The sequence below is a fragment of the Streptomyces azureus genome, assembly GCF_001270025.1.
Lineage (GTDB): Bacteria > Actinomycetota > Actinomycetes > Streptomycetales > Streptomycetaceae > Streptomyces > Streptomyces azureus.
The window spans coordinates 1-57,671 of sequence record NZ_DF968261.1; the positions used below are offsets into that span (position 1 = coordinate 1).

42 protein-coding genes and 5 pseudogenes (1 of these 47 running past the window's edge) are annotated in these 57,671 nt (G+C 72.3%); 16 read left to right on the forward strand and 31 right to left on the reverse strand.

Features of this window, described 5'->3' with window-relative positions; translation table 11 throughout:
- Positions 1-121: 121 nt before the first annotated feature.
- From AOQ53_RS15715 to AOQ53_RS15735, 5 genes are read right to left on the reverse strand one after another with little or no spacing between them, the layout of a single operon-like run.
- Positions 122-1,081 carry a tetratricopeptide repeat protein gene (locus AOQ53_RS15715; RefSeq protein ID WP_059417836.1) on the reverse strand — a complete coding sequence of 320 codons (960 nt, stop codon included), beginning with the start codon at positions 1,079-1,081 and terminating at the stop codon, positions 122-124.
- Between the two features lie 31 nt (positions 1,082-1,112).
- Complete coding sequence (locus AOQ53_RS15720) at positions 1,113-3,617, reverse strand: Hsp70 family protein (RefSeq protein ID WP_059417838.1); 2,505 nt, start codon at positions 3,615-3,617, stop codon at positions 1,113-1,115.
- Between the two features lie 21 nt (positions 3,618-3,638).
- Positions 3,639-4,169, reverse strand: coding sequence for a hypothetical protein (locus AOQ53_RS15725; RefSeq protein WP_059417840.1), 531 nt, complete (start codon positions 4,167-4,169; stop codon positions 3,639-3,641).
- Complete coding sequence (locus AOQ53_RS15730) at positions 4,166-5,434, reverse strand: hypothetical protein (protein WP_059417842.1); 1,269 nt, start codon at positions 5,432-5,434, stop codon at positions 4,166-4,168. The genes AOQ53_RS15725 and AOQ53_RS15730 overlap by 4 nt, the downstream gene beginning before the upstream one ends.
- Positions 5,431-6,531 (reverse strand): serine/threonine-protein kinase, encoded by a 1,101-nt coding sequence (locus AOQ53_RS15735; protein WP_201785077.1) that lies wholly within the window; start codon positions 6,529-6,531, stop codon positions 5,431-5,433. Before AOQ53_RS15735 ends, AOQ53_RS15730 begins: the two co-directional genes overlap by 4 nt.
- 222 nt (positions 6,532-6,753) lie before the next feature.
- On the opposite strand from AOQ53_RS15735, the gene AOQ53_RS15740 reads away from it, so the two are divergent.
- Positions 6,754-8,214 carry a serine/threonine-protein kinase gene (locus AOQ53_RS15740; RefSeq protein WP_174523297.1) on the forward strand — a complete coding sequence of 487 codons (1,461 nt, stop codon included), beginning with the start codon at positions 6,754-6,756 and terminating at the stop codon, positions 8,212-8,214.
- Here the strand turns inward: AOQ53_RS15740 and AOQ53_RS15745 are convergent.
- Positions 8,201-8,899, reverse strand: a complete 699-nt coding sequence (locus tag AOQ53_RS15745; RefSeq protein WP_059417847.1) for a class I SAM-dependent methyltransferase — start codon at positions 8,897-8,899, stop codon at positions 8,201-8,203. The genes AOQ53_RS15740 and AOQ53_RS15745 overlap by 14 nt on opposite strands.
- Positions 8,900-9,032: 133 nt before the next feature.
- Positions 9,033-9,713, reverse strand: a complete 681-nt coding sequence (locus AOQ53_RS15750) for a response regulator (protein WP_059417849.1) — start codon at positions 9,711-9,713, stop codon at positions 9,033-9,035.
- A gap of 351 nt (positions 9,714-10,064) precedes the next feature.
- Here AOQ53_RS15750 and AOQ53_RS15755 point away from each other — a divergent pair, with 351 nt between their 5' ends.
- From AOQ53_RS15755 to AOQ53_RS15780, 6 genes are all read left to right on the forward strand, one after another.
- Entirely contained in the window at positions 10,065-11,531 is a 1,467-nt protein-coding gene (locus AOQ53_RS15755; RefSeq protein ID WP_059417851.1) for a Y4yA family PLP-dependent enzyme, read from the forward strand.
- Positions 11,528-12,847, forward strand: a complete 1,320-nt coding sequence (locus tag AOQ53_RS15760; RefSeq protein ID WP_059417852.1) for a pyridoxal-phosphate dependent enzyme — start codon at positions 11,528-11,530, stop codon at positions 12,845-12,847. The genes AOQ53_RS15755 and AOQ53_RS15760 overlap by 4 nt, the downstream gene beginning before the upstream one ends.
- A gap of 5 nt (positions 12,848-12,852) precedes the next feature.
- The gene (locus AOQ53_RS15765) at positions 12,853-14,049 is read left to right on the forward strand and encodes an aminotransferase class V-fold PLP-dependent enzyme (RefSeq protein WP_059417853.1); all 1,197 of its coding nucleotides are present in this window, start codon (positions 12,853-12,855) and stop codon (positions 14,047-14,049) included.
- 90 nt (positions 14,050-14,139) lie between these two features.
- Positions 14,140-14,904, forward strand: a complete 765-nt coding sequence (locus tag AOQ53_RS15770) for a class I SAM-dependent methyltransferase (RefSeq protein ID WP_059417855.1) — start codon at positions 14,140-14,142, stop codon at positions 14,902-14,904.
- A gap of 144 nt (positions 14,905-15,048) precedes the next feature.
- A complete protein-coding gene (locus tag AOQ53_RS15775) occupies positions 15,049-15,348 on the forward strand; it encodes a hypothetical protein (RefSeq protein ID WP_059417858.1) in 300 nt (99 codons plus the stop codon).
- A 64-nt stretch (positions 15,349-15,412) separates the two neighbouring features.
- Entirely contained in the window at positions 15,413-15,724 is a 312-nt protein-coding gene (locus AOQ53_RS15780; RefSeq protein WP_059417859.1) for an ArsR/SmtB family transcription factor, read from the forward strand.
- A gap of 26 nt (positions 15,725-15,750) precedes the next feature.
- On the opposite strand, the gene AOQ53_RS15785 is transcribed toward AOQ53_RS15780, so the two are convergent.
- Complete coding sequence (locus tag AOQ53_RS15785; protein ID WP_059417861.1) at positions 15,751-16,623, reverse strand: LLM class flavin-dependent oxidoreductase; 873 nt, start codon at positions 16,621-16,623, stop codon at positions 15,751-15,753.
- A 295-nt stretch (positions 16,624-16,918) separates the two neighbouring features.
- On the opposite strand from AOQ53_RS15785, the pseudogene AOQ53_RS48395 reads away from it, so the two are divergent.
- Positions 16,919-17,257 (forward strand): annotated as a pseudogene (locus tag AOQ53_RS48395) (IS1380 family transposase); the annotation flags it as partial.
- Between the two features lie 178 nt (positions 17,258-17,435).
- Here AOQ53_RS48395 and AOQ53_RS41085 read toward each other — a convergent pair.
- The 4 genes and pseudogenes from AOQ53_RS41085 to AOQ53_RS15810 all read right to left on the reverse strand — a co-directional run.
- Positions 17,436-18,056, reverse strand: a complete 621-nt coding sequence (locus tag AOQ53_RS41085; RefSeq protein ID WP_078945329.1) for a discoidin domain-containing protein — start codon at positions 18,054-18,056, stop codon at positions 17,436-17,438.
- A gap of 250 nt (positions 18,057-18,306) precedes the next feature.
- Positions 18,307-18,705 carry a RidA family protein gene (locus tag AOQ53_RS15800; protein WP_059417866.1) on the reverse strand — a complete coding sequence of 133 codons (399 nt, stop codon included), beginning with the start codon at positions 18,703-18,705 and terminating at the stop codon, positions 18,307-18,309.
- Positions 18,702-19,478: pseudogene (locus AOQ53_RS15805) on the reverse strand (acyl-CoA dehydrogenase family protein); the annotation flags it as partial. The pseudogene AOQ53_RS15805 and the gene AOQ53_RS15800, both read right to left, overlap by 4 nt.
- Positions 19,479-19,988: 510 nt before the next feature.
- Positions 19,989-20,399: pseudogene (locus AOQ53_RS15810) on the reverse strand (acyl-CoA dehydrogenase family protein); the annotation flags it as partial.
- 130 nt (positions 20,400-20,529) lie between these two features.
- Here AOQ53_RS15810 and AOQ53_RS15815 point away from each other — a divergent pair.
- Positions 20,530-22,152 (forward strand): AMP-binding protein, encoded by a 1,623-nt coding sequence (locus AOQ53_RS15815; RefSeq protein ID WP_059417868.1) that lies wholly within the window; start codon positions 20,530-20,532, stop codon positions 22,150-22,152.
- Positions 22,153-22,167: 15 nt separating this feature from the next.
- Positions 22,168-22,995 (forward strand): PaaX family transcriptional regulator, encoded by an 828-nt coding sequence (locus AOQ53_RS15820; RefSeq protein ID WP_059417870.1) that lies wholly within the window; start codon positions 22,168-22,170, stop codon positions 22,993-22,995.
- On the opposite strand, the gene AOQ53_RS15825 is transcribed toward AOQ53_RS15820, so the two are convergent.
- Together AOQ53_RS15825 and AOQ53_RS15830 are read right to left on the reverse strand one after the other, a co-directional pair.
- The gene (locus AOQ53_RS15825) at positions 22,979-25,336 is read right to left on the reverse strand and encodes a bifunctional salicylyl-CoA 5-hydroxylase/oxidoreductase (protein WP_078945330.1); all 2,358 of its coding nucleotides are present in this window, start codon (positions 25,334-25,336) and stop codon (positions 22,979-22,981) included. The two genes, AOQ53_RS15820 and AOQ53_RS15825, sit on opposite strands and share 17 nt — an antisense overlap.
- A complete protein-coding gene (locus AOQ53_RS15830) occupies positions 25,321-26,148 on the reverse strand; it encodes an enoyl-CoA hydratase family protein (RefSeq protein WP_059417872.1) in 828 nt (275 codons plus the stop codon). The genes AOQ53_RS15825 and AOQ53_RS15830 overlap by 16 nt, the downstream gene beginning before the upstream one ends.
- Positions 26,149-26,456: 308 nt before the next feature.
- On the opposite strand from AOQ53_RS15830, the gene AOQ53_RS15835 reads away from it, so the two are divergent.
- Complete coding sequence (locus AOQ53_RS15835) at positions 26,457-26,924, forward strand: ATP-binding protein (RefSeq protein ID WP_059417874.1); 468 nt, start codon at positions 26,457-26,459, stop codon at positions 26,922-26,924.
- Positions 26,925-26,930: 6 nt separating this feature from the next.
- On the opposite strand, the gene argF is transcribed toward AOQ53_RS15835, so the two are convergent.
- The 11 genes from argF to AOQ53_RS15890 all read right to left on the reverse strand — a co-directional run bounded on the left by argF (position 26,931) and on the right by AOQ53_RS15890 (position 45,442).
- Complete coding sequence (argF, locus tag AOQ53_RS15840) at positions 26,931-27,938, reverse strand: ornithine carbamoyltransferase (protein ID WP_059417876.1); 1,008 nt, start codon at positions 27,936-27,938, stop codon at positions 26,931-26,933.
- Between the two features lie 91 nt (positions 27,939-28,029).
- Positions 28,030-29,253, reverse strand: coding sequence for an arginine deiminase (locus tag AOQ53_RS15845; protein ID WP_059417878.1), 1,224 nt, complete (start codon positions 29,251-29,253; stop codon positions 28,030-28,032).
- A gap of 110 nt (positions 29,254-29,363) precedes the next feature.
- Positions 29,364-31,073 carry an HEXXH motif domain-containing protein gene (locus AOQ53_RS15850; protein ID WP_059417880.1) on the reverse strand — a complete coding sequence of 570 codons (1,710 nt, stop codon included), beginning with the start codon at positions 31,071-31,073 and terminating at the stop codon, positions 29,364-29,366.
- Between the two features lie 285 nt (positions 31,074-31,358).
- Positions 31,359-31,592 (reverse strand): hypothetical protein, encoded by a 234-nt coding sequence (locus tag AOQ53_RS15855; RefSeq protein WP_059417882.1) that lies wholly within the window; start codon positions 31,590-31,592, stop codon positions 31,359-31,361.
- A 97-nt stretch (positions 31,593-31,689) separates the two neighbouring features.
- Positions 31,690-32,820, reverse strand: a complete 1,131-nt coding sequence (locus AOQ53_RS15860; RefSeq protein WP_099054609.1) for an effector-associated domain 2-containing protein — start codon at positions 32,818-32,820, stop codon at positions 31,690-31,692.
- Entirely contained in the window at positions 32,817-33,992 is a 1,176-nt protein-coding gene (locus AOQ53_RS15865) for a serine/threonine-protein kinase (protein WP_059417883.1), read from the reverse strand. Before AOQ53_RS15865 ends, AOQ53_RS15860 begins: the two co-directional genes overlap by 4 nt.
- 134 nt (positions 33,993-34,126) lie before the next feature.
- On the reverse strand, positions 34,127-38,629 hold the full coding sequence (gene fxsT / locus AOQ53_RS15870) for an FxSxx-COOH system tetratricopeptide repeat protein (protein WP_059417884.1): 4,503 nt from the start codon (positions 38,627-38,629) through the stop codon (positions 34,127-34,129).
- Positions 38,629-39,720: an AAA family ATPase gene (locus AOQ53_RS15875; RefSeq protein WP_059417886.1), complete on the reverse strand. Its 1,092-nt coding sequence runs from the start codon at positions 39,718-39,720 to the stop codon at positions 38,629-38,631. The genes fxsT and AOQ53_RS15875 overlap by 1 nt, the downstream gene beginning before the upstream one ends.
- Before the next feature lie 16 nt (positions 39,721-39,736).
- A complete protein-coding gene (locus AOQ53_RS15880) occupies positions 39,737-41,251 on the reverse strand; it encodes a VMAP-C domain-containing protein (protein WP_059417888.1) in 1,515 nt (504 codons plus the stop codon).
- A 154-nt stretch (positions 41,252-41,405) separates the two neighbouring features.
- Positions 41,406-43,982, reverse strand: a complete 2,577-nt coding sequence (locus tag AOQ53_RS15885) for a polynucleotide kinase-phosphatase (RefSeq protein ID WP_059417889.1) — start codon at positions 43,980-43,982, stop codon at positions 41,406-41,408.
- Positions 43,979-45,442 carry a 3' terminal RNA ribose 2'-O-methyltransferase Hen1 gene (locus AOQ53_RS15890; RefSeq protein ID WP_059417891.1) on the reverse strand — a complete coding sequence of 488 codons (1,464 nt, stop codon included), beginning with the start codon at positions 45,440-45,442 and terminating at the stop codon, positions 43,979-43,981. The genes AOQ53_RS15885 and AOQ53_RS15890 overlap by 4 nt, the downstream gene beginning before the upstream one ends.
- A gap of 162 nt (positions 45,443-45,604) precedes the next feature.
- Between AOQ53_RS15890 and AOQ53_RS15895 the strand changes: the two genes are divergently transcribed.
- Positions 45,605-46,417, forward strand: a complete 813-nt coding sequence (locus AOQ53_RS15895; protein WP_174523298.1) for an SAM-dependent methyltransferase — start codon at positions 45,605-45,607, stop codon at positions 46,415-46,417.
- A gap of 141 nt (positions 46,418-46,558) precedes the next feature.
- On the opposite strand, the gene AOQ53_RS15900 is transcribed toward AOQ53_RS15895, so the two are convergent.
- Entirely contained in the window at positions 46,559-47,482 is a 924-nt protein-coding gene (locus AOQ53_RS15900) for an LLM class F420-dependent oxidoreductase (protein WP_059417895.1), read from the reverse strand.
- A 237-nt stretch (positions 47,483-47,719) separates the two neighbouring features.
- Here AOQ53_RS15900 and AOQ53_RS44625 point away from each other — a divergent pair, with 237 nt between their 5' ends.
- Positions 47,720-47,893 (forward strand): hypothetical protein, encoded by a 174-nt coding sequence (locus tag AOQ53_RS44625; protein ID WP_167745717.1) that lies wholly within the window; start codon positions 47,720-47,722, stop codon positions 47,891-47,893.
- A 44-nt stretch (positions 47,894-47,937) separates the two neighbouring features.
- Here AOQ53_RS44625 and AOQ53_RS15905 read toward each other — a convergent pair whose 3' ends face one another.
- From AOQ53_RS15905 to AOQ53_RS15920, 4 genes are all read right to left on the reverse strand, one after another.
- On the reverse strand, positions 47,938-48,408 hold the full coding sequence (locus tag AOQ53_RS15905) for a DUF6099 family protein (RefSeq protein WP_059417896.1): 471 nt from the start codon (positions 48,406-48,408) through the stop codon (positions 47,938-47,940).
- A gap of 221 nt (positions 48,409-48,629) precedes the next feature.
- Positions 48,630-48,953 (reverse strand): nucleotide pyrophosphohydrolase, encoded by a 324-nt coding sequence (locus tag AOQ53_RS15910; RefSeq protein ID WP_059417898.1) that lies wholly within the window; start codon positions 48,951-48,953, stop codon positions 48,630-48,632.
- Complete coding sequence (locus tag AOQ53_RS15915) at positions 48,950-50,128, reverse strand: AAA family ATPase (protein WP_059417900.1); 1,179 nt, start codon at positions 50,126-50,128, stop codon at positions 48,950-48,952. The genes AOQ53_RS15910 and AOQ53_RS15915 overlap by 4 nt, the downstream gene beginning before the upstream one ends.
- Before the next feature lie 92 nt (positions 50,129-50,220).
- Positions 50,221-50,616 (reverse strand): cell division protein SepF, encoded by a 396-nt coding sequence (locus AOQ53_RS15920; protein ID WP_059417901.1) that lies wholly within the window; start codon positions 50,614-50,616, stop codon positions 50,221-50,223.
- Positions 50,617-50,810: 194 nt separating this feature from the next.
- Between AOQ53_RS15920 and AOQ53_RS15925 the strand changes: the two genes are divergently transcribed.
- Positions 50,811-54,899, forward strand: coding sequence for a bifunctional nitrate reductase/sulfite reductase flavoprotein subunit alpha (locus tag AOQ53_RS15925; RefSeq protein ID WP_059417903.1), 4,089 nt, complete (start codon positions 50,811-50,813; stop codon positions 54,897-54,899).
- A 176-nt stretch (positions 54,900-55,075) separates the two neighbouring features.
- Positions 55,076-56,782: a hypothetical protein gene (locus AOQ53_RS15930; protein WP_174523299.1), complete on the forward strand. Its 1,707-nt coding sequence runs from the start codon at positions 55,076-55,078 to the stop codon at positions 56,780-56,782.
- A gap of 16 nt (positions 56,783-56,798) precedes the next feature.
- Here the strand turns inward: AOQ53_RS15930 and AOQ53_RS15935 are convergent.
- A pseudogene (locus AOQ53_RS15935) lies at positions 56,799-57,158 on the reverse strand (YceI family protein); the annotation flags it as partial.
- 356 nt (positions 57,159-57,514) lie between these two features.
- Between AOQ53_RS15935 and AOQ53_RS15940 the strand changes: the two are divergent.
- Positions 57,515-57,671, forward strand: a pseudogene (locus AOQ53_RS15940) (hemolysin family protein); it runs 1,195 nt beyond the window's last position.

Here is a 57,671-nt window from a genome sequence, read left to right on the forward strand (position 1 = left end):
CGCTTCGACAAGACGCCCGAGAGCTACCTCGCCGGCCTCGAACTCCGCGCTTCGATGATCTGGCTCGGCGATCTCCTGCAAGCAGCCGATTGATCACGACGTCACACAGGCCCTAGAACCGTCACTCGGGTGAGATCACGACGGTGACCGTGCGGTTGCGGGCCGGGTCCGGGTACGGGGCCTCGCGCTGGTCCGCGCTGTCCGTGGTGAACGCCGTGAGGGGTTCGCCGCTCGCGGCGCTGAGTTCGCGGGCGGCGACCAGGGCGCGCCACAGCGCGACGACGGAACCGCCGCTGCGTGGGGCGCCGGGGACGGTGGCCGCGTGGCCGTGCACGGTGACGGCCAGGTGCCGTCCGGCCAGCCGTTCACCGAGCAAGGCCAGTTGCCGGGCTCCCGCCGGGGTGAGCTGGGCGCCTTCGGAGAACAGCCCCTGGGTGAAGGCGACTTCGACGGAGTCGCCGTGCACGGTGACGCGCAGGCCAGGGGTGCGCAGGTCGTGGGCGAGCGCGGCGGCACGACGGGCGGCGGCCGGGTTCTTCCCCTGCCCGGCTTCCCCGGCGCCGGGATCCTCCTGACCGCTCCCAGGGGTGGCGCTCGCACCGGGGCTCTGCCGGCCCGACGCACGGTCGGTGTCCGCTCGGGCGGCGCGTGGTCCGTCCAGGGTGGTGACCACGCCGGTCACGACGGCGGTCACCACGCACGCCGCCGCGACCAGGGCCGTACGAGCACGGTGACGGCCGAGCGCCGCCACCGGCCCCGTGCGGCCGAGCCGGGCGAGTCCCGCCCTGGCCGCCGGGTCCTCCGGGTGCCGCGCCAGGACCCGCTGCCAGCACTCCGCCGCCTCGGCCGTCTCCCCGCGCTGCGCGTGCACCCGCGCCCGCAGGTCGAGCACGTCCCGGTGCACGCCGAGGTCCGTGCCCTCGGCCTCCCGCAACAGCCGTAGAGCACCGCCCAGTTCCCCGGCCCGGGCGAGCCCCCGGGCCCGTGACACGAGGAGCACGACGTCGAGTGCGGCGTCGCTCCCCGCGCCGGCCTGGTCTCTCATGCCGTCGGTCCGCCCGTCCGTGCCCGTTCCCCGCATGTCGCCTCCCCTCCGGCCCCGCTCCCCCGGCTCACCGGCTCTCCTGCACCCCGCCGATCCGCCGCTCCTCGGAGACCCCCGGAGGGAGCAGGCGGCGCAGGCGCTGGTTGACGGCGGACAGGGCCGTGCGGTCGCCCGCGGCGACGGCTCGGCGGCCGTCGGCGATCGCGGCGTCCGCCTGGGCGCGGGAGGTCATCTCGTCGCGCAGTTCGACGAGGGAGTGGAAGACGAGGAAGTCCCACTGGTCGCTGCGGCGCAGCAGATCGACCTGGAAGTCCCGCACCCGGTCGGCGAGCCGGCGCAGCCCGGCCGGGCTGCCGTCCTCGCCGGCGCTGGTCGCGCGGGTGCGGAGGTTCTCCAGCTCGCGGCGTTCGGCCGGCCCGCCGCCGGTCTGCTCGATGAGGTCCTCGCAGTTGTTGAGGAGGTCCCACAGCTCGTGCTGGAGGCCGGGGATGTCGATGGCCTCCTCGACGTCGTCGAGCTGGGCCTCCAGGTCGCGGATGCGCCGGTCGCTCGTACCGGCCGCGCCCGTGTCGACGGCCGCCGCGTCGACCTCCTTGCGCAGATGGACGAAGGCCTTCTCGTCGGACAGGTCGTCGAGCTGGGACAGGGCCGGCTCGGAGTGCACCTCCTCGGCGCGTTCCCGCAGGGCGTGCGTGCGCTGCTCCAGGTCGTGCAGCCGGTCGACCAGCTCGTCGTGCGCGGGCGCCACCAGCTGGGAACGGTCGATGGTCGCCTCGAACTGGGCGTCGGCGACGGGGATGTCGGCGGTGACGGTGACTTCCCGGTTCCTGGCGTTGATCTCGAAGGTCACCTCGACGGGCGTCTGCGCGGGCAGGTCGAAGCGGACGTCCCGGGGCCGGATCTCCAGCAGCCCGACCCGGGTGTTGCGGTCGGCGCGCCGGCGTTCGCCCTCCAGCAGCGGAATGCGGATGACGGCGTCGGGCTGGGAGCGGCGCAGCGGGATGGACGTCTCGAACGTCTTCGTGATCGAGGTCGGCAGGGCGGTGCCCTTGCGCAGCATGGGCGCGAAGGAGCCGTCGGCCTTGCCGATGCCGAGCGTGCTGGTGAGCACGGCGTCGCCGGGCAGCACCTGGGCGTGAGTGATCGACAGGGTGTCCGGGGCGAGCCGCTGCCGGGTGCCGGTGCCGTCGGAGAGTTCCACGGTGAACCGGGACCTGGTGCCGGAGTCGATGGTCACCTCGGTGTAGAAGGCGCCGTCGGGGGTGAGTGTGGTCTGCGGCCCCCGGAAGGGCGGGTGGCCGTCGGGGTTGGTGAGGGTGACGGTGTACCGGGTCCAGTCGGGCACGGCTGTGCCGCCGCTGATCCGGCCGGAGACCGGGATGCCGGTGGTCTCCAGGGACTGGGGTTCGTAGTGGAGCTCCACGGTGAACTCGCCCGGCGCCGCCGTGCGCGGCTTGCTCGGCATCCGCACCGTACGGGCGAAGAGGGCGGCGCCGCGCGCCACCACGGTGGTCGGGTCCTGGGTGTGGTCGAGCTGGATGCCCAGGCCTTCCACGGGGTCGGCCAGCAGGTCGCGCAGCCCCGGGGCGAGGGTCGCCCCGCCGACGAGCAGCAGCCGGTCGATGTGGTCGGGCCGCAGCGAGCTCTCCGCGAGGGCCTCCCGGCAGCGCTTGATCGCTCGGGTGTAGAAGGGCTGGGCGAGGTCGTCGAGGGCGCCGCGGGTGAGGGTGAACTCGAAGGGGGCCGTGTCGCCTTCGCCGTCGGAGAGGTCAACGGCGATCTCGTGGCTGCCGCGCCGCGACAGCGCGATCTTGGCGTCCTCCGCGGCCAGTTTGAGCTTGGCGAAGTTGGCCCGCCACCGGTTGTTGCGCCGGGCGAAGTCCGGCAGCCCGAGGTCGCGCCGGACCGCGGGGACGAGCAGGTCCTCCACGATGGCCCAGTCGATGAGTTTGCCGCCCAGGCGCGGGTCACCGGCGTGCTGGAGCAGTTGCAGTTCACCGTCGCGCTTGCTCATCACGGCCGCGTCGAAGGTGCCGCCGCCCAGGTCGAACACCATCCAGTGGGTGGACTCGGAGGCGTCCTGCACGCCGTACGCGATGGCCGCGGCGGTCGGTTCCTGGACCAGCGGGCAGTGCTCGCCGAGCCCGGCGAGGGCCGCGGCGGCGGACGTGGCGCTGTTCTGGTGCAGAGCGAAGGAGGCGGGCACGGTGATCACGGCCGCCTCCGGCGGGCTTCCGGTGTCGTGCGCGGCGTCCTGGCGCAGGGACTTGAGCACCTCGGCGGAGAGCTGTTCGGGGGTGAGGGACAGCCCCGCGCGGCCGAACCGCCGGTGGTATCCGGCCACGCCCATCTCCAGCTTGAACTCGGCGTGGGCGTCGTCGGGCTGGGTGTCGGTGCGCTCGCGGGCGCGGCGGCCCACGTGGATCACGTCCGGCTTGGGCATCCACACGGCGGACGGGGTGTAGTCCCAGCCGTCGTTGTTCTTGATGACGCGTACGCCGTCGTCGTCCGCCACCGCGATGGCGCTGTTGGTGGTGCCGAGGTCGATGCCGAAGTCGATGGTCTCGCGCATTGCGGTCGTCTCCTTGGTCGTTCACATGCCGTGGGTGGGGCCGGGTGCGGGCCGGCCGACGACGACCTGCCCCATCTGGATCCGCTCGCCGCGGTAGTAGACGCTGGGCCGGAGGGTCTCCAGCACCACCTCGCGGGTCAGGCCGGGTTCGTCCTGGAAGGCGAGGACTTCGAGGGACTGGCCCGGGTCGAAGGGCGCGCCGTCGTGCTCCTGGATCTCCAGTCCGCCGTCGGCGAGTGCCTGCCGGCCGGCCTGGACGTAGCGGCGCACCTGTCTGAGGTCCGCTTCCGACAGTTCGCCGGCGCGCTGGTTCAGCTTGCGCTGGGCGCGCCAGATGCCGGTGGCGGCGGCGAGCAGCGTGCCGGCGTCCGCGCCCTCCGGAGCGGGTTCCTCCGTGGCCGTCCCGACGTCGGCGAGTACGTCCGCGACCCAGTCGGCCTGGCCGGTGTCGAGGAACGGCGGCGGGACGCGGAACTCGGGCGGGTGCCGCAACTGGCCGAGGCGGGCGCGCACCCGGCCGGTCCTGTTGCTTCGGCGGGAAGGGAAGCTCATTTTCTCCTCCGTACGCTGCGTACGCCGTCCGCCAGCCACGCCAGGAACCGCACGATGTAGCCGACGACACCGAGGACGGCGACTCCGATGAAGAGCACAGGGAGGAAGCCGAAGGCTTCGATCAGATAGCTGAGCGCGCCGCCGACGAACACGAGCACCAGGAGGAACGCCTTCCACGGGAACGGCTTGGCCCGCGCGGGGCGGCGGCCGGTGCCCGTGAGGTGGTCGTAGATGAACTCCCAGTTCTCCTTCAGCCCGTCCGAGTCGCGGTCCGGGCCGATCTCGTACGCCTTCTCCGCGAGCCAGAGCATCTCCTCGCGCCGGGAGGTGCTCGGCGGGCGGTGGACGGAGACGCCGAGGAGGTCCACGGCGAGGTTGTTCAGCCCGACGGCGACGATGTGGGCGATCTCGTCGTAGCGCCAGTCGGAGACGAACGGCCTGAGCGGCACCATGTCCTCGAAGCCGGGCACGACCCGGTCGCGCAGGAGCAGGAACGCCTCGCGGTAGTGGTGGGCCTCGCGCTCCCGCTCCGCCGTCAGCAGGTCGCCGTGGATCTTTTCGTACGCCTCTTCCACCGCGGGCTCGAACAGCTCGGAGAACAGGCCGGCGAAGGGCGGGGATTCGGCCCAGGCCGAGCAGACCGACGTCAGCCGGGCCGCGGTGGCCCGGTCTGCGAAGAGCGGGGGGAAGGGCGACACGAGCAGCCGCGGGAGCCGGGCCAGGAGGTCGTCGGCCGCGTCCTCGTCGAGCCGGGGGTCGCCGAGCGCCCGGATCCGGTGCCGGACGTGCTGCCGCAGCGCCCCGTCCGCCAGCAGGTGGCCCCAGGCGGACACCGCGTTCTCCCACAGGGACGCCCGATGCCCGACGGGCAGCCGCGACCGGCCGGTCTCCGCCTCCAGCACCCGGGCGTGCAGCAGCACGGCGGCGTCGTGCCGTTCGTGCACGTCCGGGTCGCAGTCGCAGCCGGAGTCCGAGGGCCCCCACAGCCACAGCAGCTCGTCGACCATGCGGCGGCGCGGGTCCTGGACGCCCTCGAAGGAGGCCCGCACCTCGTCCTTGCCGTAGCCCCCGGCCGGTGCCACCTCGGGGGCTCCGGGCCAGCTGTCCTCGACGGCCAGCCGCGCCTCCACCTTCTGCCGGTGCCGCCGCACGGCCGGTCCGCTCGCGCGGGTGGACAGGCCGGTGACGGCGAAGACGTTCCTGCGGTACAGCTCTGTGCCCGCCAGTTCCTCGAAACGGTCGAACTCCCTCACCGGCGCGGTCACATGATCACCCCCCGGCGCCAGGTCATGAGCCGTGTCAGATGCCGCTCCCGCAGCAGCGGGTAGCGGCTGATGATCTCCTCCAGCAGGTCGGCGGCCTCGCCGAGCCTGCCGGGCACCCGGGAGAGCGCGGTGGCTTCCCGGACCAGAGCGTCGGCGGACTCGGCCGGCTCGGCCGTACCGGCGGCTTCGGGGCCGGGTGCCGGGCGCAGGCCGGCCGCGCGGTCGGCGACGGCACGGGCGGTGGCGGGCCGCTCGGCCGGGTCGATCCGCAGCATGTCGGTGACCAGCCGGTCCAGTTCGGGGCCCACGTCGTCGTTGAAGGCGCGGGGCGGCTGCAACGGCCGGGTGAACCGCTCCAGGGAGAAGGACTGCACCGGGTCGCCCCCGTCGTAGGGGAAGTGCCCGGTGAGCAGGAAGTACACGATGGTGCCCAGGGCCCACACGTCCCCCGGGCACCCGTAGCCCTTGCCGCGCCGCAGCACCTCGGGCGGCATGTAGGCGACGGTGCCCTGGGCGCTGGCCGCCATGGTCCCCGGGTCGGTCTCCTTGGCCAGGCCGAAGTCGCTGACCTTCACGCGCAGGCCGGTCTCGTCGTAGGTGATGAGCACGTTGGCCAGGGACAGGTCGCGGTGGACGATGGGGTGCGGCCGTTCGTGGGCGACGGCGAGTCCCTCGGCGGCCTGCCGGAGCACGGCGGTCACCTCGCCGACGGGCACCACGCCCGAGTGGGACTCCATCAGCCGCTCCAGGCTGCCGCCCGCCACGTACTCCATGGTGATGTAGCCGCGCACGCCCTCGGAGGTCTGCACGGTGCCGGCGTCGAACACCCGGATGATGTTGGGGTGGCCCAGGGTGGACAGGATCCGGGCCTCGTCGAGCATCCGGGACGTCGCCTCCAGCGAGGCCACGTGCTTGAACAGCTTCAGGGCCTGCCAGCCGAGGATGTGGTGCCGCACCCGGTAGACCTCGGCGAAGGCGCCCTCCCCCAGCCGGCGGTCCACGACGAGCGCCGAGTTGATCCGCTGCCCCTGCCGGAGCAGGGCGCTGCCCACGCCCGTCGCCGTGTCCTGCGTGCGGTCGAGCACAGGCTCACGCACCTCCCCCACCGGTGAAACCACCCGCGACGTCGCCGGTCCACTCCTCCCCGCCCGCCCTGCGGCGGCGCGGGACGCCAGGGTAGGAAGCCCCTGTCGGGACCCCTCCCGACACGGGGGCCGTGATCCGCCTCACTCCCGGCCCGCTCCGGCCCACGGATGCCAGTTATGGTGACCAGGGCGCATCAAGGCGCCCAAGACGGACAAGGTGGCGGAGGACACACGGTGTCGGACCAGGGGCGACTCGTCGCCGGGCGCTATCGGCTCACCGAGCGGATCGGCCGGGGCGGCATGGGCACGGTGTGGCGCGCCGACGACGAGCTGCTGGGCCGCCAGGTCGCCCTGAAGCAGCTGCACGAACGGCCGCACCTGTCCGCCGACGAGCTCGGCACGCTGTACGAGCGCATGCGCCGTGAGGCCCGCAGCGCCGCGCGCGTCACGCACCCCAGCGTGATCGTCGTGCATGACGTCGTGGAGGACGACGGCCGCCCCTGTGTCGTCATGGAGTACGTCCCCGGCCACACGCTCGGCGACCTCCTCCAGGAGGGCCGGACCCTCCCGCCCCACGAGGCGGCCCGCATCGGCCTGGCCATGGTGGGCGCCCTCCGCGCCGCGCACGATGCCGGTGTACTGCACCGCGACGTCAAGCCCGGCAACGTCCTCCTCGGCGCGGGCGACCGGGTCGTCCTCACCGACTTCGGCATAGCCATGACGGCCGGTTCGTCGACGCTGACCAGGACCGGCGAGATGGTCGGCTCCATCGACTACATGGCCCCGGAACGCGTCAGGGGCCTCACCCCCGGCCCGGCATCGGACCTGTGGGCCCTCGGCGCGACGCTGTACCAGACGCTGGAGGGCCGTCCCCCGTTCCGTCGCGAGACGGCGATGGAGACGGCGTACGCGATAGCCACGGACCCCTTGACCCCACCGCGCGAGGCCGGCCCACTGGCCCCCCTCCTGGAGTCCCTGCTGGCCAGGGACCCGGAGGCCCGCCCCTCCGCAGAGGAGACAGAACATTCCCTCAGGACGGTGGCGGACTCAGCTCCCAAGGAGCACGGGACTGTGTCGATGGGCGGCTCCGTCGCGGGGCACGACCAGCCACGAACCACCCGCACCCGCCGACACCGCCGCATCACCACTCTCGCCGCGGCACTGACAGCCACCCTGGCCGTGGGCACGACCCTGTACGCGACGGCCCCGCACCGCACCGACAAACCGGACCACGACACGACCCGGCCCGCCCCCATCCCCAAGGGCTACCACCTCGTCCACGAGCGAAAGCTCGGCGTCTCCTTCCCCATCCCGAACGGCTGGACGCCCCGCGAGCGCACGGCGGAAGAAGTCACCTACACCACCCCCTCCGGCCTCGCCGGCATCACCATCGGCACGGTCGCCCCCGCAGGCCCGAACCCCGCCGACCACTTCGCCGACATCGAGGCGAACACCAAGGTCAACTACCCGACCTACCGCCGGCTCCGCATGCAGCGCACGACCTTCCGTGAACAGCCCGCCGCCGTCTGGGAGTTCACCTTCCAGGGCCGGGCCCGTACGTTCCGCGCCATCGACCTCGGCTACGGCCGCGAGGGCGGGCGCGAGTACGACATCTACCTCTCGGCGCCCGAGGCACAGTGGGACACCTACCGCCCGGTCTTCGACCAGGTCAGGGACGGCTTCAGGACAAGCTGAAGAAGATCATGGGGTTGTCCGTGCTGTCCTTGACAGGATGTCCGAGGGCGAGACTCCGCTTGACGTCGTTCAGCCGGTCGTGGATCTCCGGCGCGTGCGCCCGGGACGCCGTGAAGTACCGATTGCCCCGCTCGGCGAGCCAGCGCAGCACCACCGCTCCCTCGGTGAACGGCAGCGCACGGCGCCCGTGGAACACGTCGTGGACGCACACGGGTATGCCGGGCCGCATGCGCGGCAGCAGGTGCCGGACGTACCAGCGGGCGAAACGCGCGGAGTGCGCGGCGTCGATGAACAGGAAGTCCGCGGTGTCGGGGACCTTCTCCAGGTTCTCCCTCACGTCCCCCTGCGTGAAGGTCCAGCGTCCCTCGGCGAGTTGGCCGGGCACCTCGCGCAGGACGTGGTCGACCACGTCGTACGAGTAGAGATGGCCCGTGCCGTTGTCGCGCAGGGCGCGCAGGATCCAGGTGGTGGACCAGCCGTGGAACGTGCCGATCTCCACGACCGTCTCCGGCCGGGCCTCGCGCAGCAGCAGATAGGTGATCTCCGCCTCGATGTCGTCGAGTTGGGCCTTCATCGCACGGGGCGGTGCGAGCAGCGCGCGCTGTTCCTCGCGGACCCGGTCGAGGTCGTCGGCGTAGGTGCGGTAGAGGCGGATGACGTGGTCGATGTCGAGGGGCTGGTGCATGTGGGCGCTCCGTGCGTACCGGTCCGTGGTCAGGGCGCGGTGACGGTAGGGCGCGGGAGGCGGGCCGCGCGTCACACCCGGGTGCCAACCGCGGTGTCGCACCTGGGTATGACACGCGCCCGGGCCTGCGGACTCAGCCGGTCGATCCGGGCACGACCAGACCCGACTCGTAGGCGAGGACGACCAGTTGGGCCCGGTCCCTGGCGCCCAGCTTGGCGATCAGCCGGGTCATGTGGGTCTTGACCGTCTGCTCGGCCACCACCAGCGTCCCGGCGATCTCCGTGTTGGACAGGCCCCGCGCGACGAGGCCGAGAACCTCCGTCTCCCGGGGTGTGAGGCCGTTCAGCAGCAGCCGGGCCCGCCGCCCGGCCGGGGGGCGGCGCCGGGTCATGTCCTCGATGAGGCGGCGGGTGACGGACGGGGCGAGCAGGGCGTCACCGGCCGCGATCACCCGGACGGCCTGGACGAGTTCGGCGACGGGGGCGTCCTTGAGCAGGAAGCCGCTGGCGCCGGCCTGGAGGGTTTCGTAGACGTAGTCGTCGAGGTCGAAGGTGGTCAGCATGAGCACCTTGGGCCGGTGCGTCACGCCCGGCGGCGGGTCGAGCAGCCGCCGGGCCGCCTCCAGGCCGTCCATCTCCGGCATCCGAATGTCCATCAGCACCACGTCCGGGTGGGTGCTGCGGCAGACCTCGACCCCGCGCCGGCCGTCGGGCGCCTCCCCCACGACGTCGATGTCGCTCTGCGCGGACAGCAGTGCGGCGAATCCCGAGCGCACCATGTCCTGGTCGTCGACGACGACCACCCGTACGACCATGCTCACTTCTCCCGTTCCGGCACGCGAACCCGTACGGCCCGGCCACCCGTTGCCGGGGACGGCGGACCGGACCCACTCTGCGTCGCGGCGGAGGGCCGCTGCCTCGGCCGAACGGCCACGACACAGCGGCCCGACCTGCGAAGGCTCGGCCGAACGACGGATGCCGCGGCCCCGCGCCGGGCGCGCGCCGCGCGGCCAAACCGTGATCCGCTTCACACCGGCGCGGGGGCAGGCCTGGGCCTTACAGGGCGTAAAGCGACCGAAGAATGGATATGGGCTATACGGCGAAACGCGGGGAGTGTCCGACGTGCCCGGATGCCGGGCGCAGCGGCTTCAAGGGAGGGAGCGCACATGGGTGGCCGGCCCTTGTATCTCGCACCGCGGCTGGAACCACGGCTCAGGTCGCTCCTGGCGGCGACCGGGACGCTTCACTCACTCACCGACGCGCTCGGCTCACCCCTGCACGTCGTGGTGCCGGACCAGATCGCCGAGAACCTGGAGCGGTTCCGGTCCGTGTACCGCCGGCATCATCTGTCCGGCCAGGTCTACTACGCCCACAAGGCGAACCGGTCCAGCGCGCTGCTGCGCCGGCTCGCCGCCACCGACGCGGGCGTGGACGTCGCGTCGCTGGGCGAGTTGCAGCACGCGCTGGGGGCCGGTTTCACCGCCGGCCGGATCACGGCGACGGGTCCGAAGAACCCGGAGTTCCTGTGGCTCGCGGCCCTCACGGGCGTCACGGTCGGCGTCGACGGAGTCGCCGAGCTGGACCAGCTCGCCGCGCTGGTACGCAAGCACGCGCTGGCCCCGGTGCGGGTGCTGCTGCGGCTGTCGGGGTTCGAGACGTCGGGGGTGAAGGTGCTGAGCCGGCGCAGCCGTTTCGGCACCCCCGTACGGGAGTTGGACGCCCTGCTGGAGGCGGTCGAGCGGCACGGCGACGCGGTCGAGCTGACGGGGGTGGCCTACCACCTGGACACCACGAGCGTCGCGGAGAAGGCGACCGCCCTGGAAGGGTCCCTGGCGGCCCTGGAGGCGTGCCGGGCCCGGGGGCTGCGGCCCCGGGCCGTGGACGTCGGGGGCGGGTTCGGGGTCAGTTACCTCGCCGAGCGGGAGCAGTGGGAGGCGTACACGAGCGCGCTCACGGCCGCCGTCCTGGGCCGCCGCCCGCCCCTGACGTGGGGTGGGCACGGCTACGGGCTGCGCAACGAGTCCGGCACCGTGCGCGGCGTGCTCGGCCTCTACCCCGCCCACCGGTCCGTCGCCGGCGCGGCCTATCTGGACGAGCTGCTGGCCCAGCCCGCCGCCTCCCTGGGCGGCCGTCCGCTGGCCGCGCTGCTGCTGGAGCACCTGTACGACCTGCACAGCGAGCCCGGCCGGGCTCTGCTGGACCAGTGCGGCGTGACCCTGGCGAGGGTGCTGGAGGTCCGCTCCCAGGAGGCGGGCGGGGCACTGCTCGTACGGCTGGCCGCGAAGGCGGACGACATCGCCCTGGAGGACCACGGAGTGCTCATGGACCCGGTCGTCATCCCCAGAAGCGGAGCCGGGCCGGGCGAGGGGCCCGTCGCCGTCCATCTCTTCGGCGGCCTGTGCCTGGAGACCGATCTGATCACCCGGCGCACGGTCTTCCTGCCGCGCCGCCCGGTCCCCGGTGACCTGCTGGCCTTCGCCAACACCGCCGGTTACGCCATGGACTTCCACGCCACCCGCGCCCAGCACCAGCCCGTCGCCCGCAAGGTCGCCGCCTGGCAGGACGGCGACGCCTGGCGCTGGTGCCTGGACGAGCAGTTCTGGCCGATCACGCCCTCGGGGGGAGCTCAGTGAGGTACGACAGCATCACCGATGCGATAGGCAACACCCCGTTGGTACGGATCGACCCGGCCGTGCACGGTCTGCGCAACATCGACCTGTTCGCCAAGCTGGAGATGCTCAACCCCTTCGGCTCGGTGAAGGACCGGGCGGCCTGGAACATGGCGCGTCCGCTGCTGGACGAGGCGGTCGAACACGGCAGCCAGGTCGTGGAGTTGTCCAGCGGCAACACGGCGAAGGCGCTGGCGGTCGTCGCGGGGATGCACGGCCTGGGCTTCAAGAGCGTCACCAACCGGATGCGGGTGCCGGAGATCAAGGACCTTCTGCTGCTGCTCGGCGCGGAGATCGAGGAGCTGCCGGGGCAGAGCGAGTGTCTGGACCCGACCGCGACGGACGACCCGCTCACCCTCTTCCACCGCACGCTGTCCGCCTCCGGCAGTACCTATCTCCACACCGACCAGTACTTCAACCCGCGCAACACCGAGGCGCATCTCACCGGCACCGGCCCGGAGATCGTCAAGGACCTGGACGGCCGGGTGCCGGACTGGTTCGTCGCCTGTGTGGGCACGGCCGGTTCCTCCACGGGCGTTGCCCGCGCGCTGCGGGAGGAGGATCCCTCGGTGCGGGTGGTCGGCCTGGTCGCGGCCAAGTCCGACTTCATCCCCGGGATCCGCACTATCGACGAGGTGCAGGAGGTCGGCCTGTTCGACCCGGACACGTACGACACGATGGAGTCGGTGAGCTCCGACGAGGCGATCGAGGGGATGCTGACCCTCAACCGCCGCTGCGGCATCCTGGGCGGGCCCACCGGAGGCGCCGCCTACCACGGGGCCGTCCGTCATCTGCGCTCCATCGATGAGGAGTTGACGGAGCGCCGGACCGCGGTGTTCATCGTCTGCGACCGCGTGGAGAGCTATCTGAGCTACGTCCGGCAGCGGCGTCCCGACCTGCTGGGCCGGCCGCCCCGGAAGAACTCGCCGGCCGATCTGACCGACGCCGAGGTCGGCGGGGCGCCGTCGGTCACGGTGGCCGAGGCCCGGCGGTGGATCGACACCGAGGGGCCGCTCGTGGTCGACCTGCGCAGCCCCTACGCGTACGCGGCGCTGCACATCGACGGGTCGGTCAACATCGTCGACGAGCTGTTCGCCGAACTCCTCCAGGGCGGACTGCCCTTCAGCCGGAGCCGGCCGGTGCTGCTGGCGTGCCCGGTGGGCGAGCAGTCCGCCCGGTACGCGGCGCTGCTGACCCGGATGGGCCATCCCGACGTGCGCAGCCTGGCCGGCGGCATCATCGCCTGGCGGGACGCGGGCGCGCCCCTGGTGCGGGACTGACCGCCATGACCGCACCCGCGATCCCCGACGATCTGCGCCAGTGGCAGCAGGCGCTGCGCGCCCAGTTCCCCATCGTCACCGGGCACCCGGAGCTGGCGTACCTGGACAGCGCGGCGACGGCCCAGAAGCCGCAGGCCGTCCTGGACGCCGTGCAGACGTACCTCACCACCAGCAACGCCAACGCGGCACGCGGCACCTACACGTGGGCCAACCGGACCACCGAGCTGGTCGAGCGCACCCGCGAGCGCGTCGCCCGGTTCCTCGGAGATCACCAGCCCGAGCGCTCCGCCGTCCACTTCACGAGCGGCACGACCGAGGGGCTGCGCACGGTCGCCCGCGACTGGCTGCCGGGGTTCCTGCGCGACGGCGACGAGATCGTCGTACCGGACGCCGACCACCAGGCAAACATCGCGCCCTGGTTGGAGGCCCAGCGGCTGCTCGCCCGCGAGGGCGTGCACATCCGGGTGGTGCCGATGCCTTACCAGAGCGGTTCCGGGGACTACGACCACCGTGCGCTGGCCGAACGGGCCGGGCCGCGCACGCGGTTCGTCGCCACCACGCATGTGCACCATGTCTACGGCGGCGACATGAACGTGCAGCGCATCCGCCGGGCGGTCGGCCCGGACGCGGTCATCTGTCTGGACGCGGCGCAGAGCGTCGGGCATCTGCCGGTGTCCGTGGCCGAACTGGACGTCGACTTCGTCGTCTTCTCCGGGCACAAGGCGCTGGCCCTGCCCGGTTCCGGGGCGGTGTGGGCCCGGCAGGAACGCGGCCCGGCCTTCACGCCCGGCGGCTGGAGCGGCACCCCGAACACCGTGGGCATCGCCTCCCTCGAAGCGGCCCTGGACTGGCTGGACACCGCCGGTGTGGAGCGCGTCGAGCGCTGGACGGTCGCCCTGGCGGCCCGGCTCACCGAGGGGCTGCGCCATCTGGACGCCTACGAGATCCTCGGCTGTCCCCTGAGCCTGGCCGCCGACTCGACCGTGCAGCGGCGCCAGGGCATCGTCACCCTGCGGCACCGTGCCATCGATTCGGGCGACCTGGGCTTCATCCTGTTCAGCCACGGTTTCATGGTCCGCTCGGACAACCACTGCCAGGGCGACGCGGGCGAGAAGACCGGTTCGGTCCGGGTGAGTCTGCATGCGTACAACACCGTTGAGGAGATCGACCGGCTGCTGTCCGTTCTCGCTTCACTCCAGTGACTCCCCCAACTAGGCATAATGGGAACCGTTTCCACCTGTAGGCTCGGACCGTAAAGAGTCAGGTGCGAGACGGCAAGGTGGCGCGACCGGATGGGGCTGAGTCTGGCGACGGCGGAGCGATGGGTGGAGCGCTGGGAGCTCCAGCAGCAGCGGTACGCGGTCGACCGCGAGGAGCGGTTCACGGTGATCGCCGATGTCGTCGAGTACGTCACGGCCGGGCGCGACTCCCGGCCGCTCGTCGTCGACCTGGGCTGCGGGCCCGGCTCCCTGGCGGCCCGGCTGGTCCGGCGGCTGCCGGACGCGGAGATCGTGGCCGTGGACCGGGACCCCCTGCTGCTGGAGCTGGGCCGGACCCACCACCCGGACGCGGCCCGCTACGTCGACGCCGAGATCGGCGCACCCGGCTGGACCTGGGCTCTGGACCTGGACCGGCCCCTGGACGCGGCCGTCTCCACGACGGCCCTGCACTACCTCGACCGCGACACCCTGCTGCGCGTCTACCGGCAGCTCGCCGCACTGCTGCGGCCCGGCGGTGTCCTGGTCAACGGCGACCACCTCCCCCAGGACGACACGGGCCCGGCCGGGATCGCCGCCCATGTGGGGCAGTGCCGGGCCGGCCGGCAGCGGGTGTTCGCGCACGAGGACTGGGGCTCCTGGTGGGCCGCCGTGGCCGACGACCCCGAGCTGACGGACCTGCTCGCCGAGCGCCGCCGCCGCGAGGCACCTCTCGGCACCGGCCGCCCCGCCGAACTCCCCCTCTCCGCCCATCTGGAGCTGCTGCGGCAGGCGGGCTTCGCCACGGCGGGCCCGGTCTGGCAGTACGGCGAGAGTTGCGTGGTCGTCGCGGTTCGCTGACCCGGGCGCCTGGCGCCGCCCTGGGCTGGCGGGCGGCGCCAGGCACCCGGACAATACATGCAGGAATCGCTATATGTTAATGTCGCCATGACAGCCCCGGCCGAGGCGCCGCGGGCGGCACGAGCACACGCAAGGAGCCACCCCATGACCACCGCCCAGCACATCACCCACGAAAACCACGCGCACACCCACGGCGACGACTGCGGCCACGCCGCCTTCACGCACGGCGACCACACCGACTACGCCCACGACGGCCACATCCACCGGATGCACGAGGGGCACGTCGACGAGTGCGCGAACGGCGGCCACGCGGTGCACCAGAACCACGACCACCAGCACGGCGACGACTGCGGCCATCTGGCAGTGCGGCACAACGACCACACCGACTACGTGCACGACGGCCACCGCCACGCCGCGCACGAGGGGCACTGGGACGACCACTGACGGACCCCCGCCCCGGCGCCACCGGGACAAATTGGAAATCGTTGTCATATGCTAATGTGTGCATATGACAACGACGCCCTCTCCTCCGACGGACGATCCGGACCAGACCCTGCAAGCGGCCAGCGAGCTGCTGCGCGCGCTGGCCTCGCCCGTACGGCTGGGTATCGTGCGGGAGCTGTCCGCCGGCGGGAAGTACGTCCATGAGCTGGTGACGGCTCTGGGAGTGAGCCAGCCGCTGGTCTCCCAGCATCTGCGGGTGCTGCGGACCTCCCGGATCGTCACCGCCCGGCGTCAGGCCCGTGAGACCCGGTACACCCTCACCGACGACCACGTGGCTCACATCGTGCTGGACGCGATCCGGCACGCCCAGGAGTAGCGCACGGGGTGCCCCTCTTCGAGGGGTTACGGGACGAGAGGACGGACTTCCTCGGCCACGAAGCGGACGAAGCCCTCGGGGTCCGGCTCATCGCCGGTGGGTTCGAGGACGACGGTGTCGGCACCGGCGGCGACCAGGCGCTGAACGGCCTCGGCCACCGTACCGGCGTCGCCGGCGACTCCCAGGTCGGGGATCTTGTCGGTGCCGGAGGCGGTGCGCTCGGCCTGGAGACGTGCGGCGGCGTCCGGCCCGGTGGCGGTGAGGAGATAGACGACCACGCGGTGGGAGCCGGTGCGACCTGCCGCCGCGCGGCCCTCGTCGATGAGCCGGCGGGCCTCTCGCACGCCGTCCGGCGGGTTGGCCTCACTGAGCAGCGTGCCGTCGGCGGCCTCGCCGGACAGGCGCAGCGAGCGGGGGCCGGTGACGCCGGCGAGCACCTCGGGAGCGGTGGGCGGGGGCCAGTCGAGGCCGACGTCGTCCAGCTTCACGTACCGCCCGTCAGTGGTGACGCGCTCGCCGCGCAGCAGCGCCCGGAGCGCGTCGAGGTACTCGCGCAGCAACGTGACCGGCGACTCGGCCCGCGCTCCGACCTGCCCCATCCAGTCCTGCACGCCGTGCCCGACGGTCAGCGTGAAGCGCCCCGGGAAGAGCCGGTCCAGGGTGGCGGCCTCCATCGCGGTGAGGGCGACGTTCCGCAAGGGCACGGGCAGCAGTCCGATGCCGACTCGCAGCCGTTCGGTCCAGGCGAGCGCGGCGGACGCGGTGGCGACCCCGCCCTCCAGGAAGCAGTCCTCCCAGAACCACAGCTCCTCCAGCCCCGCCGCCTCGGCGGTACGGGCCATGTCACGCAGCTTCTCGGGGGGCAGCTGAGGCCGGAAAACAGCACCAAGAGTAGTCATGGATGCTTACCTACCCTTAGCGCTCAGGATCAACAACTGCTTTACGCTGTTTGGTTCTTGACGCCGTCAGACGGCTTGCGGACGGAAGCGCACGTCACCGGCCCGGGGACCGCGCCCGCGAAGCCGGGCCGCTCACCGGTTGTGACTTCGATCGATAGGTGGCCCCACCGAGTCCTGTCCTTCTATCCTCGCGCTTTCACGAAGCGTGATGTCCGACGGGTGGTCAGACAAACGAAAAGTGTCTCGGACCAGCAAGAATGAGCATTGTCGAGGTCCTTGGTCCTGCTACCGCGCGGCCGCGTTCGGGCCGGGTGGCCTCCGACCCGAACACGGTCGGCTGACTAGCAAGCCGGCGTCGGCGCGGGCAGCGGGTGCTGGCCGCGCTGCGCACCGCCCGCACTGAAGTCGCGAACCTCTCTGGCGGTTGGCCGGTGAAGCGGCGCCAGATGCGCGCGGGCAGGTGATCGTGGGCCTGGATGGCGTCCTCGTCCTGGCGCACTCCGAGAACAGGATTGCCACCGCGACCTGGAAGAGAACCTTTGGGCACCACCCGATGACGGGGTTCGTCGACCACGGCCGCGGTGGGTCCGGCGAACCCGTCGTGGGCCCGTTGAGGTCTGGCACGCGGACATCGATCGCGTCGCCGATGCCCGTACTCGGTGCGCTGCGGGCCTGAAGTCGCCACGGGCACCCGGAAAGTGCCTCGTCCACGGGCACAACGACATCAGCACTCCCTGTTCCCGCCGACAAGAGGCACTTCCTCTGCGCCCGGGGCAAGGCCAACGCGGCCGCCCCATATGAAAGCCCCGAGGTCACTTGTAGACGTTGAATTCTGCGACTGACCACCAGTTACGGGCAACATTGCTGGTATTGACGACCTTGATATAGCGAGCTGTCTGCGTCGGGAAGGAAATCAGGTGGACTCGTTGGCCGTCCGCTACGGACGTGACCTTGGTCCAGTCGGTTCCATCCGTGGATACGTATACGTCTGCGCTTCGCGCATAGTCGCTGACACTGCCGCCGACATCCAGCACGATCTTGTCGCAGGTCTGTGTCTGCCCCATGTCCACTTGGATCCATAGGCCGTCGTACTGCCCTGTTCCGGAGCTGTACCGAGTGTCGGAATTGCCATCGAGCATGTTTCCGGGCGCATCCCACTGGCTTGCGTCCGAAGCCTTTGCGGTCCAGCCTGTCCGCGGCAGCGCAGGACCAAGATCTATGACGTCGAACGATGATCCACCTGCGTCTGCTCCGCTGGCCCCCTTCACGGAAACCGTGACCTTCCCCGCTGGAAGCCCCTTCGGAACGTAGGCGCTGATGCTCGTGTCCGACCAGGTGTCTATTTCGGCATAGCTCGATCCGAAATACACCGTACCCAGCCCCTGTGCATCGCCGAAACCAGAACCGCGAATCGTGAACTTGGAGCGCGGCATTCCTCGTCCCGGCTTCAATTAACTGAAGGTCGGCGATGGGAAGCTTGACAGCTTCTTGGTGGTGAACATCGCCGAGGTACCGCTTGGTAGCGTATAGGTGTACGAGCCGTCGGTGGATATCTTGAAACTCTTGCTGTCGGCGGTCCCGTTGAATACCTGAAGGTCTTCGCGGCGCTGCCCGACGGCGCCCGTGACCCTCACCCCTTCGGTGGCGAGTCCGCCGCGTCACCAACCTCTCCGAACAGCACGCCTAGGGCAGCACGGCGAAGCCGTCCAGTTCCACCAACGCCTCCTCGTCCCACAGCCGGACGATTTCGACGACGGCCATGGCCGGGTAGTCGCGGCCCGCCAGTTTTCGCCAGAGGCGGCCCAGTTCGGAGGCGTGGGCGCGGTACGCGGCGACGTCCGTCGCGTAGACGGTGACACGGGCCAGGTCGGAGGGGGTGCCGCCGGCCGCGGTGAGAGCGGCCAGCAGGTTGGTGAGGGCCCTCTCGAACTGTTCCGGCAGGGTCGCGCCGACCACCTTGCCGTCGCCGTCGAGGGCGGTCTGCCCCGCCAGGAACACCACCCTGGACCCGGCGGCCACGACGGCGTGCGAGAAGCCGGCCGGCGGGGCGAGGCCGGGTGGGTTGACGCGTTCGGCGGTCACCGGGCCTCCAGGTGGGCTGCGTACAACTCCTTGGCGATGATGCCGCGTTGGACCTCGCTGGCCCCCTCGTAGATGCGTGGGGCGCGCACCTCCCGGTAGAGGTGTTCGAGCAGGTGACCGCGTTGCAGCGCGCGGGCGCCGTGCAGCTGGACGGCCGTGTCGACGACGTACTGCGCGGTCTCGGTGGCGAGCAGTTTCGCCATGGCGGCACGCTGGGGCACGTCCGGGGCGTCCTCGTCGTACGCCGTCGCCGCCGCGTAGACCATCAGCCGGGCCGCCTCCGCGCGCAGGGCCATCTCGGCGACCTGGTGGGAGACGGCCTGAAGGTCCCTCAGCTTGCCGCCGAAGGCGTCCCGCCCGGCGGTGTGGGCGAGGGTCGCGTCGAGTGCCGCCCGGGCCATACCGACCGCGAAGGCGCCGACACTGGGGCGGAACAGGTTGAGCGTCCCCATGGCGACCCGGAACCCCCGGTCCACCTCCCCGAGCACGTCGTCGGCCGTCACCGGCACGGCATCGAAGTCGAGCGCGCCGATGGGGTGGGGGGAGAGCATGTCGAGCCCGGCACCGGTCAGCCCCGGCCGGTCGGCCGGCACGAGAAAAGCCGTGACACCGCGCGCCCCTGCCCCCGGGGTGGTCCGGGCGAAGACGGTGTAGAAATCGGCCTCGGGGGCGTTGGAGATCCAGCACTTCTCACCGGTGAGACGCCAGCGGGTGGGGCCGTCGGGGGCGGCGGCGAGTTCGGCGGGAGCCGGTGAGTCGTAGCCCGCGTGCGGTGAGTCGTGGACCGCGCGCCCGGATCCCGGAGAACCGCCGGCAGGAACCCGGGCGCCCTCGGTTCCACCGCCGGATGCTGCCGCGCCCGGTGAGCGACCGGCATGGGAACCGGCACCCTGGCTGCCGCCGCCTGACGCCGCCGCGCCGAGTGAGCCACCGTCACGGGCCCCGGCGCCTCGAAGGCCGGCCCCGGACGCCACCGAGCCCGATGAGCGGTCGGCAGGAGGCCGAGCGCCCCGGGCACTGCCGTCGGGTGTCGCCGGGGCCGACGAGCCGCCGCCACGCATCCGGGAGCCTTGATCGCCGCCGGGTCCGGCCTGACCCCGAGCGCCGTCGGACGCGGTCCGGCACCGGCAGCCGCCGTCGGCCGCCGTCCCAGCGCCGCCGCCGGAGGCCAGCGCGGAGCCGGATGCCGTCCCTCCCGGGGAGCTGGCGTCGGCCGCCGCGTCGGCACCGCCGTCGGACGCCAGACGGCCCAGTGAGCCATCGCCGAACGCCACCCCCAGTGAGCCGTCCCGCTCCGCCCGCAACCCCAGTGCCGCCGCATCCGACCCCGCCCCCGGCTCACTCAGCGCGAACGCCGCCACCGCACTGCCGTCAGCCACGTGAGGGAGCCAGCGGGCGCGTTGGGCCGCCGTTCCGTGGGCGTGGACCGGGTGGGCGCCAAGGCCCTGGAGGGCGAGGGCCGTTTCGGCTTCCGTGCAGGCGTAGGCCAGGGACTCGCGCATCAGGCACAGGTCGAGCGCGCCGGAGGTGAAGAGGCGGCCGAGCAGTCCGAGGCTGCCGAGCTCGGCGAGCAGGGCCCGGTTCACCCGGCCCGGTTCACCCTTGTCGGCCAGCGGGCGCAGCCGCTCCGCGGCGAGGGCGCGCAGCTCGGCACACCAGGCGAGTTGTGCCGGTTCGAGCGAGAATGCGGTCATCGCCGGTCCCTTCTCCGCCACCCCTGCCTCCCGGGGCCGGGCCACTCCGAGGTTATCGCGGACCGTTGACTGCCGTCACCAACACGATACGCTCCAAGGGCGAGCCCACCACGCCAAGGGGGCGAATCGTATGAATCCACGGGGTACGGCCCACGTCGACACCTTCACCCGTGACCATCTGCCACCCCCGAACCAATGGCCCGAGCTCCGTTTCGACCTGCCGGAGCTGCGCTACCCCGAACGGCTCAACTGCGCCGCCGAACTGCTCCACGGCCCGCCCGGCGACCGCCCGGCGTTCCTCACCCCGGCCGGAGAGCCATGGACCTACGCCGACCTGCGCGCCCGCGTCGACCGCATCGCGCACCTGCTCACCGGCGAACTCGGCGTCGTCCCCGGCAACCGCGTGCTGCTGCGCGGCCCCACCACACCGTGGCTCGCGGCCTGCTGGCTGGCCGTGCTGAAGGCGGGGGCCGTCGCGGTCACCGTGCTCGCCCAGCAGCGCCCGCACGAGCTGAGCACGATGTGCGAGATCGCCCGCGTCCGGCACGCGCTGTGCGACATCCGGGCCGTCGACGACCTCGCCAAGGCCGAGATCCCCCACCTGCGGATCACGACCTACGGCGGTGACGCCCCCGACGACCTCCTCAACCGCCCGGCGCCCGGCACACCGTACGAGGCCGTCGACACGGCGGCCGACGACGTCGCGCTGATCGCCTTCACCTCCGGCACCACCGGCCGCCCCAAGGGCTGCATGCACTTCCACCGGGACGTCCTGGCCATCGCCGACACCTTCTCCCGGCACGTCCTGAAGCCCGGCGCGGACGACGTGTTCACGGGCAGTCCCCCGCTCGGCTTCACCTTCGGGCTCGGCGGGCTGGTCGTCTTCCCGCTGCGGGCCGGGGCGAGCGCACTCCTGCTGGAGCAGGCCGGTCCCAGGCAACTGCTGCCGGCCATCGCCCGCCACCGGGTGTCCGTGCTGTTCACTGCCCCGACGGCGTACCGGGCGATGCTCGACGAGCTCGACGGATACGACGTCTCGTCCCTGCGCCGCTGCGTCTCGGCCGGCGAGAACCTGCCGGCGGCCACCTGGCGGGCCTGGCACGACCGCACCGGCCTGCGCGTCATCAACGGCATCGGCGCCACCGAGCTGCTGCACATCTTCATCTCCGCGGCCGACGAGGGGATCCGGCCCGGCACGACGGGCGTTCCCGTGCCCGGCTGGCACGCGCGCGTGCAGGACGAGCACGGCGAGCCGGTGCCCGACGGGGAGCCGGGGCTGCTCGCGGTGCGCGGACCGGTGGGCTGCCGCTACCTCGCCGACCCGCGGCAGCGGGAGTACGTGCGCGGCGGCTGGAACATCACCGGGGACACCTACGTCCGCGAGGCCGACGGCTACTTCCGGTACGTCGCCCGCGCCGACGACATGATCATCTCGGCCGGGTACAACATCGCCGGGCCCGAGGTCGAGGAGGCGCTGCTGCGGCACCCGGACGTGGTGGAGGCGGCGGTCGTGGGGCGGCCCGACGAGGCCCGGGGGCAGGTCGTGGTGGCCTTTGCCGTCCTCAAGGAGGGCGCCGAACGGCACGCCGGGGCGCTGCGCGCCTTCGTGAAGAGCGAGCTGGCGCCGTACAAGTGCCCGCGCGAGATCGTCTTCCTGGACGCGCTGCCGCGCACGGCCACCGGCAAGCTCCAGCGGTTCAGGCTGCGCACGGGAGGGCTCCCGGACGGCGGCACCGAAAGCGACCGGGAGTGACCCGTACGACCTAAGATGATCAACGTGTCCGACCAGCATGCACCACGGTCTCTCATCGTCACGCTCTACGGCGCGTACGGCCGCTTCGCGACGGGCCCCGTACCCGTCGCCGAGCTGATCCGGCTGCTCGCGGCGGTCGGGGTGGACGCCCCGTCCGTACGCTCCTCGGTGTCGCGGCTGAAGAGACGCGGGCTGCTCGTGCCCGCCCGCACCGCCCAGGGCGCGGCCGGGTACGAATTGTCCCCGGATGCCCGCCAGTTGCTCGACGACGGCGACCGGCGCATCTACGCCACGGCTCCTCCCGAGGACGAGGGGTGGGTGCTCGCCGTGTTCTCCGTGCCGGAGTCGGAGCGGCAGAAGCGGCACGTGCTGCGTTCCCGGCTGGCCGGTCTCGGTTTCGGCACGGCCGCGCCGGGCGTGTGGATCGCGCCCGCGCGGCTGTACGAGGAGACCCGGCACACCCTCCAGCGGCTGCGGCTGGACGCGTACGTCGACTTCTTCCGCGGCGACCACCTCGGCTTCGCCCCGACCGCGGAGGCCGTCGCCCGCTGGTGGGACCTGGCCGCCATCGCCAAGGAGCACGAGGCGTTCCTCGACCGCCACGCGCGCGTGCTGCACGCCTGGGAGAAACGCGGGGACACCCCGCCGGAGGAGGCCTACCGCGACTACCTCCTCGCCCTGGACTCCTGGCGCCATCTCCCCTACTCCGACCCCGGCCTGCCGTCCGAACTGCTCCCGGAAGACTGGCCGGGCACCCGCTCGTCGGCGGTGTTCCAGGGGCTGCACGAGCGGCTGCGGGACGCGGGCGCCGAGTTCGTGGGGCTGCTCAGCTCCCCAGAGTGAGGCGCGGCTTGGGCGCGTCCGTGCGGCCCGTCTGCGGGCGGCGGCGGCCCACGCGGTACGGGGCCGGCCAGACTGCGCCGGGGCCCGTGTAGCCCTGTTCGGCCGCCGCGTGCAGGGTCCAGTGCGGGTCGTAGAGATGGGGGCGGGCCAGGGCGCACAGGTCCGTACGGCCCGCCAGGATCAGGGAGTTGACGTCGTCCCAGGAGGAGATCGCGCCGACCGCGATCACCGGGATGCCGGTGGCGTTGCGGATCCGGTCCGCGAACGGAGTCTGGTACGACCGCCCGAACTCGGGCCGCTCGTCCGCCACGACCTGCCCCGTCGACACGTCGATGGCATCGGCGCCGTGCGCGGCGAAGGCCCGGGCGATCTCGACGGCGTCCTCGGCCGTGGTCCCGCCGTCGGCCCAGTCGGTGGCGGAGATCCGGACGGTCATGGGCCGCTCCCCCGGCCAGACGTTCCGTACGGCGTCGAACACCTCCAGCGGGAACCGGAGCCGCTTCTCCAGCGAGCCGCCGTAGGCGTCGGTGCGGCGGTTGGTCAGCGGGGAGAGGAAGCCGGAGAGCAGATAGCCGTGGGCGCAGTGCAGTTCGAGCAGGTCGAATCCGGCCCGGGCGGCGCGGCAGGCGGCGGCCGCGAACTGCTCCCGGATGTCGGTGAGTTGCGCGCGGGACAGCTCGCGCGGGGTCTGGCTGAACCGCTTGTACGGCAGCGCGGACGCCGCCACGAGCGGCCAGTTGCCCTCCTCCAGCGGCTCGTCCATGCCCTCCCACATCAGCTTCGTGGAGCCCTTGCGGCCGCTGTGGCCGAGCTGCACGCCGATCGCGGTGCCGGGCGCCCGGTCGTGCACGAAGTTCGTGATCCGCTTCCAGGCCTCGGCCTGCCGGCCGGTGTAGAGGCCGGCGCAGCCGGGCGTGATCCTGCCCTCCTCGCTGACGCACACCATCTCGGTCATCACCAGCCCGGCCCCGCCCATGGCCCGCGCGCCCAGATGGACCAGGTGGAAGTCACCGGGGACGCCGTCGGCCGCCGAGTACATGTCCATGGGTGAGACGACGACCCGGTTGCGCAGGGTCAGGCCCCGCAGCCGGAACGGCGTGAACATCGGGGGCGTGCCGGGCGGGCAGCCGAACTCCCGCTCCGCCGCCTCCGTGAAACGGCGGTCGCGCAGCCGCAGGTTGTCGTGGGTGACGCGGCGGCTGCGGGTGAGCAGGTTGAAGGCGAACTGGCGGGGCGGCTGGTCCAGGTACAGGGCGAGGTTCTCGAACCACTCCAGGCTGGCCCGGGCCGCGCGCTGCGTGGAGGCGACGACGGGCCGCCGCTCCGCCTCGTACGCGGTCAGGGCCTCCTCCAGTGAATCCTGTTCCTCCAGGCAGGCGGCCAGGGCCAGGGCGTCCTCGACGGCGAGCTTGGTGCCGGAGCCGATGGAGAAGTGGGCGGTGTGGGCGGCGTCGCCGAGGAGGACGACGTTGCCGTGCGACCAGCGGTCGTTGACGACCGTGCGGAAGGTCGTCCATGCCGAGTTGTTGGATTTCAGAGGGCGGCCGTGGAGGGCTTCCGCGAAGATCTTGGCGCAGCGTTCGACCGACTCGGCTTCGCGGAGTTCGTCGAAGCCGGCCGCGTGCCAGACCTCCTCGCGCATCTCGATGATCACGGTGGAGGCATCCGGCGCGTAGGGGTAGCCGTGCAGCTGCATCACGCCGTGCTCGGTCTCGGCGATCTCGAAGCGGAAGGAGTCGAAGGGGAAGTCGGCGGCGAGCCAGATGTAGCGGCAGCGGTGTGTGGTGACCCGGGGGTGGAAGACGTCCGCGTAGGTCTCGCGTGTGGTGCTGTGGATACCGTCCGCCGCGATGACCAGGTCATGGGTCTGCGGGAGTTCTTCCGGGGCCTCGGTGCGGAAGCGGAGGTCGACGCCGAGTTCGCGGCAGCGGGTGTGGAGGATCTCCAGGAGGCGTTTTCTGCCGAGTGCGGCGAAACCGTGGCCGCCCGAGGTGTGCCGTACGCCTCGGTGCACGATGTCGATGTCGTCCCAGCGGACGAAGTGCTTTTGCAGGGCCCCGTAGACCACCGGGTCTGCGTGTTCTATACCGCCTAGAGTTTCGTCCGAGAGGACCACGCCGAAGCCGAAGGTGTCGTCGGGGGCGTTTCGTTCCCAGACGGTGATGTCGCGGGTGGGGTCGAGGCGTTTGAGGAGGGCGGCGGCGTAGAGGCCGCCGGGGCCGCCGCCGATGATTGCCACGCGCAGGGGGTGGCTTGTGTCGTGGTTTGGGTGCGGGTTGTTCGTGGCTGATGGCGCAGTTCCCCGCGCGCTTGAAGGACGTGCACTCACCGTCCGCTCCATTTCGGGGGGCGCTTCTCCGTGAATGCCGCGTGGAACTCCGCGTAGTCCTCGCCTGTCATCAGGAGGGCCTGGGTGGAGGCGTCCAGTTCGACCGATGCGGCCAGGGGCATGTCCAGTTCTGACGTGAGGAGGGCCTTGGTCTGGGCGTAGGCCAGGGCCGGGCCGTCCGCCAGGCGGCGGGCCAGTTGCTGGGCCGCCTCGTCCGCTCGGCCCTCCTCCGTCAGTTCGCTGATCAGGCCGATGCGCTCGGCCTCGGGGGCCCGGACCGAGTCGCCCAGCATCAGGAGGCGGGTGGCATGGCCGAGGCCCACGACCCTGGGCAGGAGGTAGGCCGCGCCCATGTCGCCGCCGGAGAGGCCGACCCGGGTGAAGAGGAAGGCGAAGCGGGCCGTGGGGTCGGCCACGCGGAAGTCGGCGGCCAGGGCGAGGACCGCTCCGGCACCGGCTGCCACGCCCTGTACCGCCGTGATCACGGGGAAGGGGCATTCCCGGATGGCGCGGACGACCTGGCCGGTCATCCGGTTGAAGTCGAGGAGCTGGGCGGTGTCCATGCCCAGGGTGGCGCCGATGATCTCGTCGACGTCGCCGCCGGAGCAGAAGCCGCGGCCCTCGCCGGCCAGCACCAGGGCCCGTACGGACCGCTCCCGGGACAGCTCCGCGAGCAGGTCGCGCAGGTCGGCGTAGGCGCCGAAAGTGAGCGCGTTGAGTTTCTCGGGGCGGGCCAGGGTGACGGTGGCGACGCCGTCGGTGAAGTCGACGCGCAGGTGCTCCCAGCTCGGGGTGCGGGCGGCGGAGCCGGTGAAGGGACTCATGACGTGCGGCCTCCTCGGGCGGGCACTGCCTCACTGAGCTCTACCCCACGAAGTTATCACTCATTCGTGACTACCGTCATGAGTGCGCGATAGACCGTCCGGGTAGGACTTCACGGGGAGCCGGGTGTGAACCGGGCCGGTCACATCCGTCACAGATCATCCACATCGGCGTAACGGCGGGAGCAGCTGTGCGAGGCACGGCGTTCACCTGGGTAAGCCGTGCGGCAAGGGGGCCGCAGGTCACCCGGCAGTGCCCCTCGGACGCCACGGAAGAGTGGCGCCGTACCATTCATAAGGTTGAAAGCAGGATGTCCTGCTCCATGAACGGACCCGCCTTGTACGAACTCTCCTCAGCCCCCGCCTCCTGGCGCGTCGCGCTGCCGCACACCGCCGCGGCGGTGCCCGTGGCCCGCGCCCTGGTCCGTACGGCGCTGGCCGAGCTGAAGCACGGGGCCGACCGCGACACGGCGGAGCTGCTCACGGCGGAGCTGGTGGCGAACGCCGTGGAGCACACCTCCGGCGAGACGCCGATCGAGCTGGTGGTGGAGCTGATGCCGTCGGGCTGCCAGGTCGAGGTGCACGACACCGACCCGAAGCCGCCCGGCGATCTCACCTGCCCGTCCGGCGGGGTGCCCGATCCCTGGCAGGAGCACGGGCGCGGTCTGCTGCTGATCCGCGCCCTGAGTTCGTCATGCGGGCACCGGCCGACCGAGTCCGGCAAGGCGGTGTGGTTCCGGCTGCCCGTGATGCCGGCCCAGCGGCGCCCGTCGGCGTGACGCGGTTCAGCCCAGGGTCGCGACCAGCACCGCCTTGATCGTGTGCAGACGGTTCTCCGCCTCGTCGAAGACGACGGAGTGCGCCGACTCGAAGACCTCGTCCGACACCTCCAGGAACTCCAGGCCGTGGGCCGCGTGGATCTCCTGGCCGACCTTGGTGCCGAGGTCGTGGAAGGCCGGCAGGCAGTGCAGGAACTTCACGTCCGGGTTGCCGGTGGCGCGCAGGACGTCCATGGTCACGGCGTACGGGGCGAGGGCGGCGATGCGCTCGGCCCAGACCTCCTTCGGCTCGCCCATGGAGACCCAGACGTCGGTGGCGACGAAGTCGGCGCCACGGACGCCCTCGTCCAGGGTCTCCGTGAGGGTGATGCGGGCGCCGCTGGTCTCGGCGAGGGCGCGGGCCCGGTCGACGACCTCCTCGGCCGGCCAGTAGTCCTTCGGGGCCACGAGACGCACGTCCATACCGAGCAGGGCGCCGGTGACCAGGTAGGAGTTGCCCATGTTGAAGCGGGCGTCGCCGAGGTAGGCGAAGCTCGTCCCGGTCAGCGGCTTGGCGCAGTGCTCGGTCATGGTCAGCACGTCGGCGAGCATCTGGGTGGGGTGCCAGTCGTCGGTGAGCCCGTTGTAGACGGGCACACCGGCGTGCGCCGCCAGTTCCTCGACCTTCTGCTGGCTGTCGCCCCGGTACTCGATCCCGTCGTACATCCGGCCCAGCACCCGCGCGGTGTCGCGCACCGACTCCTTGTGGCCGATCTGCGAGCCGGACGGGTCGAGGTACGTCGTCGAGGCTCCCTGGTCGGCGGCCGCGACCTCGAAGGCGCAGCGGGTGCGGGTGGAGGTCTTCTCGAAGATCAGCGCGATGTTCCGGCCCCGCAGGTACTGCGTCTCGGTCCCGGCCTTCTTGGCGGCCTTCAGCTCGGCTGCCAGCTCGACCAGACCGCGGAACTCCTCTTCGGTGAAGTCCAGCTCCTTGAGGAAGTGGCGGCCGGCGAGGGCGGTCGGGACTGTCGCCATGGGGCGCTCCAGGTATACGGCGGTACGGGGACGGACGGGACTCCTGGAATACTATACGAAACTTGGCATGCCTATACGTCGATGTGGGTGCCTATACGGGCTCCCGTTTGACCGGACAGCTCATGCACCGCGGTCCGCCCCTCCCCCGCCCCAGCTCACTACCCGGGATCTCTATCACTTCGATGCCCTGTTTGCGCAGGTGGGTGTTGGTGGTGGCGTTCCGCTCGTAGGCGACCACGACGCCGGGTTCGACGGCCAGGACGTTGCAGCCGTCGTCCCACTGCTCGCGTTCGGCCGCGTGCACGTCCTGGGTGGCGGTCAGCACCCGGATCTCGTTCAGACCGAGCGCGGCGGCGATCGCGCGGTGCATGTGCTCCGGGGGATGGTCGGTGACCTTGAGCTCCTTCTCGCCCACGCCCGGTTCGATGGTGTACGAGCGGAGCATGCCGAGCCCCGCGTACTGGGTGAAGGTGTCGCCGTCGACCATCGTCATCACGGTGTCGAGGTGCATGAAGGCACGCCGCTTGGGCATGTCGAGGGCCACGATCGTCTCGGCGGAACCGGCGGCGAACAGCTTGTGCGCGAGCATCTCGACGGCCTGGGGCGTGGTGCGCTCGCTCATGCCGATGAGCACCGCCCCGTTGCCGATGACGAGGACGTCCCCGCCCTCGATGGTGGACGGGTAGTCGGCCTGCCCCTCGGACCAGACGTGGAAGGTCTCGTCGCGGAACAGCGGGTGGTGCCGGTAGATCGCCTCGAAGTGCACGGTCTCGCGCTGCCGGGCGGGCCAGCGCATCGCGTTGATGGAGACGCCGTCGTAGATCCACGCGGAGGTGTCGCGGGTGAAGAGGTGGTTGGGCAGCGGGTACAGCAGGAAGTCGTCCAGTTCCATGACGTGGAAGCGCACCGAGGTCGGCTCCGGATGCACATCGAGGAACTCGCGCTTGGTCATGCCGCCGACCAGGAGCTCGGCCAGTTCCGCCCCGGGCAGGGTCTCGAAGGCGGCTCTCAGATGGTCGGTGGCCAGCGGGCCGTACTCCTTCTCGTCGAAGACCCGGTCCAGGACGAGGGCCCTGGCCGCCGGGACCTCCAGGGCCTCGGCCAGCAGGTCACCGAAGAGGTGGACGGTGACGCCCCGGTCGCGCAGCACGTCGGCGAACCCGTCGTGCTCGGCGCGGGCCCTGCGCACCCACAGCACGTCGTCGAAGAGCAGCGAGGTCTTGTTGCTGGGGGTGAGCCTTTTGAGCTCGAGATCGGGCCGGTGCAGGATGACGCGGCGCAGCCGCCCGGCCTCGGAGTGGACGTGGTAAGCCATGCCTCCATCCTGACCATCACAGCGCCTGTTGACGCGCTGCTCGCGCGTTTCGGCGAACTCTTGTTTGCGTCTGCCTGACGACAATCAGCCCGCTCCGGGACGCCCCCCGGTCAGCCGCTGGGCAGCGGCTGGAGCAGCTCCGGCCGGGCCAGCATGCGCCGCGTCTCCCGGCCCGGGTCGAGCACGGCCCGGGCGACGATCCAGCCGGCCAGGGCGTGCGGCTCGGCGGGGTCGGCGGCCAGCTGTCCGGCGTACCGGGCGAGCGCGGCGGCGGCGTCCCCGGCGGCCAGATGCTCGTCCGCGGTGTGCGGGGCGGCGGGATGGGTGGCAAAGGCGTGGGTGCGGACGTCGGGCCACCAGGTGCGGTCGGGGCGGAAGCGGGGGCCGTCCGACGGCATCTCCACCGCGGGGTCGACGTTACGCAACCGCCACTCGGTGCGGTGCAGCGCGGCTGCCGTACGGGCACGGGTGAGGGCGGCGTCCGGGACCGGCTCGCGCAGCCAGCCGTCCAGGGTGCGGGCTAGCCCCGACACGAGGGCGCGGCCCTGCACGGTCAGACGGCCGCTGGTCAGCAGGGTGCGCACGGCCAGGCGGCTCTGCAGGCGTCGCAGGGCGAAGAAGTAGGCGGCCCGCTCGACCGCCTCACCTCCCTCCGCACCGGCCAGCCGGTCCCGCCAGAAACCCGCGACGCCGGTGAAGGCGTATGCGCCGTGCAACAGGCCGGTGAGGTGGCGCGGGTCGGTGCGCCAAGGGGCGTAGTAGCGCTCGGCCCGGTCGTCCTCCAGCAGCGGGAACAGGTGCAGGAGGGCAGCCAGTTTGCTGTGCTGAAGCTCGTGCACCAGGGTTTCGGCGAGGGCGAGCGCTGAGGCCGGGCGGACGATGAGCATGCCGCCGAAGGAGTCACCGCTGGAGGCCGACACCTGCACGAAGGGGGGCGGGGGCGGGCTGACGGCGGTGCGCCCGAAGGGCACGATCGCCCGGATCATGGCGGGGTCGACCCGCCCGGGGCCCGGTATGCCCGGGCGTGCGAGGATCCGCACGGCCTCCCCGAACAACCGCTGCCATTCCTGTGCCTCGTCCTCGTCGAGCCGGGCGGGGGGCAGGTGGTCGTCGAGATCGCGGTAGGGGTCGAGGTCTTCGAGTACGACGGTGACGGGGGCCGTGCCGTCGGGGCCGGTGTGGGTGAGGGTGCGCAGCGGAAGCCATATGCCCCCTTCTGCCACTGCCTCGTCCACGTCCGCACGCTCTCTCAGCGGGTGACAGGTGGCCCGCACCGTCCCGGTCGCGTTGCCCGGTCCCGTGACGGCCAGTTCTCCCCCGGCCGTCGTGGCCCGGCCGACCGCCAGGCCCTCTCTCGCATCGGGGAGTCGGACCATGCCGAGACCGGGCAGGGGCAGCCGCCCGCTGGTGAGGGGAACGTCGAGGGTGGTCTCCGTGCCCGCGTGCAGGGAGGCCGAGAGGGCCAGCGCACACAGGTGGCCCGCCTCCGCCCACAGCGGCGGCCCGGTCGCCGTGCCCTGCACCCTGCGCAGCATGTGGGAGATCCAGCCGCCGGTCGCCGGGGCCAGCAGCAGGCGTTCGACCGGCTCGGGCGACTTCTCGGCCGCCTCCTTGAGGACCCGCCAGGCTTCGGCGGCCGGGGCGAGGGGGGTGGGCAGGGCGTCCAGATGGTCGAGGAGGGTGCGCAGGAGCAGCAACCGCCGCGCGCGTTCTGCTCGTTCGAGGAAGGCGACGGCCGCTGCCGAGCCACCTCCGGCGGCCAGCTCCGCGAAGAGCCGGTCCGGCATGCGGAAGGGAGCGAGGTGCTGCTCGCTGGTCATCGTCGCGGGCCTCCGGTCGCTTGGCGGACATGCACAGGACCCGGTGCGCGTGCGGGTGTCGCACCGGGCTCTGCCGTCGGGACAGTCGGCGGCTAGTGCCCCAACAGGCAACGTTCGCCCCGTCGCGACGCCCGGCACGCCCTCTCGCCGCACCGGCCGAAAGCCCGAGTACATCCAGTACGAGGGCTTCCGGCCGGCACTCCCCCAAGCTCTGCGAGCAAGGGGCACCCCCAGAGCACGCACCGGACGCCGCTCCTTGACGGGCAAACGTTGCCTGCCGCGGCACTAGTCGGCTCGGGCGCCCGAGCCTTCACCGCTCCTCATGCTGCTGCGGGCGCGCAGTACCTCGGTCAGCAGGCGCGTGCCGGGGGGCAGGGCGGGGAGACCGTCCACGGCACTCAGGGGCAGCGCCGCGAGGTCCGCCAGATCGGATTCCCAGACATCGGTCCCCGCGGTGGCGACGACCGGATCAGGTGCGGCGGCGGCTCCGGCGTGGTGCAGAACGGGCGGCTGGTCCAAGATGCTCCCCCTTCTCGCACGGTGGCACGCGATGCCCCGTGTTTTTCCATCATGGCCAATACCCCCCGGAGCGAAAACCGTACGATCACGCCACTGATCATCGCCGATCACACCGCTGCCCCGGTGCGGTTGCCAACTCGGCCAGAGCGGCGGCGAGTTCCTCCTTCAGGTCCGAATCGTCGTCGAGAGCCACCACGGCGTCGAACAGCTCCCACAGTGCCTCCGGCCCCCTTCGGGCGAGGCCGCCGAGGATGTTGACGACGTCGGTGCGTGCCCTGCTGTGCCGGCGGAGTACGGCTGTGACACGGGGGTTCAGCGCGGCGACGACCGTCTGCCGTTCGTCCGGGTCGTTCATCTGGGGGTAGGCGAGGAGGGCCTCCACCGCTCGCTGCATCGCCGTGAGGGGGCGCGGCGCGGCGTGCGGTCCGGCGGCGGGGGGCAGGGTCTCGGTGCGGTCGGGGCCCTGGAGCCGGATCTCGGGATGCTGCAGCGTACGGCCCTCTTCCCTGAGGGACGCGATGCGCGCTCGAACGGCCGGAAACAGTTCCTCCGGATCGGGCGGCGCGGGCAGCACGGCCGCCCGGTCGGCCAGCAGACCGAGGAGGGCGTCGGAGAAGAGGCCGGTGCCGCGGACCGGGTCGTTGGCCGCCGCTCTGCCCCGGCCGGCGGCCCGCAGCACGGTCTGCCGGTGCACATGGGTGGGCCGCCCCACGGGCAGGGCGTCGGCGGGCAACGCCTCGCGGAAGGCGAGGTCCTCCTCGAAGGTCTCGCAGGCGTCCACGATCCACATCTGCTCACGCAGTCCCGGCACGGCGTCACCCGCGAACCGGGCGAGCGCGGAGTCCAGGTCGATGCCCACCTTGTCGGCGGCGCCCGCGTCCGCGCAGAACAGCCTGAGACGCCCGGCCCGGTCCAGCACACCGTGGCCGCCCCACCACACCCACAGCACATCGCCCTCGGCCAGGGAGAGTTCGCGGACGAGGACCCTGCGCAGGGTCGCCTGGTCCGCACGCTCGTACGGGAGCTGCGGGTCGTACGACGGCAAAGGTGCCAGGTGCAGCCGCAGTCGGGACTCCGGCACCCCGGCGTCCCGCAGCAGCCGCCGGAACCGTACGGCGTCCCGGGCGGGCCCGGGCAGCCGCCAGGCGTCGCCGGCCTCGTACGCCTCGATCCCGACGATCAGGGCGTGTACCCGGGCGGGGTCGACGGGCGGCATCGGGGCGGTCACGGCAGGTGGTCCACGATGTGGCGGTACACGGCCGGGTTCGTCCAGTAGGCGCTGTGCGCGGCGGGGAACGGCTGCCCGCTGTCGACGGCGACATCGGTGACACGGCCCGGGAAGAGCCCCGCGCCGAGATAGCCGAGCAGATCGCGCGGGTCGTACAGGTTCAGCCAGGCGGGGACGTGCGATGGCAGGGGCGCAGGATGTTCGAGGGAGGGCAGCGAGCCCGACTCGTAGAGGAAGGGCCCCTGGGAGCCCGCGGTCACCAGGAGCCCGACCTGCGGCAGCGGGGCGGAGATCAGCGTGTCCAGGGCGATGATGCCGCCGAGGCTGTGGCCGACCACGGCGACGGGCGGCTCCAGGCCGGCGACCAGGGTGCGCAGGCCGTCCCGGAAGGCCGCGCCCCGGCTCAGGTAGCGCAGGATGTCACCTGCGGCGGGGTGGGTGGCCTCGGTGAGGGCACGCCGGCGGCGCTCGACGGCGCGCGAGGCCACGGCTGCGGCCGTCCGCAGCAGGTAGGAGCGCAGCCCTCGCTCCGCGCCCCGGGGCGGTGCGCCGAGGGCCTCGGCGATCCGGTCGGTGACGGCGTCACGCGTCTCGCCGACGGGAACGAGCGGGGAGTCGGCGTCGAGCGCGTCGGCGATGAGGCGCGCGGTCAGGGAGCGGGCCGCGACGACGGCGAGGTCCGCCGGGTCGAGGGCGTCGGCCGCCGGGCCGAGCAGGGGGTGGGCGGCCAGGTCGGTGCAGGCCCGGGGCAGCCCGTGGCCCAACTCGGCGGCCGGGGCGTCACCCTGGCCGGCGAGTGCCGTGAGCAGCGCCCGTATGGACTGCTGCGGCGGTACGGAACCGGGCGGTCGTTCGGCGACCGGGCCGGATCCGGCGGCCGCAAGGGCCAGCTCGGCGTACGGGTCGTCGTAGAGGAGGGCCCATGCCGAGGTCGCCTCGTCGCTCGGGTTCGGCTCCGCCGGGCCCTCGCGGAGACCGCGCGTGGTGCCGGACCGGGGTGGCAGGCTCGCTCCGCCGGCCGCGAGCGTGGCACCGTGTGCCGCACCCCAGTAGTAGGGCAGGACGCGAAGTCCGGTGCGCTGTGCGGCCAGTCCGGCCGTCACCCGCTCCAGCAGCGCGGTGAAGCCCGGCTCGCGGACCCCGGTCCCATGGACGAACACGACCGCCGTCATGCGCCCCCCCCGTGGCCCGATCACCCTTGTGGGAATCAACTTACCCACATCACAGAGGAGTTGAAGCCCGACGAACAGCAGCGGCCTGCCGCCGGGAGGTTCCCGGGCGGCGGGTCGTCGTCCGGCGCTCCGCTTCACATGGGCATGGGATCCACGTCGCACTCGATGCGCCGGCGCTGGCGGGCGGCCTGGAGCCAGGGGTGGTCGTTGCGCAGCACCGCGGCAAATCCCTCCACCGCCTTGCGCTGAAGGACGTCCGCCTCGTCTCCGCGCCCGAGCCCCCGCAGATCGAGGGCGAGGTTGGACGTGCAGGAAAGGGTGAGGGGGTGGTCCTGGCCCGCCACCTCGGTCAGCAGCGGCAGGTTGGCGGAGTCGAGCGCGTGCGCCCGCTCGAAGTCGAGCCGTGCATAGGCGGTGTTGGCCTGGCCGATGCCCACGGTGAGGGTGATGATGTGACGCGCCCCGACGGTGTCGCTCAGCCGGCGCACCACGTCGTCTTCCAGCTCCTGCGCGGTATCCAGTGAGCCGAGGGCCCGCTGGGTGGCCGCCAGGTTCGCCCGGGTCACCAGGGTGTGCGCATGGTCACCGCCGAGGCGTCGCACCAGCCTGGTCACGGTGGACTCCGCGATCCGGAGCGACCCTTCCAGGTCCCCTGCCAGACGCCGGTCGACGCAGACGTTGGTCGCCGTGGTGAGCGAGTCGAGGTGCTCGTCGCCGTAGCGGGACTTGAAGTTGCGCAGGGTCTCCTCGGTGAGCTTGGCGCCCTCGGAGAGATCCCCGTCCCGGCGGCGGCAGACTCCGAGGGAACGGGCGATCCGCAGCGTCAGGGGGTGCTTCTCGCCCAGCGCGCTGAGCGCCTGGCGGTAGACGTCCTCCTGCCACTCTCGCGCGTCGGAGTAACGGCCCGCCTCGCGCATGTCGATGCCGACGCAGTGCATGGTGTTGAGCGTGAAAAAGCTGGCACCGCCGAGCAGCAGGTCGCGCTGGCGGGCGGTCTCCTGATCCAGCGACAGCGCTTCTCTGAACTCCCCGCACAGTCTCAGGTCGACGCCCCAGCTGTGGCTGGCCCGCAGAGTGGCCGGGTCGTCGGGTCCGAACAGTGAGCGAGCCAGTTCGGTGGCCTCCTTGCCCAGGTCCCGCGCCTCCTGGAAGCGGCCCTGGTAGCGGTGGGCGTCGGACATCTCGCACAGGGAGTCGATGAGTTCCTCCGGTTCCACCTCCATCCGGCGGGATACTCCCAGCGCCTTCTCGGTGAGCGGGATCGACTCGGCGATCTGGCCGACCTGGCGCAGCAGGAAAGCGAAGCCCTTGGTCATCCGGACGACATAGATGTCCTCCTCACCCGAGGCGGCGAGCCAGGCGCTCCACGCCTGCCGGCCGAAGGACGCGGCGCCTTCGTGGTCGCCCCAGTAGTAGAGGAACCACATGGTGTCGTAGACCAGGTCGCGCACATAGGGGTCGGTGCTGGTCACCGCCTGGGAGGCGAGCACGTGGGGGAGCAGCGCCTGGTAGTCGCGCCATTCCTGGGAGGAGCCGAAGGGGCCGCGGTTGGCGGCGGACAGCAGCTGGTGGGCGGCGTCCCGCATCCGCTCGCGTTCCTCTTCGCTCAGCTTGGCGAGGAGTACGGTCTGGAGCAGTCGGTGCATCTGGAGGGTGCCCGCGCGCGGGTCGACCTTGATCAGGGAGAACTGACTGAGGTCGCGGATCGCCCGGTTCAGTTTGATCGGCTCGCGCAGCATCGGGTCGATCTGCGGCGTGATGCTGACGCCCCGGCTGCTGCGCAGGATCGACCTCGGGATCGGCTCGGGGGCCATGCTGGCGCAGATGTCGAGCAGTTGGCGGGCTCCCGGGTTGTTCTCCCTGATCCGTTCCAGGGAGATGTCCCAGGCGGCGGCGACGGAGACCGGGTAGTCGGGGCTCTGCTCGATCTCCAGGATCTCCGGGCTGCGCTGGGCGAGCAGTTCGAGGTACTCGTCGACCTCCATGCCGGTGACACCGAGCCAGGCGCCCGCCTGCTCCACGGCGAGAGGCAGGTCGCCGAGGGCTTCGGCCAGCCGGTCGGCGTCCTCGCGGGGCAGGTCCTTGGCGCGCTTCTGGAGCAGCTCGATGGACTCGTCGCGCTCGAAGACGTTCACCGGCAGGGAGGTCGCCACCCGTTCCCAGCCCCGGTTCCGGGAGGTGACGATGACCTTGCCCGGCCCGTTGTGCGGGAAGTAGCCGCGCACCGCCTCGATGTCCTCGGCGTTGTCGAAGACCAGCAGCCAGTTGTCGTACGGCGTCCCGGTCCGCAGCGCCTCCAGCACGGCGGGCACGGCGGTGTTGGCCGCGGCGGCGCCGAGGCTGTCCTGGCCGGCCGGTGCGACGCCCAGCTGGGAGGCGAGCGAGGAGAGCGCGGCCAGGATGAGGCTCTCGCGCTCGGCGGGGATCCAGCAGATGATCCGGTAGTCGCGCTGGTGGGTGTAGATGTACTCCAGCGCCAGCTGGGACTTGCCGACGCCACCGAGGCCGTGCAGGGCGTTGGGCAGCACGGCAGCGGTGTCCTGGGCGGCGAGCTGCTCCTCCACGGCCCTCAGCAGCGCCTGACGGCCGACGAACGATGTGTTGCGCATGGGCACGTTCACCAGTAGGGCCGGCGTTGCGGTCGTGGTGCGCTGCATGAGCGGCTCTGCCTCCGGGGTCTCTTGTGGGTGGGCGCCGGTCGTCGGAGACGGCGCGGTTTCTCCGGTCGGATCGGACACCGCCGAATCCGGGTTGATGTCCGCTGGGCTGGATGGAGTCGTTTCGCCCGGATTATTCACCTGTGGGGGTGGCTGGACGGACGCGCCGTTCTCCACCTGTTCCGCCGCGGCGGCGGGCGGGTTCCTGGACAGGTTCGGCTCGATGCGCCGCGCCCGGTCGGCGTAGGGCCCCGACAGGGCACGCATGACGGCCAGTTCGCTGCGCGCCCAGCCGCGTTCGGTGGGGTCGGGGAGCCTGGTCCGCAGCGGGTCGTGCAGGGCGGCGCGCAGGGCGACGCCCTGCTCCCCCGCGGCGGGCAACTCGCCCACCACGCTGACGGTGTGCGCGAGTTGGCTGCGCGTGGTGGTCGCGAGCAACGCCTCGCGCACGCCCTCGGCGAACTCGGGGCGCCCCTCCCCTCCCCCCTCCCAGTCGATCAGCCCGCCCATGAGGATCTCGGCGAGGTGATCGGGACCGGTCTCCGGCATGACGCGTCGCCGCAGCTGCTCGACGAGGTCGAAGTCGAAGGGAACGGCGGCGAGTTGGGTGGCGAGCCGGCGGGCCGAGGGAGTGGCCAGGCTGAAGAAGCGCCGTACGGCGGCGGTGGCGGCCCGGGGCAGGCGCGGGGCGCGCAGGCCGGGAGCGGGCGCGCCCTTGCTCAGGGCGCCGGCCAGCACCACGGGCAGCGCACGCCGGACGCCCCGCCCGCCGGTGACCAGGTCCGACCAGGCGGCGAGGGAGGCGGGCTTCAGGGAGAGCACCGGGACGGCGACGGAGTCGTCGCCCGCGTCGGGCAGCGGTCGCATCGGATCGGGGCCGCCGGGCGGCGCCCAGTGCCCGAGGCTGCCGTTGGGGACGCCGAAACCCCCGGCCTCCAGAACGGCCGGGTAGGGGTAGAGCGAGGACCGGTGGCGCAGGTGCGGCGGCAGCAGGTGAACGAGGGCGGTGGGGCCGGCGTGGGCGAGCCGGCCGAGGAGTTCGTCGGCGGCGGTGGCGGCCCAGCCGTGGGCGAGTCCGTCGGTGACGACGAGGAAGATCCGGCTGCCCCGGCCGTCGAGCAGTTCGGCGGGGTCGGCGACGGCCCGTCCCGTGGACCAGCGCAGGGTGGCGGTGCCGGTGCGCGGCACGGTCGCCCGGAGCGTGCGCACGGACCGGAAGGCCCCGCTGTGCTCGGCGGCGCGGGCCAGGCGTGCGGCGCTCTCCTCCCAGATCCGCATCGTGGGCGCGTCGTCGAGCAGCAGCACGAGGTCGAAGGCGGAGACCCGGGCGGGTCGCAGAAACGGCATCCACAGTCCGTCGACGAGGCCCTGTTCGGCGGTGGTCTCCTCGTCCAGTTCCAGGCTGTCGCGGGACGGGATGCGGCGGGCCAGATGGTGCAGGGCGCGCGCGAGCAGGGCCGTGACGCGGCCGGGGCCGGACGGGTCGGGTTCGGCCTGGGGCAGCAGCGGCGGCCCGAGGCGCAAAGTGAAGCGGCCTTCGGGGTGGGGTAAGAAACGGCTGACGGCCCCGGCAACAGCCCGGTCGGCGGCAGGGAGCGACGCGTCGGGGGCGCTGCTCGCCGGGGGCGGCTCGGGAGGAAGGTCCCTGTCGGCCGCGGGCAGACCGAGGAGTGCGTCGTCGTCCGCCGGCGGCCTGGCCGGCCGTTCGGCGCCGGCGTCCTGCGGGCGGGCCTCCTCCACGGCCGTGACCGGTGCCTGCGGAGCCGCGCCGCCGGCACCGCCGTACCGGCTCCGGTGCGCGGCCAGCCATACCGCGTCGGCGAACTCCTGCCAACGCGGGACGAAGTGATCGGGAGCGGCCGGGACCCGGTCTCCGCGCCCGCTCGCGCGCGCGAGCGGCTCGGGGGACACCGAAGGAGGCGGCGCCGATCCCGATGCGGGATCCCCGTCGCCTGGTCCGGATGCGCGCTCCCGGGTCATCAGCGGCCCTTCGCGAGGTCGCGGAGCAGCAGTTCGACGAGCTTACGCCCATCACCGTCAGCCTGAAAACCACCCGCAGTAGTCATCTGGACAGCGTTGAGCAACTGGTCGAGGGAGTGCACGCCGCCCGCCTGGACCCGCTGAACGAACAGGTCGACGAGGTCTTCGGTGCCTCGCGGCCTGAGCCCCAGGTGCCCTTCCACCATGGCCAGTAGTTGCTCCCGGGTGGGGGTGTGCATCTCCATCGGCAGGCAGCGGCGGCGGAAGGCGGCGGGAAACTCCCGCTCCCCGTTGCTGGTGATCACCACGACCGGGAACTCCCGGCACTCGACGCGTCCGCTGCGCACCACGGCCCGGCACCCGGGGTCGCTGGTGTGCACGCTCGCGGCCTCGGCGGCGTCGCGCACCAGCTCCGGAACCTCATAACTTCCATTCTCCAGAACGTGCAACAGGTCGTTCGGCAGGTCGATGTCGCTCTTGTCGAGTTCGTCGACGAGAAGCACCCGGGGTCGTTCGTAGGGCAACAGGGCGGTTCCCAGCGGTCCCAGTGTAATGAACTCGCCTATAACCGGCGCAAGTTGACCATCTCTTGACACGGTCGCGTGGTTGACGGTCTGTTCGTCTTCTTCGAACACCGGCTCCGCGCGGGCCGCGTCGCGCAGCCCCGCCTGCCAGGCGGCGATGGCCTGGGCGCGGCCCATGGCGTCGTGGACGTACAAGCCGTCACGCAGGCTGGTACGGCTCACGATGTTCCATTCGAGTACGCGGCCGAGCCCCAGCTCACGCGAGATCAGGTAGGCGAGCGTCGACTTGCCGACGCCGGGCGGGCCGGTGATCAGCAGGGGGCGGCGCAGCAGCAGGGCGGCGTTGACCGTCTCGATCTGCTCTTCGTCGAGCTGGGGGATGAGGCCGCCGGGCCCCAGGCGGCGCAGCGCCGCCTCGGCGTCGTCCGGGGGCGGGGGCTGCGCCGGGCCGCCGCGGAATTTCCGCCACGGCGGCGGGTCCGGCAGCACGGGTGGAGCGTCCTGCGGGCGTCCGGTGGCATGGAAGACCCGCCAGTCGTCCGCGGCCGTCCGTTCCTGTGCGCTCATGCCGAAGCCTCCTAGCTCAGCTGGCGAGATCGCCGGGGTCGGTGGTCTGGACGTCGACGACGCGCGTGGGGTCGTCCCAAAGGAAGCCGACGTTCCTTGCCAGGTACTGGACCGCGTCCTCCGCGCCGCTCTCGGCGTTCAGACGCATGCGGTGCATAACGGAAGGAAGCTGTACGGGCATCGTGACGGCCGCGAAGACCGCGGTCACCACCTCGCGCCTCTCCTCTATGAACACGCCTCTGCGGTCCCAGACGGCCAGCCCGACCCCCTCCGCGATCGCCGCTTTGAGTGCCTCCAGGGCGGGCGCCCCGCTCGGCGCGTCCAACAGCACTGCCGTACTTCTTGTTTCCCCCGCGAGAGAGATCTGCCACGCGCGCAGCCGCCGGGCGTCCGCTTCTCTCCAGGCGTGCACCGTGATCCCGTGCTGCTTCAGAGCCGCCCAGCGCCGCTGCCACTGCTGCCGGACCACGGCGTTGTCCGTACGCATGCGTTCCAGGCTGCGTAGATGCACTCCGTACCGCAGGCCGAGCGGAGTGGGCTCACCGTCGCCGATGGCGAACGTCAACCCGGCCACATCGTGGTTCATCAGATCGTACGGAAGGAGGAACTCTATGTACGCAGGCGGCTCCTTGAGTCCGCCCGCGTCCGGTTCGCGGGGCACCAGCCAGAGCTGGGTGCCGCGCCGGAGCGCCTTGTCGACCGCTCGGCCGAGGTCGTCCAGGGGGATCGTGTCCGGTTCGCCGGGGCGGGGATCCCAGCGGCCCGGGGTGGCGTTCGTCCAGGTCCGCACGGTCACGTCGGTGCTGCCGTCCCGGGCCGGTTCGACGGCGACAACGAGGGTGCGGGGGATGTCGGCCGACCACGCCACCGCGGCGCGTCTGTCCCGGCGCCTCGCCACCTCGGCGGTCAGGCCCACGCGTACGGCCCAGTCGTCGACCCACGCGGTCAGCGCGTGGCGGTGGTCGAGGGTCCGGGTGAGGCGGGCCGCGTGGTCGAGGAGGAGGACGGCGGGCGGCAGGCCGTCCTCCTGCACGTTCCACTCGAGGAGGTGGGCGAAGAGCTGCTCGGGGGTGAGTCCGTCGGGCAGGTCGATGCCGGCGAGTTCCTCGGCCAGCCCGTCCCGTAAGCGTGCGGCGGGCAGGTCGCCCCGGGAGAGGGCGACGCGGGCGCTCTTCTCTTCCTCTTTGGACAGCGGCCCGATCAGGGCGGGGGCAGGAGTGATCAGCCGCTCGAGCTCGTCTCCGGCCGGGGCGCCTTCGAGAATGCGGACCACCCCGACCAGTACGTGCTCGCCGCCCGGCACGCTCAACGCGGCGGTCACCAGGCTCACCACGTCCTCACGGAGCCGCACGCCGCGCAGGTCGACCGGCCGGCGGAGCTGGCCTCCGAGCAGACTGGCGAACTGCACCCTGCTCGGCGCGTCCTCCACGCAGCCCAGCTCGCAAAGGACGTCGGTGAGCTGTAACAGCAGCTCGAAATCCGGCTGACGTCCGGGTTCGCCGGACTCGCCGGGCGTCGCACCTGTCTGCACCGACTTTCCCCCTGAGTCGGTTCACCTGCCTAGACCGACCAGCGAAGTTAGCACGGCAACACACGGTTCACCAGGGACGGTTGGGACCGGGATCACGGCGTCCGGACGGATCGCGCCGAGGTGGCGCGAGCCGGCCGGACGCCGCCGCGCGGGGTCACAGCCTCGGGTCCACCGGCTCCGACTCCAGCGCCAGCACCCCGAACACCGCCTCGTGCACCCGCCACAGCGGCTCGCCCTCGGCCAGCCGGTCCAGGGCCTCCAGACCGAGCGCGTACTCGCGGATCGCCAGGGAGCGCTTGTGGTTGAGGAACCGCGAGCGCAGGCGGGCCAGGTTCTCCGGGCGCGTGTACTCGGGGCCGTAGATGATCCGCAGGTACTCGCGGCCGCGGCACTTGATGCCGGGCTGCACCAGGCGGCCCTGCGCGTCGCGGACGAGTGCGCCGACCGGCTTGACGACCATGCCCTCGCCGCCGCGGCCGGTCATCTCCAGCCACCAGTCGACACCGGCCCGGACGGATTCCGGGTCGCCCGTGTCGACGTACAGCCGCCGGGTGGTCTGGAGCAGGCCGCTCCCGTCGTGCTCGACGAGCCGGTCGAGCAGGGCGAGCTGCTCGTCGTGCGGCAGTGCGGCGAGGCTGCGGCCCTGGACCGCGAGGATCTGGAACGGTGCCAGGCGGACGCCGTCCAGGCCGTCCGTGGTCCAGCAGTAGCGGCGGTACGCCTCGGTGAACGCGGCGGCGTCGGCGGACCGTTCCCGGGTGCGGGACAGCAGTCCGGTCACGTCGACGCCCCGTGCCGCCGCGCCCTCCAGCGCGGCCAGCGCGCCCGGGAGCACCGCGCCGGACGCGGCACCCACGGCGGCGTACTGCGACCGCAGCAGCCCGGACGCCTTCAGCGACCAGGGCATCAGCTCGGCGTCGAGCAGCAGCCAGTCCGTCTCCAGGTGGTCCCAGAGGCCCGCGTCGCCGATCGCCGTGCGCACCCGGTCGAGGATCTCCTCGGTGAGGGCGTCGTCGTCCAGGAAAGGGCGGCCGGTACGGGTGTAGAGGGACCCGGTGGGGCCTCCCCCATTCTCGGCTGCGCTCGAGCGGGAGGTGCCCCCAACGCCGAAGCGCTTGCGGGCCGTCTCCGCGTCCCGGCACACCAGGGCCACCGCCCGCGAGCCCATGTGCTTCTCCTCGCACACGACCCGGGCGACACCGTCCGCCGCGTACTGCGCGAAGGCCTCGGCCGGGTGCTCCAGGTAGCCCTCGACATGCGAGGTCGCGGTCGGCGCCATCGTCGGCGGCAGGTACGGCAGCAGCCGCGGGTCCACCGCGAAGCGGCTCATGACCTCCAGGGCCGCGGCCGCGTTCTCCTCGCGGATCGAGATCCGGCCCTGGTGCCGGGTCTCCACGACCCGGCGGCCGTGCACGTCCGCCAGGTCCAGCGGGCGGCCGTCCTGCCCGCCGGGGGCCTCGGCGCGCAGCGGCTTCACCGGCTCGTACCAGACCCGCTCGGCCGGTACGTCGACCAGCTCGCGCTCCGGCCAGCGCAGCGCGGTGAGCTTGCCGCCGAAGACCGCGCCGGTGTCCAGGCAGATGGTGTTGTTCAACCAGGTCGCCTCCGGAACCGGTGTGTGCCCGTAGACAACAGCCGCCCGGCCCCGGTAGTCCTCCGCCCACGGGTAGCGCACCGGCAGGCCGAACTCGTCGGTCTCCCCGGTCGTGTCGCCGTACAGGGCGTGGCTGCGGACCCGGCCGGAGGTGCGGCCGTGGTACCTCTCGGGCAGCCCGGCGTGGCAGACGACCAGCCGGCCGCCGTCGAGGACGTAGTGGCTGACGAGGCCGTCGATGAACTGCCGTACCTCGGCGGCGAACTCCTCGCTCTCGCCCGCCATCTGCTCGATGGTCTCGGCAAGGCCGTGGGTGTGCTGGACCTTGCGGCCGCGCAGGTATCGCCCGAACTTGTTCTCATGGTTGCCGGGCACGCACAGGGCGTTGCCGGACTTCACCATCGCCATCACACGGCGCAGCACGCCCGGGCTGTCGGGGCCGCGGTCGACCAGGTCGCCGACGAAGACGGCGGTCCGTCCCTCGGGGTGGGCCCCGTCCGTGTAACCCAACTTGCCGAGCAGAGACTCCAGTTCGGCGGAGCAGCCGTGGATGTCGCCGATGATGTCGAAGGGGCCGGTGAGGTGGGTCAGGTCGTTGAAGCGCTTCTCGGTGACGACGGTGGCCTGCTCGACGTCCTCCACGCCCCGCAGGACGTGCACCTTGCGGAAGCCCTCGCGCTCCAGGTGCCTGAGGGAGCGGCGGAGTTCGCGGATGTGGCGCTGGATGACCCGGCGGGGCATGTCCGCGCGGTCGGTGCGGTCCGCGTTGCGCTCGGCGCACACGTTCTCGGGCACGTCGAGCACGATGGCTATCGGCAGGACGTCGTACCGCCTGGCCAGCTCGACCAGCTGACGGCGCGCCTCGGGCTGCACGCTGGTCGCGTCCACGACGGTGCGGCGGCCCGCCGCGAGGCGCTTGCCCGCGATGTAGTGCAGGACGTCGAAGGCGTCCTTGGTGGCGCTCTGGTCGTTCTCGTCGTCCGAGACGAGACCGCGGCAGAAGTCGGACGAGATGATCTCGGTCGGCTTGAAGTGCCTGCGGGCGAACGTGGACTTGCCGGATCCGGAGGCGCCGACGAGGACCACCAGGGAGAGGTCGGTGACGGGCAGGACGCGCCCCTCGCGTACGTCGGTCATGCCGCCTTCGCCTCCTTCGGGGTGGTCAGTGTGAACACGACCATCTGGGTGGGCGGTCCCACCTCCGGGTCGTCGGGGCCGACGGGTACGAACTCGGCCTCGTATCCGTGCCGTTCGGCCACCGCCTCCGCCCAGGCCCGGAACTCCGCGCGGGTCCACTCGAAGCGGTGGTCGCCGTGCCGGACGTGCCCGGCCGGGAGGCTCTCCCAGCGCACGTTGTACTCGACGTTGGGGGTCGTCACGAGGACGGTCCTGGGCCGCGCGGCACCGAAGACGGCGTACTCCAGGGCCGGCAGCCGGGGCAGGTCGAGGTGCTCGATCACCTCGCTGAGCACTGCGGCGTCGTACCCCTTGAGCCGGTGGTCGGTGTAGGCGAGCGAGCCCTGGAGGAGCTTGACGCGCGCGGCCTGCCGCTCGCCCATGCGGTCCAGCTTCAGCCGGCGGGAGGCGATGGTGAGCGCGCGCATCGACACGTCCAGTCCCACGATCTCCGTGAACGCCGGGTCCTTGAGCAGCGTCTGCACCAACTGGCCCTGCCCGCAGCCGAGATCGAGCACCCGGGCGGCCCCGGACGCCTTGAGGGCGGCGGTGATCGCCTCGCGGCGCTGTACGGCCAGCGGGGTCGGCCGCTCCTCTGTCTCGGTCTCCGCCTCGACCGCGTTGTCGATCTCCTCGACCTCGCTGTCGTCCGCCTCCGCCAGCCGCACCAGCTCCAGCCGCTCCGTCGCCTGCCGGGTCAGCGACCAGCGGCGCGAGAGGTACCGGCTGGTGATCAGCTTCTGCTCCGGGTGGCCGGGCAGCCAGCCCTCACCGGCGCGCAGCAGCTTGTCGACCTCGTCGGAGGACACCCAGTAGTGCTTGGCGTCGTCCAGGACCGGGAGCAGGACGTAGAGGTGGCGCAGGGCCTCGGCGAGAGTGCGGTCCGCGGACTCCAGTTCGAGACGGACGTAGCGCGAGTCGCCCCACTGCGGGAACTCGGTGTCCAGCGGCACGGGCTCGGCCGTGACCGTCCAGCCCAGCGGCTCGAAGAGCCGTCGTACGAGCCCGGGGCCGCCGCGGGCGGGCAGCGCCGGGACCTCGATGCGCAACGGCCGGGGCAGGGCGGGCAGTTCGGGCCGGGCGTTGCAGACGCCCTTCATCGCGCTGGAGAACACGTTGCTCAGCGCCACGGCCAGGAGGGAGGAGGCGGCGTACGGGCGGTCGTTGACGTACTGCGCGAGTGCCGCGTCCGGGGCGCCGCCCCGGCCCTTCCCCTTGCCGCGCCGGACCAGGGCCACCGCGTCGACCTCCAGCAGCAGCGCCGCCGTGCAGCGCTCGGCGTCCGCCTCGGGGTAGAGGACGTGGGCCGTGCCGTAGGACGTGGAGAACGCCTGCGCCTTCTCGGGATGCTTGTGCAGCAGGAAGCCGAGTTCGGTGGCGGGGCGCTCCGGGGTGCCGGTGGTCGTGATGGTCAGAAACACGGTGGGTCGACCTTTGATCAGTGGTCTGAACTGCGGATACGCCCCACCGTACAGAGCCGGCCCCGGCAGCACCCGGGAATTTTCGCTAGCCTCCTGATCGACCGGGCGTTCGAGGGGGATTCAGGAAGAGCGCCCACGCACGCGCAGATGCGGAGGCCTCACGTGACAGACGCCGGGACCAGCGGGGGACGGATCGACACCGGCAAACCCCACTCGGCACGCATGTACGACTACTACCTCGGCGGGAAGGACAACTACCCGGTCGACGCGGAGGCGGCCGAGCAGGTGATCTCCCTCTTTCCCGCGGCCAGGGAAATGGCGCGCACCAACCGCCTGTTCATGCACCGCGCCTCCCGGCTGCTGGCCGGGCGAGGCGTCCGGCAGTTCCTCGACATCGGAACCGGCATTCCGACCGAGCCGAACCTCCACCAGATAGTCCAGGGGATCGTCCCGCAGGCCCGGGTGGTGTACGCGGACAACGATCCGATCGTCCTCCGGCACGCCCAGGCCCTGCTGCACAGCGCGCCGGAAGGAAAGACCGCCTACGTCCACGGCGACGTGCGGGAACCGGGGAGGATCATCGCGGCGGCGCGGGAGACCCTCGACTTCACCCAGCCGGTCGCACTGTCCCTCGTGGCCCTGCTGCACCTGGTGGGCGACGAGGACGAGCCCGGCCGGATCGTCCGCGAGCTGCTCGAACCCCTGCCGTCCGGGAGCTACTTGACGCTCTCCCACGCGACGGGCGACTTCGACCCGGAGACCTGGGAGCGGGTCGTCGAGGTGTACCGCAAGGGCGGGACGGCGGCGCAGGTGCGCACCCGCGACGAGTTCTCGGCGTTCTTCGCAGGCCTTGAGCTGGTGGAGCCGGGGGTGGTGCTGGCCGCTCGGTGGCATCCCGAGCTCGGTGAACAGCGCGGAGGCGACGACGGGGGCGACGAGATGCCCCTCTATGTGGCGGTCGGCCGCAAGCCGTGAGGATGGCGCGAGCCGGGAACAGCGGCGCAAGCCGGGAACGGCGCCGCAAGCCAGAACCGGCGGGCTGTCCGGCGGATCGCGCTCCACGCCCGATCCGCCGGACGGCCCGCCTGCCGTCCCGCCGTACCGGCCTTGTCGGCCTTACGACAGCTGGGACTGCACCTGCGAGGAGATCAGCTCCAGGTGGTCGAGGTCGTCCAGGTCGAGGATCTGGAGGTAGACGCGGCTCGCACCGACCTCGGCGTAGCGGCCGATCTTGTCGACGACCTCGGCCGGGGAGCCTGCCAGGCCGTTGAGCTTCAGTTCGTCGGGCTGGCGGCCGATCGCCGCGGCCCTGCGGGCGACCTCCTGGTCGTCCCGGCCGACGCACACGACGAGGGCGTTGGAGTAGGTCAGGTCGTCACCGCTGCGGCCGGCCTCCTCGGCGGCGGCACGGACCCGGCCGAACTGGCGCTCGCTGTCCTCGACCGAGGCAAAGGGAATGTTGAACTCGTCGGCGTACTTCGCGGCCAGCCGCGGGGTGCGGGTGGCACCGTGGCCGCCGACGAGCACGGGGATCTTCTGCTGCGCGGGCTTGGGCAGCGCGGGAGAGTCCGTGAGGTCGTAGTACGTGCCGTGGAAGTCGAAGGTCTTGCCGAGATCCGTCGACCACAGGCCGGTGACGATCTCCAGCTGTTCCTCGAGGCGGGCGAACTTCTCCTTGGGGAACGGGATGCCGTAGGCCTTGTGCTCCTCCTCGAACCAGCCGGCGCCGAGGCCGAGCTCGACCCGGCCGCCGGACATCTGGTCGACCTGCGCGACCTGGATGGCGAGCACGCCGGGGAGCCGGAAGGTGCCGGCGGTCATCAGGGTGCCGAGCCGGATGCGCTTGGTCTCGCGGGCGAGTCCGGCCAGGGTGATCCAGGCGTCGGTGGGGCCGGGCAGACCGTCGACGGAGCCCATGCGGAGGTAGTGGTCGGAACGGAAAAAGGCGTCGAAGCCGAGCTCTTCCGTGGCCTTGGCCACGGTGAGCAGAGTGTCGTAGGTGGCCCCCTGCTGGGGCTCGGTGAAGATGCGAAGATCCATGCTTCCATCCTGCACGCCGGGGTGCGGGACGACGAGCTCGGACCCCCGTCCCGTCCGGTCCCCGGTCGGGTGAAATTACGTCCATACCGCGGGTCCCGCGTGACCGGGCCAGTGACCGGCCTAGTTGGTGATCGTTGGCTCGGGCGGAGCCGGAGCCCCCGGCTCCCGCACCGGCCGTGAGCGCCGGGGCGCCACCCGCGTCGGCCTCCCCGGGGGCCAGGGGCCGAGGAGGCCGTCATGTCCGAAGAGACCGTGCCGCAGCAGTGCGGGACCGGGCAGCCGAAAGGGCTGTTGCAGCAGATGGAGGAGCTGATGGCGGCGTTGAACGCGGACCTGTCGGCGCTGGACGCGGATCTTCAGGCGGCAGGGGACGCCGACCGGAGATCGGGCGAGGAGAAGCAGGTCGGCTGAGCTCCCCTCCCGGGGAGCGTGCCCGGGTGGGCCTTCGACAGCCGCTACCCCGCCTCTCTCTCCGGTAACACCTGTTCCCGGTCCGCGAGTCTGCGGAGCATTTCCAGGACGCGGTCCCGGGACTCGTCCGCCGCGTCGATGGCCTCCATGCACTGCCAGTACGTGCCCTCGTCGTCCGCGGCACAGGCGAGGCCCACGAGGGCGATGCCGACCTCGCCGAGGAGGCCGCCGAGGTACATCAGCGTGTGGCGGGCGTCGCCCAGCTCGGTGAGCTGGCCCGCCCGCAGCTCACCGGGGGCCAGTTCGGGCGGATCGAGAACACCGCAGCCGCGGCCCGCGAGCTCCGTCAAGCCCAGGGCCTCGCCGCGCAGTTCGGGCGGGCCGGCGACCGCGAGGCGACTCCCTATCGCCTGCGCCAGGGCCTGCGCCTGCCACACCTCGGCCAGGATCCCCGGCACGTCGCCGCCGGCGGCCAGGGATCGCCTGCTCGTCACGATGAGCCGCACCGCGTCCATGCGCTGCCCCCGTTCTGTCCGACGCGCTCCGCGCGTCCGTCCGCCCGAACTCCCTTGTTCACTACCCAGAGTGAAGGTGTGTGAGACGAAAAGCCAGAGGAAGACGGAAATCTGCGGACAACAATTCGGATTCGGACCGCATTTTGATTACACAGAGTACAAGTGGACTGTGCGGCTCCTGGAGTGGACTGTGCGACCCCTCGGAGTGGGCTGAGCGACTCCTAGATCGGGAACCTCCGCTCGTTCCGGTCGATCTTCGCGTCCAGTGCCGCCAGCGGGTCGATGCCGAGCACCTCGCACAGCTGGAGCAGATACGCGAGCACGTCGGCGACCTCGTCCGTGACCCGGTGGGCGGTGTCCGGGTCGGTCATGACGCGGGCCGACTCCTCGGGCGTCAACCACTGGAAGATCTCGACCAGTTCGGACGCCTCCACGCTGAGCGCGGCGGCCAGGTTCTTGGGGGTGTGGTACGGCTGCCAGTTCCGCGCGGCCGCGAACTCGGCCAGCCGGCGTTGCAGTTTCGCCACGTCGAGAGGTTCTGTCACGGCTTCAGGTGTACCACCGTGACGCCGTCCGTCCCGGCGGCCCAGGACGCGTCGCTCACCGTGCCGACCAGCCGGATGTGGCCGCGTTCGCACATGCGGGCCGCGAGTCGCAGCAGTTCGCCCCGCTGACAGGGATCGAGTCCCCGGTCGAGGCCGTCGGCGAGCACGGTGAGGGTCTGGAGGGCGGCGGGTACCTCACCGGCCGGGTCGACCTCCAGCACGCCGGGTCCGGTGAGCAGCACCAGTGCGAGCGCCACGTACCTCAACTCCCCGTCGCCCAGCCGGCCGAGCTCCGTCCGGATGCCGTCGCCCCGGTCGAGCGCCGCCCGCACCGTCCCGTCGGCCGACGGCTCGGCCGGCACGTCCGCCACCGGTCCGGCGCAGCCGGCGCGCACCGCCGCGACGAACTGCGTGTGCCGCCGGGCGCACTCGGTGCGGGTGCGCCACAGGACGTCGGCGAGGTTGCCGCAGCCGCCGAGCAGCCGCCCGGAGCCGGCCGGTACGGGGCCGCGCATCCGGCCGGGGTCGGGGTCGCAGGCGAAGACGGAGCGCAGCGCGACCACCATCTGCTCGGCGGCGGCCAGCACCCTGTGCTGCCCGGGCGTCCGGCCGGCCACGCGCAGCGGCAGCAGGGCGGTGCCGAGCCGGTCGTCCGGCAGCGGGCCATGGGTCACCGGCGTCGGCCCGGCCGTGTGCCAGGCGGCCTGCACCGCGGGCTTGCCGGGGTCGCGCAGGGCGGTCTCCAGCAGGACCAGTCCGCCGGCCGTCAACCGCTCACCCACGACGCGCAGCCGGGGCTCGGCCTGCACGGCGACATCGAGCCGGACCGGACCGGCGGGCCCGTCGGCCGTGCAGCCGATCCGGAAGCCGCGACGGCGCTGCGCGTCGGGCCGGGCCCGCTCCGGGACACAGGCGACGGGGTCCGGGAACGCCTCGCCGAGCCCCGCGCCTCCCCCGAGCCGGGCGAGCGCCTCGTACGCGCGCAGCGCGCTGGACTTGCCGCAGCCGCTCGGACCGGCGAGGAGGGTGAGCGGCCCGAGCGGGAGCACGGCGCCGCGGTGGCCGGCGAAAGCGGACAGCCGCAGCTCGGTGATGCGCGGCCGCTCGGGGTGCGCGGTGCCGCCCGCCGGAGGGCCGGGCGGCACGAGGGGGGTCTGAGCGGGGAGCTGGGTCATATCCGGACCGTAGGACTCCGCCCAAGGGACGAACCGTTCCGTCTCCCCGGGCTTCCTACGAACGGGCGACCCGGCCCGCCGGGCGTGTCACGTCACACCCCGGGAATCCCGACCCCCTCCATCAGCCCCGTCACCTCGGTCCCCGCCGGCGTCAGCAGGAACACGTTGCGGTCGACGCGGTGCATTCCGCTGGCCAGGCCGAAGACGACGCCCGTGCTGAAGTCGAGGACGCGCTTGGCGACCTCCGTCTCCGCGCCGGTGAGGTCGAGCAGCACCGGCACGCCCGCCATCAGGGTCTCGGCGACGTCGCGGGCGTCGGCGAAGACGTTCACGCGCAGCACGACGAAGCGGCGTCGCGTCTCCGTCTCGGCTTCGGGTATGGACCGGTGGCCGACGGAGGACGGCCAGGCATCCCGGCCCCGCAGCGGCACGACCTGGGCGAGCCCCTCCCACTGTTCGTCGGTGACATCGTGGCTGTTCACCGGCATGCTCCGTCCTGGCTCGCGCTGGCTGTCTCCATCGGCCAATTCTTGCGCACGGTCACCCGTTCGGCCCAACTGCGACACGCTCCGCCACCTCGATGCGCCTCACAACGGCCGGAACGCGGCTGTGTGACGGGCGTAACTACTCGTGATCAAGCAATGTGACACCTGCGTAACGGGACATTCGTACCGTCGACGGCATGACCACGACGCCACGGCCGCAGCAGGAGACGCAGCAGGTGCGCACCGTCTGCTCGTACTGCGGTGTGGGCTGCGGTCTTGTGCTCGACGTCGGCATGGGGCCGGACGGGCGGCGCACGGTCCTGAAGGCTTCCGGCGACAAGGCACACCCGGCGAACGCGGGCCGGCTGTGCACCAAGGGCGCCACCACGGCCGACATGCTCGCCGCGCCCGGGCGGCTGACCAGCGCGCTGGTCCGGGACGACCGGGGCGAGGAGCCGGTGCCCTCGCCCGTCGCCGACGCGATAGCCGAGACCGCCGCGCGGCTGCGGGCGATCGTCGACGCGTACGGGCCGGACGCGGTCGCTTTCTACGTCTCCGGGCAGATGAGCCTGGAGGCGCAGTACCTGGCGAACAAGCTGGCCAAGGGGTTCGTGCGGACCAACGCGATCGAGTCGAACTCGCGGCTGTGCATGGCGAGCGCGGGCACCGGCTACAAGCTGTCGCTGGGCGCGGACGGGCCGCCCGGCTCCTACGAGGACTTCGACCAGGCGGACGTCTTCCTCGTCATCGGGTCGAACATGGCCGACTGCCATCCGATCCTCTTCCTGCGGATGATGGAGCGGGTCAAGGCGGGCGCCAAGCTGATCGTCGTCGATCCGCGGCGGACCGCCACCGCCGCCAAGGCCGATCTGTTCCTCCAGCTCAGGCCGGGGACCGACCTCGCGCTGCTGAACGGCCTGCTGCACCTGCTGCACGCGGACGGGCACACCGACCCGGAGTTCGTCGCGGCCCACACCGAGGGCTGGGAGGCCCTGCCCGGGTTCCTCGCCGACTACACCCCGGCGGCGGTCGCGGAGATCACCGGGCTCGCCGAGGACGACATCCGCCGGGCCGCCCGGCTGATCGGCGAGGCCGGCAAGCAGTGGATGAGCTGCTGGACCATGGGGCTGAACCAGTCCACGCACGGCACCTGGAACACCAACGCCCTGGTCAACCTGCATCTGGCGACGGGCGCGATCTGCCGTCCGGGCGCCGGGCCGTTCTCGCTCACCGGGCAGCCCAACGCCATGGGCGGGCGCGAGATGGGCTACATGGGCCCGGGGCTGCCGGGGCAGCGGTCCGTGCTCGTGGAGGAGGAGCGGGCGTTCGTCGAGGAGGTGTGGGAGCTGCCGCCGGGGACGCTGCGGGCCGACGGGGCCGGGCAGGGCACCGTCGAGATGTTCCGGAAGATGGCCGACGGGGAGATCAAGGCCTGCTGGATCATCTGCACCAACCCCGTCGCCTCGGTCGCCAACCGCCGTACGGTCATCGAGGGGCTGGAGGCCGCCGAGTTCGTCGTCACGCAGGACGTGTTCACGGACACCGAGACGAACGCGTACGCCGATGTCGTCCTGCCCGGCGCGATGTGGACCGAGGCGGAGGGCGTCTTCGTCAACAGCGAGCGCAACCTCACGCTGACCGGGGCCGCCGCGGATCCGCCCGGGGAGGCGATGGCCGACTGGCGGATCATCGCGGAGGTCGCGTGCGCGATGGGGTACGAGAAGGGGTTCTCGTACGACAGCGCCGAGCAGGTCTTCGAGGAGATCCGGCGGTTCCACAACCCGAAGACGCAGTGGGACCTGCGCGGTGTCTCCTACGAACGGCTGCGCCGGACGCCCGTGCAGTGGCCGGCCGCGCGGGAGGACGGGCCCGAGCGCAATCCCGTCCGGTACGTGGGGGATGACGGGCTGCGGTTCCCGACGGCGAGCGGTCGTGCCGTCTTCTTCGCCCGGCCGCACCTGCCGGCCGCCGAGATGCCGGACGACGACTATCCGTTCGTGCTGAACACCGGGCGGGTGCAGCACCAGTGGCACACGCTCACCAAGACCGGGAAGGTCGCCAAGCTCAACAAGCTGAACGCCGGGCCCTTCGTGGAGCTCCATCCGCAGGACGCCGACGCGCTCGGGGTCGCGGAGGGCGATCTGGTCGAGGTCGCCTCGCGGCGCGGACGGGCCGTGCTGCCGGCGGTGGTGACGGACCGGGTGCGGCCGGGCTGCTGCTTCGCGCCCTTCCACTGGAACGACCTGTTCGGCGAGTACCTGAGCATCAACGCGGTGACGAGCGACGCGGTGGATCCGCTGTCGTTCCAGCCGGAGTTCAAGGTGTGCGCGGTGTCGCTGGCGAAGGTGGCGACGCCCTTGCGAGAGGCGTCCGGGCACCAGGCGGCGAGCGCCGTACGCGAGGAACCGGCCGGGGCTCTGACGCCGACGGCCGTCACCCCCGCCGGGACCGACCCCTTCGGCCTCCAGCCCTCCCCTCCCCCGGTCCTGTCCGCCCAGGAACGCCAGTACCTCACCGGCTTCCTCGCCGGGCTCGGCTCGGGTGCCCCCGGCGTTCCGGTGCTTCCGCCCGACGCGCCCTTCACCCCCGAGCACGCCCTGTGGGTCAACGGGGTCCTCGCCGGCATGTACTCGCGCTCGGCGCCACCGGCCGCCCCCGCGCGGGAGCCGTCCGGCCGTGAGGTCGTGGTGCTGTGGGCCTCGCAGACGGGGAACGCCGAGGAGTTCGCCACCGCCACCGCCGAGCGGCTGACCGCGACCGGGCACCGCACGACCCTCGTCGGCATGGACGAGGCCGACGTCGCCGCGCTCGCCCGCACGGCGGACCTGCTCTTCATCACCAGCACCTTCGGGGACGGCGACGCGCCCGACAACGGCACCGGCCTGTGGGACTCCCTCTCCGGCGAACGGGCCCCGCGGCTGGACGGGGTGCGGTACGCCGTGCTGGCCTTCGGCGACTCCTCGTACGACGACTTCTGCGGGCACGGGCGCCGGCTGGACGCGCGGCTCGACGAGCTGGGCGGCGTGCGGCTGGCCCCGCGTACGGACTGTGAGCCGGACTACGGGGACTCCGCAGGGGCCTGGCTCGACCACGTGCTCTCGGCGCTGGGCGGTCCGGCCGCCGCCCCGGCCGACGCCCCGGCCTCGCGACCGGAGCAGAAGCCCAGTCCGAAGCCCGCCGCCACGGTCGTCCGGCTCGTCGGCAACCGGCTGCTCAGCCGGCCGGGCGCGGGCAAGGAGGTCCGGCGGTTCACCTTCGACACCAGCGGGACGGACCTGGCGTACGAGGCCGGGGACGCGCTCGGCGTGCGGCCGGTCAACGCGCCGGACCTCGTGGCGGAGTGGCTGGCGGTGACCGGGCTGGACGCCGGGACGGCCGTGGAGCTGGCGGGTGCCGGCGAGGTGCCGTTCGCCGAGGCGCTGGCGCGGCACCTCGACATCACGAAGATCACCCCGGACCTGCTGCGGTTCGTCGCCGAACGCGCCCGGGACAAGCACGAGTTGCGCAGGCTGCTGCGGCCCGACAACAAGGACGGGCTGGCGCAGTGGTGCTGGGGGCGGCAGGCCGTGGACGTGATCGCCGAGTACGCGGTGCGGGCGAGTGCCGAGGAGTGGGCCGGGGTGCTGCGCAAGCTCCAGCCGCGGCTGTACTCCATATCGTCCAGCCCGCTGGTCGATCCGCAGCGGGTGTCCCTGACGGTGTCCGTGGTGCGGTACGAGAACCTGCACGGGCGTCAGCGCGGCGGGGTGTGCTCGCCGTTCCTCGCCGACGCGGGGGCGGACACCGAGGTGCCGGTGTTCGTGCAGCGCTCGCCGCACTTCCGGCCCCCGGCCGACGCGTCGACGCCGATGGTCATGGTCGGCCCCGGCACCGGCGTCGCGCCGTTCATCGGTTTCCTCCAGGAGCGACGGGCCCTCGGGCACCGGGCCCCCAACTGGCTGTTCTTCGGCGAGCAGCACCGTGCGACGGACTTCTACTACGAGGACGAGCTGACGGCTCTGCTCGACGAGGGCACCCTCACCCGTCTGGACACCGCCTTCTCCCGCGACCAGCGCAACAAGGTGTACGTACAGGACCGGATGCGCGAACACGGGCCGGAGCTGTGGCACTGGCTGCACGACGGCGCCCGCTTCTACGTCTGCGGCGACGCCTCCCGCATGGCCAAGGACGTGGACCGGGCTCTGCGGGACATCGCGGTGGCACACGGCGGGCTGAGCGAGGCGGAGGCCGCCGCGTACGTGAAACAGCTGGCGGCGGACAAGCGGTACGTGCGGGACGTGTACTGAGCGGGCGGCGTCTCCCAGACGGTTCCTGAGCGCACGGCGGTTCCTGAGTGCGCGGCGGCTTCTGAGTGCGCGGCGGCTCCTTACTCGCCTCACACCCGTCTCTTCACCGCCGTCCGGGCCCCGCTCACCTGCGGCGATTAGCGTCCTGCGGCGTGTACTCGGCAGAAACCACACTGGTGGTGCCCGGCCCGCGCACGCAGTCGGCGGCGGCCGGGCCGCCGCCCCCGGCCCAGTGGCACCGCGTCCTGACCCTGCTCGCCGACATCAGCCTGCTGATCGGCACCCGCGCCGTGTGGGCGACGGCGGCCGGTCACCGGCCGGCCGTGGCCGCGGTGATCTCGGCGTGCTACGCCTCGATCCTGGCGTGCGGGGTGCTGACCCTGGTCGTCCGCCGGGAGCGGTCGCTGGCCCGGGTGGACCTGTGCGTGCTGGTGACGGGCTTGACGCTCGCCCTGTGCGCGTGGATCACGCTGCACCACGGCTCCGACGAGGCGCTGCTCACCACCCAGGCGGCACGGGAGGTGGCCGCTGGGCACCCGGTGTACGGGCAGCCGTGGCCCTGGCTCTTCGGTCACGGCGTGGCCCTCACCCCGACGGTGACCGGGGGCTACGACCTCACCTACGGCTATCCGCCGCTGGCCCCGCTGCTGTCCGTGCCGCTGCTGTGGCTGGGCCACGGCGGTGCCCCCGCGACGGCGGTGAGCACGGGCGCGCTGGTCGTCGGCACGGTCGTGCTGTGGCGGATGCTGCCGGCGCCCTGGCGGTCGGCGGCGACCATGGTGTGCCTGGGCTTCGGGATGCTGCCGTCGTACGGGCGGCTCGGCTACCCGGCGATCGTGGCCCTGGCCCTGCTGGTGCCGGTGGTGGTGCGCTGGCCGCGTGTCGGGGCGGGCGGGCGGCTCGGGGCTGCGGGGCTGGCACGGGCCGCGTGTCTGGGGGCGGCGTGCGCGGCACAGCAACTGCCCTGGTTCCTGGCGCCGTTCCTGCTCGCCGGGATCTACGCCGTGCGGCGCGGCGAGCTGGGCGGCCGGGCCGCGGCACTGGTGGTGCTGCGGTTCACCGGGGCCGCGGCGACCGTGTGGCTGCTGATCAACACCTATTTCGTCGTCAGCGAGCCGGGCCCCTGGCTGACGGGGATCGCCCTGCCGCTGACGCAGGGCGCGGTGCTGCACGGGCAGGGCGTGGTGGACATCTCGCTGTACCTGACCAACGGCAGCGACCGCCTCGACTGGTACTCCTCCGCGAGCCTGTTGCTGCTCGCCGGCCTGCTCGTGCTGTTCGTGCTGTTCGTACGGCGACTGGGTCCGGCCGCGACCGTCCTGCCCTGGTGCGCCTTCTACCTGGCGACCCGCTCGCAGGACGGCTACTACCTGTTGATGACGCCGCTGTGGCTGGCGGCGGCCGTCACCGCTCCCGCGTCGGCGTTCGCCGAGGCGTGGCAGCCACGTGTGCGGCTGCTGTCCGGGCCGCGACGCCGCCCGGCCCGGATCGCCCTGACGGTGCTGCTGCTCATGCCCGCGCTGGGCGGCGCCGCCGTGGCGGCCACGGGTACGCCGCCGCTGCGCATGCGGGTCGTCGCGGCCCGCCACCCCACCCCGGCGACCGTCTCCCGCCTCACCCTCCAGGTCACCAACACGGACGACACGGCCCTCGCCCCGCACTTCACCCTGACCATGGGCCAGGGCATGGACCCGTACTGGCGGATCGTCCGGGGTCCGCGCACCCTGCCCGCGCACGCCACCGCCCGCTATGAACTCGGGCCGCCCAAGGGCCGGTTCACCGTGCCCCGGCCGGGTGCCCGGATCCGCCTGCGCGCGTTCACGGCGTCGCCGCAGACCCTGTCGAGCGCGGATGTGCAGCAGGCGGTGCGCCGGACGGACTGAACCGCTGCGGGGTGTGTCAGCCGATGGCCCGGACGAAGCGCAGGCCTGCGGTGACCGTGGTCCGGCCGCGGATCATGCCCAGCTGGTTCTAGCCCATGCCGAACTGGTCCCGGTCGACGCTGAACTCCGTCTCCAGCGTGAGCCCCGCGGCATTGCCGTCCTTCAGGCGGGCGGTGAGGGACAGCGGCCCGCTGACGCCGCGCACGGTGAGCTGACCGACGACGTGCACCTGGTCGCCGTCGCGGAGCTCGGCGCCGCGGGCCACGAAGGTGATCTCGGGGTGGTGATCGGCGTCGAAGAAGTCGGCGGACCTCAGGTGGGTGTCGCGCTTGGCGTTCTTGGTGTCGAGAGAGGCGACGTCCAAGGTCAGGGCGCCGCGCCCCGGGCGGCGCGTACGGCGTCGCCCCGGACGCCCGCCCCGCGCCCCCGGCCCGGCGGGCCCGGGCTCTCGCGCCGGCCGGTGCCGGTCTGGCCGCCGCGGGCGCCGGCGCCGGGCTGGTCCGCGGGCCGCGCAGCTGAGCCGCCACGCCCCGAGTGACGTTCTCTACACCGTCGTAGAATCCGGGAACACGGGCGCGACGGCGAGCGTTGATCTGGAGACACACCACGTATGAGGAGCCACTTCTTGTCCGCCAGACCGACGGACCCTCCGGGGCACAGTCCCCGACCATTCCGCCACGACATCAGTGATCGCGGCACACGGCGGGATGCCCCCTCGCAATCGATGCGCCGATGAGCGCCGCGAACGCCCTCCTGGGCCTGCTCGCCGTGTTCGTGCTGACCGCGGGCACCGGCTACTTCGTCGCCCAGGAGTTCGCCTACGTCTCCGCGGACCGGCTCACCCTCGCGCGTGAGGCCGAGGCCGGCGACAAGAAGGCCGCCCGCGCCC

Bases quoted from the DNA above. Each gene is read 5' to 3' on its own strand.
- AOQ53_RS15715 (WP_059417836.1), bottom strand. From the start codon at position 1,081: ATGCGGGGAACGGGCACGGACGGGCGGACCGACGGCATGAGAGACCAG.
- AOQ53_RS15720 (WP_059417838.1), bottom strand. From the start codon at position 3,617: ATGCGCGAGACCATCGACTTCGGCATCGACCTCGGCACCACCAACAGC.
- AOQ53_RS15725 (WP_059417840.1), bottom strand. From the start codon at position 4,169: ATGAGCTTCCCTTCCCGCCGAAGCAACAGGACCGGCCGGGTGCGCGCC.
- AOQ53_RS15745 (WP_059417847.1), bottom strand. From the start codon at position 8,899: ATGCACCAGCCCCTCGACATCGACCACGTCATCCGCCTCTACCGCACC.
- AOQ53_RS15750 (WP_059417849.1), bottom strand. From the start codon at position 9,713: ATGGTCGTACGGGTGGTCGTCGTCGACGACCAGGACATGGTGCGCTCG.
- AOQ53_RS15755 (WP_059417851.1), top strand. From the start codon at position 10,065: ATGGGTGGCCGGCCCTTGTATCTCGCACCGCGGCTGGAACCACGGCTC.
- AOQ53_RS15765 (WP_059417853.1), top strand. From the start codon at position 12,853: ATGACCGCACCCGCGATCCCCGACGATCTGCGCCAGTGGCAGCAGGCG.
- AOQ53_RS15770 (WP_059417855.1), top strand. From the start codon at position 14,140: ATGGGGCTGAGTCTGGCGACGGCGGAGCGATGGGTGGAGCGCTGGGAG.
- AOQ53_RS15775 (WP_059417858.1), top strand. From the start codon at position 15,049: ATGACCACCGCCCAGCACATCACCCACGAAAACCACGCGCACACCCAC.
- AOQ53_RS15780 (WP_059417859.1), top strand. From the start codon at position 15,413: ATGACAACGACGCCCTCTCCTCCGACGGACGATCCGGACCAGACCCTG.
- AOQ53_RS15785 (WP_059417861.1), bottom strand. From the start codon at position 16,623: ATGACTACTCTTGGTGCTGTTTTCCGGCCTCAGCTGCCCCCCGAGAAG.
- AOQ53_RS41085 (WP_078945329.1), bottom strand. From the start codon at position 18,056: ATGCCGCGCTCCAAGTTCACGATTCGCGGTTCTGGTTTCGGCGATGCA.
- AOQ53_RS15815 (WP_059417868.1), top strand. From the start codon at position 20,530: ATGAATCCACGGGGTACGGCCCACGTCGACACCTTCACCCGTGACCAT.
- AOQ53_RS15820 (WP_059417870.1), top strand. From the start codon at position 22,168: ATGATCAACGTGTCCGACCAGCATGCACCACGGTCTCTCATCGTCACG.
- AOQ53_RS15825 (WP_078945330.1), bottom strand. From the start codon at position 25,336: ATGGAGCGGACGGTGAGTGCACGTCCTTCAAGCGCGCGGGGAACTGCG.
- AOQ53_RS15830 (WP_059417872.1), bottom strand. From the start codon at position 26,148: ATGAGTCCCTTCACCGGCTCCGCCGCCCGCACCCCGAGCTGGGAGCAC.
- AOQ53_RS15835 (WP_059417874.1), top strand. From the start codon at position 26,457: ATGTCCTGCTCCATGAACGGACCCGCCTTGTACGAACTCTCCTCAGCC.
- argF (WP_059417876.1), bottom strand. From the start codon at position 27,938: ATGGCGACAGTCCCGACCGCCCTCGCCGGCCGCCACTTCCTCAAGGAG.
- AOQ53_RS15845 (WP_059417878.1), bottom strand. From the start codon at position 29,253: ATGGCTTACCACGTCCACTCCGAGGCCGGGCGGCTGCGCCGCGTCATC.
- AOQ53_RS15850 (WP_059417880.1), bottom strand. From the start codon at position 31,073: ATGACCAGCGAGCAGCACCTCGCTCCCTTCCGCATGCCGGACCGGCTC.
- AOQ53_RS15865 (WP_059417883.1), bottom strand. From the start codon at position 33,992: ATGACGGCGGTCGTGTTCGTCCATGGGACCGGGGTCCGCGAGCCGGGC.
- fxsT (WP_059417884.1), bottom strand. From the start codon at position 38,629: ATGACCCGGGAGCGCGCATCCGGACCAGGCGACGGGGATCCCGCATCG.
- AOQ53_RS15875 (WP_059417886.1), bottom strand. From the start codon at position 39,720: ATGAGCGCACAGGAACGGACGGCCGCGGACGACTGGCGGGTCTTCCAT.
- AOQ53_RS15885 (WP_059417889.1), bottom strand. From the start codon at position 43,982: ATGACCGACGTACGCGAGGGGCGCGTCCTGCCCGTCACCGACCTCTCC.
- AOQ53_RS15900 (WP_059417895.1), bottom strand. From the start codon at position 47,482: ATGGATCTTCGCATCTTCACCGAGCCCCAGCAGGGGGCCACCTACGAC.
- AOQ53_RS44625 (WP_167745717.1), top strand. From the start codon at position 47,720: ATGTCCGAAGAGACCGTGCCGCAGCAGTGCGGGACCGGGCAGCCGAAA.
- AOQ53_RS15905 (WP_059417896.1), bottom strand. From the start codon at position 48,408: ATGGACGCGGTGCGGCTCATCGTGACGAGCAGGCGATCCCTGGCCGCC.
- AOQ53_RS15915 (WP_059417900.1), bottom strand. From the start codon at position 50,128: ATGACCCAGCTCCCCGCTCAGACCCCCCTCGTGCCGCCCGGCCCTCCG.
- AOQ53_RS15920 (WP_059417901.1), bottom strand. From the start codon at position 50,616: ATGCCGGTGAACAGCCACGATGTCACCGACGAACAGTGGGAGGGGCTC.
- AOQ53_RS15925 (WP_059417903.1), top strand. From the start codon at position 50,811: ATGACCACGACGCCACGGCCGCAGCAGGAGACGCAGCAGGTGCGCACC.